At 52.9% G+C, this 57,671-nt stretch carries 54 protein-coding genes, 1 tRNA gene and 1 pseudogene (2 of these 56 cut by a window edge); 25 read left to right on the top strand and 31 right to left on the bottom strand.

Annotated elements, in window-relative coordinates; translation table 11 throughout:
- The 4 genes from AC6HVW_RS06870 to AC6HVW_RS06855 all read left to right on the top strand — a co-directional run.
- Positions 1–10, top strand: the final stretch of a protein-coding gene (locus AC6HVW_RS06870) for a GGDEF domain-containing protein (RefSeq protein WP_179252193.1). The gene continues 923 nt to the left of window position 1, outside the view; 10 of the gene's 933 nt are visible here — the last part of the coding sequence; its start codon lies beyond the left edge, outside the window; it ends in the stop codon at positions 8–10.
- A 318-nt stretch (positions 11–328) separates the two neighbouring features.
- Positions 329–664, top strand: coding sequence for an ArsR/SmtB family transcription factor (locus tag AC6HVW_RS06865; RefSeq protein ID WP_071682362.1), 336 nt, complete (start codon positions 329–331; stop codon positions 662–664).
- Positions 661–1,374 (top strand): arsenical resistance protein ArsH, encoded by a 714-nt coding sequence (gene arsH / locus AC6HVW_RS06860; RefSeq protein ID WP_071682325.1) that lies wholly within the window; start codon positions 661–663, stop codon positions 1,372–1,374. The genes AC6HVW_RS06865 and arsH overlap by 4 nt, the downstream gene beginning before the upstream one ends.
- Positions 1,375–1,843: 469 nt before the next feature.
- Positions 1,844–3,316, top strand: a complete 1,473-nt coding sequence (locus tag AC6HVW_RS06855; protein WP_497569308.1) for a SulP family inorganic anion transporter — start codon at positions 1,844–1,846, stop codon at positions 3,314–3,316.
- Positions 3,317–3,395: 79 nt separating this feature from the next.
- Here AC6HVW_RS06855 and arsC read toward each other — a convergent pair whose 3' ends face one another.
- The 6 genes from arsC to pfkB form a co-directional block, all read right to left on the bottom strand.
- Complete coding sequence (gene arsC / locus AC6HVW_RS06850; protein WP_071682326.1) at positions 3,396–3,821, bottom strand: glutaredoxin-dependent arsenate reductase; 426 nt, start codon at positions 3,819–3,821, stop codon at positions 3,396–3,398.
- A gap of 12 nt (positions 3,822–3,833) precedes the next feature.
- Positions 3,834–5,123: an arsenic transporter gene (locus AC6HVW_RS06845; protein ID WP_071682327.1), complete on the bottom strand. Its 1,290-nt coding sequence runs from the start codon at positions 5,121–5,123 to the stop codon at positions 3,834–3,836.
- A 46-nt stretch (positions 5,124–5,169) separates the two neighbouring features.
- Positions 5,170–6,921, bottom strand: a complete 1,752-nt coding sequence (arsA, locus tag AC6HVW_RS06840; protein ID WP_071682328.1) for an arsenical pump-driving ATPase — start codon at positions 6,919–6,921, stop codon at positions 5,170–5,172.
- Positions 6,922–6,938: 17 nt separating this feature from the next.
- Positions 6,939–7,301, bottom strand: a complete 363-nt coding sequence (gene arsD / locus AC6HVW_RS06835; protein WP_071682329.1) for an arsenite efflux transporter metallochaperone ArsD — start codon at positions 7,299–7,301, stop codon at positions 6,939–6,941.
- Between the two features lie 47 nt (positions 7,302–7,348).
- A complete protein-coding gene (arsR, locus tag AC6HVW_RS06830; RefSeq protein WP_071682330.1) occupies positions 7,349–7,699 on the bottom strand; it encodes an As(III)-sensing metalloregulatory transcriptional repressor ArsR in 351 nt (116 codons plus the stop codon).
- A gap of 265 nt (positions 7,700–7,964) precedes the next feature.
- The gene (gene pfkB, locus AC6HVW_RS06825) at positions 7,965–8,906 is read right to left on the bottom strand and encodes a 6-phosphofructokinase II (protein ID WP_071682331.1); all 942 of its coding nucleotides are present in this window, start codon (positions 8,904–8,906) and stop codon (positions 7,965–7,967) included.
- Positions 8,907–9,383: 477 nt separating this feature from the next.
- Here pfkB and AC6HVW_RS06820 point away from each other — a divergent pair.
- Positions 9,384–9,533 (top strand): annotated as a pseudogene (locus AC6HVW_RS06820) (IS481 family transposase); the annotation flags it as partial.
- 74 nt (positions 9,534–9,607) lie between these two features.
- Here the strand turns inward: AC6HVW_RS06820 and AC6HVW_RS06815 are convergent.
- Positions 9,608–10,624, bottom strand: a complete 1,017-nt coding sequence (locus AC6HVW_RS06815) for a patatin-like phospholipase family protein (protein WP_222436277.1) — start codon at positions 10,622–10,624, stop codon at positions 9,608–9,610.
- Between the two features lie 784 nt (positions 10,625–11,408).
- A tRNA-Arg gene (locus AC6HVW_RS06810) sits at positions 11,409–11,485 on the bottom strand.
- A gap of 442 nt (positions 11,486–11,927) precedes the next feature.
- On the opposite strand from AC6HVW_RS06810, the gene folD reads away from it, so the two are divergent.
- Complete coding sequence (gene folD / locus AC6HVW_RS06805) at positions 11,928–12,794, top strand: bifunctional methylenetetrahydrofolate dehydrogenase/methenyltetrahydrofolate cyclohydrolase FolD (protein WP_071682353.1); 867 nt, start codon at positions 11,928–11,930, stop codon at positions 12,792–12,794.
- An 11-nt stretch (positions 12,795–12,805) separates the two neighbouring features.
- The gene (ybcJ, locus tag AC6HVW_RS06800) at positions 12,806–13,018 is read left to right on the top strand and encodes a ribosome-associated protein YbcJ (protein ID WP_021180059.1); all 213 of its coding nucleotides are present in this window, start codon (positions 12,806–12,808) and stop codon (positions 13,016–13,018) included.
- Positions 13,019–13,088: 70 nt separating this feature from the next.
- Here ybcJ and AC6HVW_RS06795 read toward each other — a convergent pair whose 3' ends face one another.
- The 3 genes from AC6HVW_RS06795 to AC6HVW_RS06785 are packed head-to-tail and all read right to left on the bottom strand — an operon-like array spanning position 13,089 to position 15,879.
- Complete coding sequence (locus tag AC6HVW_RS06795) at positions 13,089–13,802, bottom strand: MgtC/SapB family protein (RefSeq protein WP_071682354.1); 714 nt, start codon at positions 13,800–13,802, stop codon at positions 13,089–13,091.
- 8 nt (positions 13,803–13,810) lie between these two features.
- Positions 13,811–15,046, bottom strand: a complete 1,236-nt coding sequence (locus tag AC6HVW_RS06790; protein WP_021180061.1) for an MFS transporter — start codon at positions 15,044–15,046, stop codon at positions 13,811–13,813.
- Positions 15,047–15,057: 11 nt separating this feature from the next.
- On the bottom strand, positions 15,058–15,879 hold the full coding sequence (locus AC6HVW_RS06785) for an MBL fold metallo-hydrolase (protein ID WP_497569307.1): 822 nt from the start codon (positions 15,877–15,879) through the stop codon (positions 15,058–15,060).
- Between the two features lie 367 nt (positions 15,880–16,246).
- On the opposite strand from AC6HVW_RS06785, the gene AC6HVW_RS06780 reads away from it, so the two are divergent.
- A complete protein-coding gene (locus tag AC6HVW_RS06780) occupies positions 16,247–18,424 on the top strand; it encodes an extracellular solute-binding protein (RefSeq protein ID WP_071682364.1) in 2,178 nt (725 codons plus the stop codon).
- 108 nt (positions 18,425–18,532) lie between these two features.
- On the opposite strand, the gene AC6HVW_RS06775 is transcribed toward AC6HVW_RS06780, so the two are convergent.
- Both AC6HVW_RS06775 and cysS read right to left on the bottom strand, forming a co-directional pair.
- Positions 18,533–19,258 (bottom strand): ankyrin repeat domain-containing protein, encoded by a 726-nt coding sequence (locus AC6HVW_RS06775; protein ID WP_071682356.1) that lies wholly within the window; start codon positions 19,256–19,258, stop codon positions 18,533–18,535.
- Between the two features lie 295 nt (positions 19,259–19,553).
- A complete protein-coding gene (cysS, locus tag AC6HVW_RS06770; protein ID WP_021805415.1) occupies positions 19,554–20,939 on the bottom strand; it encodes a cysteine--tRNA ligase in 1,386 nt (461 codons plus the stop codon).
- A 286-nt stretch (positions 20,940–21,225) separates the two neighbouring features.
- On the opposite strand from cysS, the gene ppiB reads away from it, so the two are divergent.
- From ppiB to purK, 4 genes are all read left to right on the top strand, one after another.
- Complete coding sequence (ppiB, locus tag AC6HVW_RS06765) at positions 21,226–21,720, top strand: peptidylprolyl isomerase B (RefSeq protein WP_021180066.1); 495 nt, start codon at positions 21,226–21,228, stop codon at positions 21,718–21,720.
- A 10-nt stretch (positions 21,721–21,730) separates the two neighbouring features.
- Positions 21,731–22,453, top strand: a complete 723-nt coding sequence (locus AC6HVW_RS06760; protein WP_071682358.1) for a UDP-2,3-diacylglucosamine diphosphatase — start codon at positions 21,731–21,733, stop codon at positions 22,451–22,453.
- Between the two features lie 131 nt (positions 22,454–22,584).
- The gene (gene purE, locus AC6HVW_RS06755; RefSeq protein ID WP_024486090.1) at positions 22,585–23,109 is read left to right on the top strand and encodes a 5-(carboxyamino)imidazole ribonucleotide mutase; all 525 of its coding nucleotides are present in this window, start codon (positions 22,585–22,587) and stop codon (positions 23,107–23,109) included.
- Entirely contained in the window at positions 23,106–24,173 is a 1,068-nt protein-coding gene (gene purK / locus AC6HVW_RS06750; RefSeq protein WP_059200057.1) for a 5-(carboxyamino)imidazole ribonucleotide synthase, read from the top strand. The genes purE and purK overlap by 4 nt, the downstream gene beginning before the upstream one ends.
- A gap of 238 nt (positions 24,174–24,411) precedes the next feature.
- Here purK and ybbP read toward each other — a convergent pair whose 3' ends face one another.
- Both ybbP and ybbA read right to left on the bottom strand, forming a co-directional pair.
- On the bottom strand, positions 24,412–26,844 hold the full coding sequence (gene ybbP / locus AC6HVW_RS06745) for a putative ABC transporter permease subunit YbbP (RefSeq protein WP_021180070.1): 2,433 nt from the start codon (positions 26,842–26,844) through the stop codon (positions 24,412–24,414).
- Entirely contained in the window at positions 26,841–27,527 is a 687-nt protein-coding gene (gene ybbA / locus AC6HVW_RS06740; RefSeq protein ID WP_071682972.1) for a putative ABC transporter ATP-binding protein YbbA, read from the bottom strand. Before ybbA ends, ybbP begins: the two co-directional genes overlap by 4 nt.
- Here ybbA and tesA point away from each other — a divergent pair.
- The 3 genes from tesA to AC6HVW_RS06725 all read left to right on the top strand — a co-directional run bounded on the left by tesA (position 27,498) and on the right by AC6HVW_RS06725 (position 29,878).
- On the top strand, positions 27,498–28,136 hold the full coding sequence (gene tesA, locus AC6HVW_RS06735) for a multifunctional acyl-CoA thioesterase I/protease I/lysophospholipase L1 (protein ID WP_051363221.1): 639 nt from the start codon (positions 27,498–27,500) through the stop codon (positions 28,134–28,136). The genes ybbA and tesA overlap by 30 nt on opposite strands.
- A gap of 25 nt (positions 28,137–28,161) precedes the next feature.
- Positions 28,162–28,938 carry an SDR family oxidoreductase gene (locus AC6HVW_RS06730; RefSeq protein ID WP_021180073.1) on the top strand — a complete coding sequence of 259 codons (777 nt, stop codon included), beginning with the start codon at positions 28,162–28,164 and terminating at the stop codon, positions 28,936–28,938.
- Positions 28,939–29,023: 85 nt separating this feature from the next.
- Complete coding sequence (locus AC6HVW_RS06725; protein ID WP_071682973.1) at positions 29,024–29,878, top strand: co-chaperone YbbN; 855 nt, start codon at positions 29,024–29,026, stop codon at positions 29,876–29,878.
- Between the two features lie 43 nt (positions 29,879–29,921).
- On the opposite strand, the gene AC6HVW_RS06720 is transcribed toward AC6HVW_RS06725, so the two are convergent.
- From AC6HVW_RS06720 to AC6HVW_RS06700, 5 genes are all read right to left on the bottom strand, one after another.
- A complete protein-coding gene (locus tag AC6HVW_RS06720; RefSeq protein WP_059200055.1) occupies positions 29,922–31,148 on the bottom strand; it encodes an MFS transporter in 1,227 nt (408 codons plus the stop codon).
- Positions 31,149–31,191: 43 nt separating this feature from the next.
- Entirely contained in the window at positions 31,192–32,094 is a 903-nt protein-coding gene (locus AC6HVW_RS06715) for a carbamate kinase (protein ID WP_071682974.1), read from the bottom strand.
- Between the two features lie 70 nt (positions 32,095–32,164).
- Complete coding sequence (locus AC6HVW_RS06710; protein WP_071682975.1) at positions 32,165–32,983, bottom strand: oxamate carbamoyltransferase subunit AllH family protein; 819 nt, start codon at positions 32,981–32,983, stop codon at positions 32,165–32,167.
- A 43-nt stretch (positions 32,984–33,026) separates the two neighbouring features.
- Positions 33,027–34,292, bottom strand: a complete 1,266-nt coding sequence (locus AC6HVW_RS06705) for a YlbE family protein (protein ID WP_059200053.1) — start codon at positions 34,290–34,292, stop codon at positions 33,027–33,029.
- A gap of 9 nt (positions 34,293–34,301) precedes the next feature.
- Positions 34,302–35,969 (bottom strand): acyl-CoA synthetase FdrA, encoded by a 1,668-nt coding sequence (locus tag AC6HVW_RS06700; protein ID WP_071682976.1) that lies wholly within the window; start codon positions 35,967–35,969, stop codon positions 34,302–34,304.
- 364 nt (positions 35,970–36,333) lie between these two features.
- Between AC6HVW_RS06700 and allD the strand changes: the two genes are divergently transcribed.
- The 4 genes from allD to allE all read left to right on the top strand — a co-directional run bounded on the left by allD (position 36,334) and on the right by allE (position 40,855).
- Positions 36,334–37,383, top strand: coding sequence for an ureidoglycolate dehydrogenase (gene allD / locus AC6HVW_RS06695; RefSeq protein WP_071682977.1), 1,050 nt, complete (start codon positions 36,334–36,336; stop codon positions 37,381–37,383).
- Between the two features lie 120 nt (positions 37,384–37,503).
- On the top strand, positions 37,504–38,751 hold the full coding sequence (allC, locus tag AC6HVW_RS06690) for an allantoate deiminase (protein ID WP_071682978.1): 1,248 nt from the start codon (positions 37,504–37,506) through the stop codon (positions 38,749–38,751).
- A complete protein-coding gene (locus tag AC6HVW_RS06685; RefSeq protein WP_071682979.1) occupies positions 38,748–40,025 on the top strand; it encodes an MFS transporter in 1,278 nt (425 codons plus the stop codon). Before allC ends, AC6HVW_RS06685 begins: the two co-directional genes overlap by 4 nt.
- Before the next feature lie 44 nt (positions 40,026–40,069).
- Positions 40,070–40,855: a (S)-ureidoglycine aminohydrolase gene (allE, locus tag AC6HVW_RS06680; RefSeq protein WP_071682980.1), complete on the top strand. Its 786-nt coding sequence runs from the start codon at positions 40,070–40,072 to the stop codon at positions 40,853–40,855.
- Between the two features lie 743 nt (positions 40,856–41,598).
- Here the strand turns inward: allE and AC6HVW_RS06675 are convergent.
- The 9 genes from AC6HVW_RS06675 to AC6HVW_RS06635 form a co-directional block, all read right to left on the bottom strand.
- Complete coding sequence (locus AC6HVW_RS06675; protein ID WP_071682981.1) at positions 41,599–42,945, bottom strand: MFS transporter; 1,347 nt, start codon at positions 42,943–42,945, stop codon at positions 41,599–41,601.
- Positions 42,946–43,076: 131 nt separating this feature from the next.
- Entirely contained in the window at positions 43,077–44,420 is a 1,344-nt protein-coding gene (locus AC6HVW_RS06670; protein WP_254698890.1) for a uracil/xanthine transporter, read from the bottom strand.
- Between the two features lie 35 nt (positions 44,421–44,455).
- Complete coding sequence (gene allB, locus AC6HVW_RS06665) at positions 44,456–45,817, bottom strand: allantoinase AllB (RefSeq protein WP_071682983.1); 1,362 nt, start codon at positions 45,815–45,817, stop codon at positions 44,456–44,458.
- A gap of 74 nt (positions 45,818–45,891) precedes the next feature.
- Entirely contained in the window at positions 45,892–47,346 is a 1,455-nt protein-coding gene (locus AC6HVW_RS06660; RefSeq protein WP_071682984.1) for an allantoin transporter, read from the bottom strand.
- Between the two features lie 205 nt (positions 47,347–47,551).
- Positions 47,552–48,433 (bottom strand): 2-hydroxy-3-oxopropionate reductase, encoded by an 882-nt coding sequence (gene glxR / locus AC6HVW_RS06655; protein WP_071682985.1) that lies wholly within the window; start codon positions 48,431–48,433, stop codon positions 47,552–47,554.
- A gap of 10 nt (positions 48,434–48,443) precedes the next feature.
- The gene (gene hyi, locus AC6HVW_RS06650) at positions 48,444–49,223 is read right to left on the bottom strand and encodes a hydroxypyruvate isomerase (RefSeq protein WP_071682986.1); all 780 of its coding nucleotides are present in this window, start codon (positions 49,221–49,223) and stop codon (positions 48,444–48,446) included.
- A gap of 11 nt (positions 49,224–49,234) precedes the next feature.
- Positions 49,235–51,016 (bottom strand): glyoxylate carboligase, encoded by a 1,782-nt coding sequence (gene gcl, locus AC6HVW_RS06645; protein ID WP_071682987.1) that lies wholly within the window; start codon positions 51,014–51,016, stop codon positions 49,235–49,237.
- Positions 51,017–51,150: 134 nt separating this feature from the next.
- Entirely contained in the window at positions 51,151–51,966 is an 816-nt protein-coding gene (gene allR / locus AC6HVW_RS06640) for an HTH-type transcriptional repressor AllR (protein WP_021805438.1), read from the bottom strand.
- Positions 51,967–52,035: 69 nt separating this feature from the next.
- On the bottom strand, positions 52,036–52,527 hold the full coding sequence (locus AC6HVW_RS06635; RefSeq protein ID WP_071683064.1) for an ureidoglycolate lyase: 492 nt from the start codon (positions 52,525–52,527) through the stop codon (positions 52,036–52,038).
- 352 nt (positions 52,528–52,879) lie between these two features.
- On the opposite strand from AC6HVW_RS06635, the gene allS reads away from it, so the two are divergent.
- On the top strand, positions 52,880–53,803 hold the full coding sequence (gene allS, locus AC6HVW_RS06630; RefSeq protein ID WP_071682988.1) for an HTH-type transcriptional activator AllS: 924 nt from the start codon (positions 52,880–52,882) through the stop codon (positions 53,801–53,803).
- 9 nt (positions 53,804–53,812) lie between these two features.
- On the opposite strand, the gene AC6HVW_RS06625 is transcribed toward allS, so the two are convergent.
- Positions 53,813–54,154, bottom strand: a complete 342-nt coding sequence (locus AC6HVW_RS06625; protein ID WP_141131453.1) for a hypothetical protein — start codon at positions 54,152–54,154, stop codon at positions 53,813–53,815.
- A 349-nt stretch (positions 54,155–54,503) separates the two neighbouring features.
- Here AC6HVW_RS06625 and AC6HVW_RS06620 point away from each other — a divergent pair, with 349 nt between their 5' ends.
- The 4 genes from AC6HVW_RS06620 (at position 54,504) to AC6HVW_RS06605 (ending at position 56,667) form a co-directional block, all read left to right on the top strand.
- The gene (locus AC6HVW_RS06620; RefSeq protein ID WP_071682990.1) at positions 54,504–54,929 is read left to right on the top strand and encodes a hypothetical protein; all 426 of its coding nucleotides are present in this window, start codon (positions 54,504–54,506) and stop codon (positions 54,927–54,929) included.
- 5 nt (positions 54,930–54,934) lie between these two features.
- Positions 54,935–55,150 (top strand): hypothetical protein, encoded by a 216-nt coding sequence (locus AC6HVW_RS06615; RefSeq protein ID WP_071682991.1) that lies wholly within the window; start codon positions 54,935–54,937, stop codon positions 55,148–55,150.
- A gap of 150 nt (positions 55,151–55,300) precedes the next feature.
- Entirely contained in the window at positions 55,301–56,206 is a 906-nt protein-coding gene (locus tag AC6HVW_RS06610) for an SPFH domain-containing protein (protein ID WP_024484423.1), read from the top strand.
- A gap of 2 nt (positions 56,207–56,208) precedes the next feature.
- On the top strand, positions 56,209–56,667 hold the full coding sequence (locus AC6HVW_RS06605; protein ID WP_071682992.1) for an NfeD family protein: 459 nt from the start codon (positions 56,209–56,211) through the stop codon (positions 56,665–56,667).
- Here the strand turns inward: AC6HVW_RS06605 and cueR are convergent.
- Positions 56,664–57,065 (bottom strand): Cu(I)-responsive transcriptional regulator, encoded by a 402-nt coding sequence (cueR, locus tag AC6HVW_RS06600; protein ID WP_021805441.1) that lies wholly within the window; start codon positions 57,063–57,065, stop codon positions 56,664–56,666. The two genes, AC6HVW_RS06605 and cueR, sit on opposite strands and share 4 nt — an antisense overlap.
- A gap of 397 nt (positions 57,066–57,462) precedes the next feature.
- Here cueR and AC6HVW_RS06595 point away from each other — a divergent pair, with 397 nt between their 5' ends.
- A protein-coding gene (locus AC6HVW_RS06595) for a YagU family protein (RefSeq protein WP_071682993.1) crosses the window boundary here: on the top strand, positions 57,463–57,671 show its 5' end (the start). It continues 355 nt past the right edge of the window; the window shows 209 of its 564 coding nt (coding positions 1–209); the start codon lies at positions 57,463–57,465; the stop codon falls past the right edge of the window.

Here is a 57,671-nt window from a genome sequence, read left to right as displayed (position 1 = left end):
CAGCCTTTAGCAAAACCCGCCGTAAACCCTCGCCAAAATACGGGCAGGGATATAAGGCAAAAAGCCCGAAGGGATTTAAAGATCGGTCAGGCGTTGACTGACTCTGAATATAGGCTCCGAGAGTCTCAATAGTTGCCCCCCTGCGCTACAGACAAAGTACGATCTTGACCACAACAGCCCTGACTTGCAGAATTTGTGGGCCGACGGCCGGTCACACCGTATCCGCACGACCTCCTCCCTATAACAACACGGAGCGTTTATGTTCTTGGCCTTTCGAGAGGAACAGGTTATATTTCCATTATTCTGGAAATATAAAACAAAGGTGTTTATGGAGCTTTCAAAAGCAGCGGATACCCTGAAAGAACTGGGGCATCCAACACGTCTGAGTGTGTACAGAGAGCTGGTTAAAGCCGGGCATCAGGGGCTACCTGTAGGAGAACTGCAAAAGCGGCTTGAGATCCCTGCTTCAACATTAAGCCATCATCTGTCAGCGCTGATTTCAGTTTCCCTTGTACATCAGGAACGGCAAGGACGAACACTTTTTTGCCATGCTCACTATGAAAGTCTGGACGCACTGATCGCCTTCCTTACTGAGGAATGTTGCACTGGTAGCGCTGATTGTTCCACTACTGCCATAAATCTAAAAAATGGAGAGATAAAATGACGGACGAGCTTAAGAACGTTGGCAGAGGTTTATTCGACACGTCAATTAACGAGGGGAGATTCGGTGTTCCTGCCATTCAACATCCTGCCCGCATTCTGATGCTTTATGGCTCAGTACGCGAACGTTCCTACAGTCGGCTGGCAACAGAGGAAGCTGCACGTCTGCTAACCGCTATGGGCGCTGAGGTTCGTATCTTTAACCCATCAGGTATGCCCCTTCCTGACGATGCTCCAGAGTCCCATCCAAAAGTCATGGAGCTACGGGAGCTGGTTCGCTGGTGCGAAGGGATGGTGTGGTGCTCACCTGAGCGGCATGGTGCGATGACCGGCATCATGAAGGCCCAGATTGACTGGATACCCCTATCGGAAGGCGCAGTTCGTCCTTCTCAGGGTAAGACGCTGGCCGTTATGCAGGTCTGCGGTGGCTCTCAGTCTTTCAATGCCGTAAACCAGATGCGCATTCTTGGCCGTTGGATGCGGATGATCACCATTCCAAATCAGTCCTCAGTGGCGAAAGCCTGGCAGGAGTTTGATGAGGATGGCCGTATGAAACCATCATCTTTTTACGACCGCATTGTAGACGTGATGGAAGAACTGATGAAGTTTACTCTTCTGACCAGAGGGAGTTCAGCTTATCTCGTTGATCGCTACAGCGAGCGAAAAGAGTCAGCGGAAGAACTTTCCCGACGAGTCAATCAGAGCAAGATTTGAGGCCTGACATGAGTGATATGATTGCTTTCAATTCGTGTGTGGCATTTTTTCAGGCGGTAACATGAGGCTGGGCTATCTCACGTTCTGACATCCCCCCTCCGGGAAAGGGCGAAGTAATAGACGAGAAAGCAAGGGGATCTCCTTTTCCCCTATTTTTCTAAGCGTGTCGTTTTGGGTTTAAAATTCCTTATTTTTTTATTATAGTGAGCGCCTAGCCCATGTGATTGGGCTTGATTTGATGGCTGAATGAAAGTGTTTTTACTGGCTACACACTCTTCTGAAAGTAACTAAAGCAGACCTGAGGCCTAAATTTTATCATGTGTATTACGCCACCCTGAGTTTTCCCTTCCTTCGTCGTACTGAGCCAGCCTCTGCACGCACTCAATAACGTCCCGTCTGCGGATGTGTTTTACCGTACATAAATTTTTGCCCTCAAGGGCTGACTGTATCTAAAAACCGAGAAATAACCATGTTGCTGTCCTCAACGCGTAAGGACTGGCTGGGTAACGTCCGTGGTGACGTACTGGCCGGAATTGTTGTCGCGCTCGCACTCATTCCAGAATCGATCGCCTTTTCCATCATTGCCGGTGTCGATCCCCAGGTAGGGCTCTACTCTGCTTTCTGTATCCCGGTAGTTATGGCTTTCTTTGGCGGGCGTCCGGCGATGATTTCTTCATCCACAGGTGCAATGGCGCTGCTGATGGTGACGCTGGTTAAAGACCACGGCCTTCAATATCTGTTGGCGGCTTCCATTCTGACGGGGGTCTTCCAACTGATAGCCGGTTATCTGAAATTAGGCAGACTGATGCGTTTTGTCTCACGCTCAGTGGTAACCGGATTCGTCAACGCGCTGGCAATTCTGATCTTTATGGCGCAGTTACCTGAACTGACTAATGTGACCTGGCATGTTTATGCCATGACTGCGGCGGGTCTAGGAATTATTTATCTCTTCCCGTACCTTAACAAAACCATTCCTTCACCACTTGTCTGCATCGTGGTGCTGACTGGCATTGCCATGTGGCTGCATCTGGATGTACGAACTGTAGGTGACATGGGTAAACTTCCAGACAGCCTGCCTGTCTTCCTGCTTCCCGACGTGCCGCTAACTATCCAGACACTGCTCATCATCCTGCCATATTCTGCGGGGCTTGCGGTTGTTGGCCTGCTTGAGTCAATGATGACCGCTACTATCGTGGATGACATGACCGACACCCCCAGTGACAAGAACCGGGAATGCAAAGCGCAGGGTATCGCCAATATTTGTGCGCCCTTTGTCGGAGGAATGGCTGGGTGTGCGATGATCGGGCAGTCGGTTATCAACGTAAAATCAGGCGGGCGTGGGCGACTTTCTACTCTCACGGCTGGCGTAGTGCTGCTTTGCCTGATTGTGTTCCTACGTGACTGGGTATCTCAGATCCCCATGGCAGCGCTCGTCGCGGTGATGATTATGGTATCCATCGGAACGTTCTCCTGGCGCTCGATTATCAACCTGCGTACACATCCACTTTCAACCAGCGTGGTCATGCTCGCCACTGTCGCTGTCATGGTTGCAACACATAATCTGGCCTTTGGCGTGCTGACTGGCGTACTGATAGCCTCTCTCAACTTTGCCACAAAAATATCCCGGTTCATGAGAGTCACTTCTGTTCTTGAGGATTCGAGCCGAACCTATACCGTTACCGGCCAGGTTTTTTTTGCCTCGGCAGACCGCTTTACCAGACACTTTAATTTCCGCGAAACCATTGAGCATGTGGTGATAGATGTTTCACATGCCCATTTCTGGGACATCACATCCGTCAGCGCTCTGGATAAGGTGGTCATTAAGTTCCGCAGAGAAGGCACGGAAGTTGAGATCCGTGGGATGAACGAAGCTACCAGCACCATCGTTGACCGTTTTGGTGTTCACGATAAACCCGAAGCACTCGAGAAAGCAGGCTTCTGATACTTCGTTAACACGGGTCCCCAGAAAAAAGGGCGAGAACTCTCGCCCTTTCATCATCTCGACTATTTTACCTACACAATCAACTTAAGCGATGCCCCTTTTCATCAACCACCTTCTCACCGTCTTCCTTGGTAAACGCACTTTTCTGCGCCTCCGGAAGAATATCCAACACGACTTCTGAAGGGCGGCACAGCCGGGTTCCCAACGGCGTCACGACAATGGGACGGTTAATCAGGATCGGATGCTGTAACATAAAGTCGATGAGTTGATCGTCAGTAAAACGGTCTTTGGCAAGCCCTAACGTTTCATACGGCTCAACGTTTTTACGCAGCAGAGCCCGTACTGCAATGCCCATATCGGCAATAAGTTTGCCCAACTCATTACGTGATGGTGGCGTCTCAAGATAATGAATAATAGTCGGTTCGGTGCCGCTGTTACGGATCATCTCCAACGTATTACGCGAGGTGCCGCAGGCCGGGTTATGATAAATGGTAATGTTGCTCATATCAGGATCTCATTACAGAGTAACAGAGAGACGTAGCGCCAGCGCGGCCAGCGTTACAAACAGCACAGGCAGCGTCATGATAATCCCGGTGCGGAAGTAATATCCCCAAGTGATCGTCATGTTCTTCTGTGAAAGTACGTGCAGCCACAACAGCGTTGCCAGGCTACCAATAGGAGTTATTTTAGGCCCCAGATCGCAGCCAATCACATTGGCATAAATCATTGCTTCCTTGATAACCCCTGAAGCGGTGCTGCCATCAATCGACAATGCGCCGACCAGCACGGTAGGCATGTTGTTCATGATAGATGACAGGAATGCGGTCAGGAACCCTGTGCCAAAGGTGGCGGCCCAAAGCCCTTGGTCTGCCAGTAAACTCAACACGCCAGAGAGATATTCTGTTAGTCCGGCATTACGTAAACCATAGACAACCAGATACATCCCCAGTGAGAAAATCACAATCTGCCAGGGCGCACCGCGCAGCACTTTACCGGTGTTAATGGCATGTCCTCTTTTAGCGACGGCAAACAGGATAGCGGCTCCAACAGCCGCAATAGCGCTAACCGGGATCCCTAATGGTTCCAGCACAAAAAAACCGACCAGCAGAAGAAGTAATACAATCCAGCCGGTTCTGAACGTCGCCGGGTCCTTGATTGCGAGTGCGGGTTGTTTCAGACGGTTCAGGTCATAGGTCGGCGGAATATCTTTACGAAAGAACAGATGCAGCATCACCAGCGTGGCAATAATGGCGGCAATATCCACCGGCACCATCACTGAAGCGTATTCAGTGAAACCCAGATGGAAGAAGTCTGCCGAAACAATATTGACCAGGTTCGACACAATAAGCGGTAGGCTGGCGGTATCGGCAATAAACCCAGCGGCCATAACGAAAGCCAACGTAGCGCTTTTACTGAACCCGAGAGCCAGTAGCATAGCGATAACGATCGGTGTCAGAATGAGAGCCGCACCATCATTGGCAAATAGCGCTGCCACCGCCGCACCGAGCAGAACGATATAGGTAAACAACAGGCGACCACGGCCATTTCCCCAACGGGAAACGTGTAGAGCTGCCCACTCAAAAAAGCCAGACTCATCCAGCAGCAGGCTGATAATAATGACGGCAATAAAGGTTGCGGTGGCGTTCCAGACGATATTCCACACTACCGGGATATCCGCAATGTGTACCCCCCCCGACACCAGAGCCAGTATCGCACCCAGAGTGGCACTCCAGCCGATCCCTAACCCCTTCGGCTGCCAGATTACCAACACGATGGTCAGGATGAAAATTGCTCCTGCCAGTAACATAAAACCTCCTGACAGGGCAGCGTAACTGCCCTGTATCTGTTAAAAATCAACCTGCGAGCTGTTTGAGTTTGTCGATACCCGTTGGCTCTACTGCAAGAACAGGAACCAACGCAACACGGTTAGTATGCTGGCGCTTAACGGCCTCTATTTGAGGTAGCTCCTGCTGCGCGCGCTGACGAAGCAATGGTGAATGAGTTTCCGCGATGGAAAGACTGTTATTGATAATCCAGCCCCAGGGATGGATCCCCGCCCGTTCAAGATCGGCCTGCAAATTTGCCGCCTCCAACACGGGGGTGGTTTCAGGCAGCGTGACCAGTAAGACTTTGGTGCGCCGCGAGTCCTGAAGCTGCATCATCGGCGTCGTGAAATGAGCTTTATCTCCCATTTTCTTTGCTATCTCCCGGTGATATGCCCCGGTGGCATCAAGTAACAACAATGTATGCCCGGTCGGTGCCGTATCCATGACAACGAATCGTTTACCCGCTTCCCGGATCACCCGCGAGAAAGCCTGGAAAACAGCAATCTCTTCAGTACAGGGAGAGCGTAAATCCTCTTCCAACAGATGTTTCCCCGCCTCATCCAAGTCACGTCCTTTGGTTTCAAGGATATGCTGACGATAACGTTCTGTTTCAGCATGAGGGTCTATTCTGCTGACCTGCAGGTTATTTAGGCTTCCATTGAGGGTTGTACTGAGGTGCGCAGCAGGATCTGACGTCGTGAGATGCACATCAAATCCCATCTCGGCCAGCCTGACTGCTATTGCAGCAGCCATGGTTGTTTTACCCACGCCACCTTTGCCCATCAGCATAATCAGGCCATGTTCACTGCGGGCAATCTCATCAACCAAAGTGGACAGTGACGGGAGCGATGGTTGTTGCAGCGAGTGTTCTTCAGCGAAGGAAACTGTTTCAGGCCCGGAGGCGAGAAGCCCCCTTAGTGCAGGAACGCCAACCATATTTACTGGTTGAAGGAATAAGGTGTCCGTTGGCAGACCGGCCAGACCGACAGGAAGGGTTGCCAATGCCTCCTGCTCCCGGCCCCATATTGCAGCCGCCAATGCATCGTTTACCGCTGCTGTTTCAGGTAAAACACCGTTGATGACCAGATACTGATTTTTGAGGCCAATCGCCGCAAGCTCATTATGAGTACGGGCGACCTCCTGCAGCGTGGATTTTTGCAGTCTTGCCACTAAAACCAACCGCGTACGCTCCGGGTCAGACAAAACCTTAACGGCGTGCGAATATTGCTCACGCTGTTTTTCCAGCCCTGCCATCGGGCCAAGACAGGAAGCCCCGTCTGGATTACTCTCAATAAAGCCACTCCACGCTCCAGGTAACTGGAGAAGGCGAATGGTGTGGCCCGTAGGCGCGGTATCAAAAATGATATGGTCAAAACGGGTCAATAATGATGCGTCAGTCAGCAACCCGGTAAATTCATCAAAAGCTGCAATTTCTGTGGTACATGCACCTGAGAGTTGCTCGTTAATACTGTTAACGACATCATCAGGCAGAATGCCTTTGATGGGATCAACAATTCTGGCCCGATATTCCTGGGCGGCTGCCTGTGGATCAATTTCCAGCGCTGAAAGTCCTGGTACAGAGATCACAGGCAGAATGGTGTTGCCAATAGTCTGGTCAAAGACCTGGCCGACATTTGAAGCCGGATCGGTGCTGACAAGCAGAACCCGCTTGCCCTGCTCCGCCAGACGGATAGCCGTGGCGCAGGAAATAGAGGTTTTACCGACGCCCCCTTTACCGGTAAAAAACAGGTAAGGGGGAATATTCTGTAAGAATTTCATCTGTCCTCCAGACATGTTCAGCAACAGGAAGTCTTACCGCCACAGCAACCCGTAGGAGCTAATCCTATCTTCTCCAGTGGTATACTAAACCAGCGAGACAACTCGGCACGTTTCGGGTATCGCCCTGCCATTACCGTTTCTCCGTCCAGTAACAGCAGTGGCAGTCCTTCAGCCCCCGATGCCTCAAGGAACGCTTTAGCTTTCTCGTTTTGTACAAAGTTCATGGGTTGCTGCGCCAGGTTATAACGGTCAACCTGGACGCCTCGCTGTTTCAGCCATTGCACATCCGCAGAAAAATCAACCAGAAACTGCTCGACCTCAGTACCGCAAACGCCGGTACTACAGCACATCGCTGGGTCAAACACCGTTAACGTTTTCATTTTTAACACCTCACATTCGAAAAAACATATGTGTATAGGTAAATTTTTTAAAGACAAACAGCCTTGCCGCTGCCAGAGCAGTTGGCTGATACCAGCTTGCGAGCAATGCTCTGAACGTCTTCTTGTTGGCTTAACCAGGCCTGCTCGATAACCTGAGCAGCCCAGGAAGGAATATGCGGAGATAATCTGTAGTGAACCCATTTCCCCTGCTTACGATCCAGCAACAGTTCGCTTTCCCGTAACATTGCCAGATGGCGGGAGATCTTGGGCTGCGACTGCTCCAATGCTGCGCAAAGATCGCACACACATAACTCCCCCATCTCCTTGAGCAGGAGCACGATACCCAGACGGGTTTCATCGGATAGGTTTTTGAAGAGCTGTAAGGGGGTAAGCGGCATAGTTGTCTCCTGAGGATCGCCTTTAATCATAATCGGATTGGATATGGAGTCAATTACATATGCGAATTTTCATATGTGAAATCACGAATAACCGCAAACGTTGATGCCAATTTGCCTGGTAACGTGATAGCACGGCACAATTTTATCACTGGCTGAGCAAAGTAAATGAGCCATACCCGAGAATATCCCTGATTGCGTAGGCTTAAGCTATTTATGGATGATTGATCCTATTGCAAAATAACCCGCGTCGTAGGGTTTTCCAAACTCAGCCTCGCGAACTTTTGCAAATGTAGTCATACAGGCGCTGGGTATCCGCCAGTGAACAGAGCCGCGTTCCAAGATTAAGCGTGGCTGCACTGCCTGCTGCGACGCCGAACCGAACCATATCCACCAGGTCTGCCCCGTTTGCCAATTTCAGCACCATCGCGCCTACCATGCTGTCACCTGCCCCGACGGTGCTAAGTTTCTTCACCGGTGGCGGGACTATCTGTATACAGGTGTCACTATCAACCGCGAGAGCCCCTTGAGGGCCGAGTGATACAACAACCCGCTCAGCTCCGCCCTGTTGTACCAACGCCTTAGCGGCAGCCCGGACATCATCAGGATGCTCCAATGACCGCCCGATAAGCGCAGACAGTTCATTCTGATTCGGTTTTACCAAAGCCAGCCCCCCTACATCCAGGCAGGCCTGTAAAGCATCCCCGGAACTGTCGACGATACACTGCAATCCCATGGCTTGCGCCAGCTTAATCAGATCGGTTAATTTTGCCAGCGTGGTGCCCGGTGGCAAGCTGCCACTCACCACCAGAATCGAACCATGAGGGATCTTCTGCACCTTCAACAGAATCTGGTCAAACTCGGCATCATTAACCCTTGCCCCTGGCATAACAAAACGAAACTGTTCACCGCTATTATCCACATGGACATGTAGGTTCTGCCTTGTCCAGTCCTGAGCTTTCAGGGTTTCTGTAACAATGCCTTCCCGATCAAGCAACTCTTTTAAATGCTCGCCCGTTGGCCCGCCAATGGGAAAGATCGCACTGGCTTGCCCACCAAGATAAACAACGGCACGGGCAACATTGATACCGCCCCCACCAGGTTCAAAAATGGGGGTGGTGCAGCGCAGTTTCCCTTCAGGGTAGATCTTGGGAGTGGTCGTCGCACTATCGAGAGAAGGAGAAAGTGTTAAAGTAAAAATCTGAGTCATGATGGTCAAATCCTCTTTTTCTGATTTTACTTTGTTGATTTGGTTGAGGAAGAAAAGGGAAAATGTGGGTCATGCACCGCGACTGGAAACATTTACCCAAGCCAGAATATATCCGTACACCACCAGTATATACCCTAGTTGTCTATAGGGCAGGATCGTCTACCGGAGTGGGGGCAGTCCAACTGATTGCAACATCTCACATAGCTGGTACGGATAAATTCTAATTCATGACATCATAAGAGTACTCATCGGCACATACCAAACATGCTTCAAAAATAGACTAAATCCTAGTGCCGGAAATTTCGACGATTCCGTACAGGAACCCCTGGAAGGAAAAAAGGCAGCGCTGAACCAACGTCCCCCCTCGTTTAAGGATAGCGTTGCTTCGACCCATTGAACTCACAGCACAGAGCGGACATTTGAACGTTGCCCTACCGCCTGTCTTTCAACTTAGCGTTGAAAGACAGGCGGTGCATGGAAAGCCTACAAATGGTTCTGGACAACTGGTTATGGCATTACAATAATGAGCAAACTCATCAGGGGAAAATGTGCTGCAGGTGTACGTCAATAGCCACTTTACTTGATGGAAAACGAGTCTGGGCAGAAAAGAATCTGAACCAGATTTGATCTGACAGACACCTGTATAAATAACCGGCAACTGTCAGATCAGGCCAGAGCCAGTACAAGTCAAGGGGCATTGCTTACTTCTCAAACTTAAAATCCCCACCACTACTAACTAACAAATTAGCAATTTCAGTGAGTTTTTCATCAAACACAGCCGCGTTCTGTCGCCCTGCGTTACGCAGGAGTTCTAAATTCTCTCGTGATGCGTTATCTAAAGCAGGGTCTGCACCATATAACTCGGGTTGAATTCTGTAGTATTTAGAGTTTTTTACCGTTGAGGCAATTTGTTGCAAATAATATGCTGTCATCTGTGGCCCACCCTCGAGTGCAATATCGATTGCAGGTTTTGCCCAGCTAAAAGGGCCCCAGTCCTTAATTTCGGAATAGGAATAACCCTGTAATTTTTTACCAGTACCAAGAGAGACAATAATCATATCTTTGATGCCAGCAACATTACTGAATTTAATGGCTTCGGAGTAGGCACAGAGCGCGGGGTCGTTTGCCACCACACCACCATCTACGAGGACAAATTTTTCTGATAAAGGAGGTAATGAGTAAATTCGTGCCGCCTCAAAATACGTGGGTGCCGCAGAAGTGCCACGTAAAACATCCCTGACAAGAAAGTCTCGATTCTTGGATACTGCTGAGTGCTGCTTGAAGATAACGGGAAGGCGGCTGCTTACATCATAAGCAACAAAGCAGGTCGGTCTTAATAATTCACTTAGTTTTATTTCACCAAACGCCGTGTTTAATACTCTCTCCAGCTCTTTTGCTGAATATTTCTCATCAGTTGCCCCTCCTAATGAACTGATTTTTTTCCAGACGCCTACATCAAAAATATCATCACCATCCTCAAGATAAAAATTAACAGCTTCTTGAGCGGTAAATTTTGGTTTTCTTTTAGCATCTGGACAAACATAGGCGGAACAAAGAATGGCACCGGTACTAGTGCCAGCGACCAAATCGAAATAATCAGCAATTCTTGCTTCTGAATTCTTTGATATTACTTGTAGTTTTTTCTCCAGCTCGACTAATATCATACCTGGAAGGATGCCTCTGATCCCACCGCCATCTATAGAAAGTATTCTCATCATAATTTTCATTCCTCTAAAGAAATGCAGAATAATATAGATTTAGTTTGAAACCACCACTCTATCCTACTGATTTACAACAACATTGTTCCACTTAGCTAATCATTGAACTAAAACACCAGCTAGATTAAATAATGTTGATTATAGCACCCGTTTCTGCAAGTAAACGTCATCCGATGAAGAAAGTAATTAATCACATTTGCGACAAAAACTCTGTTACAGGTTGCACGCCATCTGATAACGCCACCGAAGCTGTGGTATCAGCAATTTCGTAATAATTGGCTGGACTAAAGGTAAGCAACGCCCGCTCCTGGCACTAAGCTGACTATCAGATCTGATTAGCTACTCATGGGCTCAAGATGACACTGTGCAGAGCTGTGGTTACTTTGAAAGCGGAACGATGCTAGCCAAGCCAATTAGTAACGGTTATAGCAAGGGACAGCCTAATCAGGCGGCCGGTTCACAAAAGTGCTGAGGTAATAGGTTTATCCTTGGTTTAATCGCTCTTTCGGCGTTTTCCACTTCAACAACCGGTCAACTGCAGTATCTTCCGACAGGAGCAGGTGGGCCAGTTGTAGGCGTTCCATAACCTGTAACGCCATTTGAAACCCTCCGTTACTGGCTGTTAGTACAGGATTTCATTGAACGGGGATGTACCATCACATATACCAATAGATACTACTTGATGCAGGTAGACCCTGAGAGAATTTCGATGCGCTAAAATCAGCCAACTCACTGAATTTCAGGCATAAAAAAAGACGTCAGTTGACGTCTATTTACTTCGAAATGGTACGCCCTACAGGGCTCGAACCTGTGACCTACGGCTTAGAAGGCCGTTGCTCTATCCAACTGAGCTAAGGGCGCATTGAAATGCGGATGCGGCAACCGAGGTTGCGGAGTTGGATTATACGGTCAGAGGTTATCGAGTCAATGCCTTTTGTTGGTGTGCTGGCCGCAAGCGTGCTTTATGGTGATTTTTCGCACAAATCAACAACTAAAAACCAACCTAACGCGATGATCTGACTACGTAAATACCTGGCCATAACGGCCAATATCCTTACCTTCTTGCCCAGACCTACGGCTTAGAAGGCCGTTGCTCAGACCACCAGTAACCATGAAGTGAAGAGTCAGACAATGGAGATAAAAAGCGTAGAGGATCATTCCTTTGGTGTAAAAAATGTCTAAACCGCTACGCAATCGTGTGCTTATTCTCTGCATTAACCCGATCGAAAGCCTGACAGCGCGCCTCTCTTCTGCCAAAATAGCGCCATCCCCCGCTTTTCTTAAATGATGGATTTCCTCACTGATGGCAGCAAAGATTATTGATGGCAAAACGATTGCGCAGCAGGTTAGAAACGAAGTGGCTGAGCAAGTGAAACAACGTCTGGCAGCTGGCAAGCGTGCGCCGGGCCTGGCGGTGGTACTGGTTGGTGAGAATCCGGCTTCGCAGATTTATGTCGCCAGCAAGCGCAAGGCCTGTGAGGAAGTGGGCTTTATCTCCCGCTCTTACGATCTACCCACTTCCACCACCGAGCCTGAACTGCTGGCGCTGATCGACAAATTAAACGCCGATAAAGAAATTGACGGCATTCTGGTACAGCTCCCTTTGCCTGCGGGCATTGATAACGTGAAGGTGCTGGAGCGCATCAGCCCGGATAAAGACGTGGACGGTTTCCATCCTTACAACGTCGGCCGCCTGTGCCAGCGCGCGCCTAAACTGCGACCTTGTACCCCACGCGGCATTGTCACCCTGCTGGAGCGCTACAACATTGATACCTATGGCCTGAACGCCGTAGTGGTGGGTGCCTCCAACATCGTTGGCCGCCCGATGAGTATGGAACTGCTGCTGGCTGGCTGTACCACCACCGTCACGCACCGCTTTACCAAAAACCTGCGCCACCACGTCGAGAATGCCGATCTGCTGATCGTTGCCGTGGGCAAACCTGGGTTTATCCCAGGAGATTGGATCAAACCGGGTGCGATCGTGATCGATGTCGGCATCAACCGCTTGGAAAGTGGTAAAGTAGTCGGCGACGTAGACTTCGAAGCCGCAAGCGAACGTGCGGCCTTCATTACTCCGGTTCCAGGTGGCGTCGGCCCCATGACCGTTGCTACACTGATCCAAAATACCTTGCAAGCCTGCGAGGAATTTCACGACGTTCAACCTAACTAAGTTAAGGCAGTATGGAAATTTTCAATCTGGAAGGTCACCCTCATGTCGAACTGTGCGATCTGCTAAAGTTCCAGGGCTGGTGTGACAGCGGCGGTGCCGCGAAAGAAGTGATCGCCGAAGGGCAGGTCAAAGTAAACGGTCAGGTCGAAACGCGTAAGCGCTGCAAGATCGTTGATGGCCAGAAGGTCAGCTACAAAGGCATGAACGTCACGGTTAAAGCCTGATTGTTCAAGCGCCAGGAAAAAAATGCCGGGTTGGCTAAGCTACCCGGCATTTTTGATCTACTCAAACCTGTTAATGCTCCAATGCAACGAAGCACACGTGTTGCATAGCACGCAACGTGCCATACAGTTCGTCCAGGGTCGTCCTTTTCCTTACCGTTAGCTTAAAGTTAACTTCAATCTTGTGCTTTTTGACGTCACGTATCGTCATTGCATCAATCAGGTTTCTTTGCTGATTGAGCTGGGCCATCAAGCTGGCTAGCCCTGCCTGCTCATCGAGTATCAGCCGTACTTTGACCTTCCCCAGATAGTGATTCCTCGATTGCAGCAGGAAAATATAGGGGCTGATCTTTATCGCCAGTAAAAACAGTGCGGTAGCCAAGATTGCGTGCAAATAAAAACTGGCTCCACAGGCAATCCCCACTCCCGCCGATGCCCAAACGATCGCGGCGGTCGTCAGACCGGAAATGGCGTCATCACGGCGGTGCAAGATCACCCCGGCACCCAGGAAGCCCACCCCACTGATAATCTGTGCGGCCAACCGCATGGGATCGCTACGGATATTGACGGATATCTCGGCGTAATACTCTGCAGACTGAATCGACACCACCGTTAATACGCAGCTGGCGACGGCAATAATCACGCAGGTTTTAAACCCAACGGGCTTGCCCTTGGATTCACGTTCCAGGCCAATCCCCCCCCCCAGAACAAACGCCGCGACTATTTTGCCTACCGTCGCCAGATGGAGCGGCCCCAACCCGCCCAGCACCGATAACCAGCTGTCCATGTTGCTTCCTATTGCTGCGCTGGCTTCATTGCCGCCGGCGTTTTCTGTTTAGAAAGATCGTCCTTAAAGAAAATAAAGAAGAACACCGAGACAACGGCGGCGATAATCGCCGAGAACAGCCAGAAGCTTTCCCACTGCGGTAACGCCTGCGGCCCCTGCTCAGTCACGGTGCTGTTGAAGATCTGGCCGCAAATGGTGGAAGCGAACAGCAAGCCAAAACCATTGGAGACGATAAAGCGCAGACTCTGGGCCTGGGCTTTGATTTCGGGCCGTGCTTTACGGTCGACATAGATGTCCCCTACCGTAAAGAAGAAGTCCCAGCAGAAGCCTTGCAGCATCAGGCCAATCAGGACAAACGTCATGTTGGCGTCAAGCGCCGCCTGGGAGAACAGCACCGAACGGATGATCCAGCACACCGCGCCCATCATCAACGTCACCTTGAAGCCCGCTTTCAGTAGGAAGAACGAAAGCAGGAACATAAACACCACTTCACAGGCGATCCCTACCTGCATCATGGAGGCGGCATTATCAAACCCGAGCGCTTTGAGGAATACCGGAATATAGGCGGAATAGGCCGTTTTGGGGATCATCAACACAAAGATGCTCAGCATCAGAATGGAGAAGTTACGATCTTTAAACAGCGACAGCGCATCCAGGCACAGCAGATCGCGCAGGGTGAAGGTGCTGCCCTTGGCCTTCGGCGGTGTATCCGGCAAGGTAAAGCAGTACAGCCCCAATCCCACCCCAGCGGCCGATGCAATGTACCAGGTCATGGTATCGCCGGAATATCCCATCTGCCCGATGATGAAACCTATCGCCATAAAGCCGAAGGTGCCAAACACGCGGATCACCGGGAAGTACTTCACGCCGTTGATATGGCTAAAGCTGATGCTGTTGGCCAGCGCGGTAGTCGGATAGAACAGCAACCCGACCAGGAAGATCATCACCAACGTCATGGTAGTGTCCTGCGCCTCGATAAACTGCGGTACACACAGGATCACCCCGGCGTTGATCAGGTGCAGGATCGCCATGACTTTCTGCGAAGCAAAGAAGCGGTCTGCAACCATGCCGATAAACAGCGGCGAGAGTATCGTTGCCAACCCCAGCAGCGCATATGATGAACCGATAATGGCGGCCATACCGTAGGTACTCAGCACCAGGCCCATCGTCATATTCCAGGCACCCTGCATGAAATACTGCACAAACATCATGATCAGCAGGCGAGGAGTCTTGTTAAAGTCCATGAGATCTCCCCCTATGCCACGTTAACGGTCAGGCCGTCATACGCAACGGTGATGTTTTTATCACGGCAGGCCGCCACCAGCTCCTCATGCAGCAACTTGCCGCTGTGAGAAATATGTGACACCACGATCTGGCTGCCGGCATGCAGGCTCTCCATCGCACGCAGCTTCTCTTGGGCGGCAAACACGGTTTCCAGGCTCATATGGTTGTCAGTGCGATCGTCGCCGTTGAAACCGTAGGTACATTCCAGCACCACCAAATCCAGCGCTTTGCCCTGTAGCCACTGCCAGGTGAGTTCCGGGAACCAGCCGGAATCATGGCCATAGAAAATCGTCTGGCCGTCTTTTTCGATCACATACACGTAGCACAGCTCCCACTTGGCATGGTTAGCCAGCAGCGGTGTGATCTTGTAGCCATGGCTTTCTACGGTGACAAAAGGCACTAGGCAGTGGAAACCAAAACGCTGTTTGCTGTAACCCGGTAATACCGCAGCACAACCGTTGATCGCCCGGTCGTTACCAAAAATCTCCAATGGATGGTCGATATCGAAACCGTAGCCCTCCATTCGGCTAAACAGCTCACCGACGTTGAAATGGTCTGGATGGGTGTGGGTAAACAGCAGGTCGGTGAAGCAACTTGCGTCCAACCCATCACGCAACAGCTGTTGGCTGAACTCCGGGGCGACGTCGATCAACATCACATCATCAATAATCGCCGAAGAGTGGGTACGCAGATCTTTCCCCTTGAGAAAACGGGCCTGTTGGCAATGTTCACAGCGGCAAAACGGATTGGGGATCCCTTCAGAGGCAGCCGATCCCAGGAAATATATTTTCATTTTTTATCCTTTTTATTCAGTATATTACTGACCTGTTGCTCCTATCTCCTTCGTTAAGGTAATCGACGAAAGTGATTTTGGAACGTGTCAATAATAATCCTGAGACCAAAAAACGGTTAACACTGTAATGCACATTGGTGACCGGCTTCAAAAATTAAATTTAATACTTAGTAAAATCAATTCACTAAAAATAATCATTGGTAATTATTATGTTTTTCATCAAATTGGTGACACTGGATTAATAAAGTATAAATAACAACCATTTAATTATGGAACGATCCAAATTTTACGCTTGGAGATAAATCGAGATAGCGAAGCGCCCATGCCGGTGTTAGCATCAAAACAGGCGGTTCAAAGCGGTGGGAAAATGGCAACTATCAAGGATATAGCGAAGCTGGCGGGGGTATCTCATGGCACCGCTTCCAACGTGCTCAACGGGCGCGGCAATGTCAGCGTTGAAAAGATCGAGGCGGTCAAACAGGCCGCCCAGCAAATGGGTTATCAAATTAATGCCCAGGCGCAGTCGCTACGCGCCAGCAAAAGCAGTGGCGTTGCGCTGATCCTGCCCGATATCAACAGTGAGCAGTATCACCAGCTCTACCGCGGGCTTCAGCAATCGTTACGATCTTCTTTCCCAGGCGATCTGGATCTTTACGTCACTAACGATCTACCCTCTGCCGAAAGAGATATCTTGCAGACGCTGGCCGCAAAATCCTACCAAACCATCGTTACGGTCTCCTGCCTTGCCGACAGCGAAAGCTATTATCAGACGCTACGGCTGCCAGCGGAGCAGATCCTGTTTGTCTATCGCCATCCAGCGCAGGCCAAGGCCACATTCAACCTGAACTTTTGCCTGGCTGGCCAAGCCATTGCCAGCGAGATCGCCCGCGAACAGCCCGCACACGTTGGCGTGCTTTGTGAGCCACTCGCTTATACCAACGGCCAGTGTTTTGTCGAGGCATTGAAAGCTACGCTGGCACAGTTAAGCCCATCGACCCAGTTAACGGTCGTTCCGTCACCGGCCAGTGAATGTCACACCGCCGCTTTCGCTTTTTTTGCTGGCCAGCCGCCACAGGTCCTGATTGCTCAAGACAGTGAAAAAGCCCGTTGCCTGACGCAGGCGGCCTATCTGGGTAGCGCGGTCCCCTGCCCGCCGATCTGGCAACTCAGCGATAACGAACCCGCCGTAGTAGCCAATCAGTACCACTATCAGATGGATTACGCCCGGCTGGGTCTGGAAATCGCCCGTTATATCTGCGGATTAGTGACACTGGCCGATGAGCAGATACTGGATAGCCGCGGCTTTGCTCTCGACGTTCAATCCATGCCCGCCGTTTCTGAGCAGGGTGAAACGCTGAACATGCTGATCCTGCCTAGCCCATCCACCGATGCGCTGAAGAAGCTGTTGCCGCATTTCTATCGCCGGACCGGTATCAAGGTGAATCTCGCGGTTTATCCTTATGATGAAGTGTTTGAGATCCTCTCGAATCTGCATCTGCATCCTTATTACGATTTGCTGCGTATCGATATGGCCTGCCTCCCCTGGTTTGCAGAAAAGGCTCTCACGCCGTTGGCAGAAATTGCCCCAGCGCTACCGGAACTACTGGATAACTTCTCGGAAGAAATTGGCCATCATTTCAGCCAGATTGACGGCAAAGCCTATGCGTTGCCGTTTGATGCCAGCACCCAGTTGCTGTTCTATCGCCGCGATCTGTTCGAAGACCCCACGGTCAAACGCATGTTCTATGAGAAATCCGGCAAGGAACTGAAGATCCCGACCAGTTTCGACGAATTTGATGACATTACGGCCTTTTTCACGGCGACTCATCAACCCGGTAACCCGCAGCGTCCGATAGGTTCATCAACGACTCTCGGTAGTTCCGGGTTAATTGCTACCGAGTTTCTGCTGCGCTATTACGCATTAGGTGGGCGGCTAGTGCACCAAGACAAACCGGTGCAACTGGAGGCAGAATTCGCCATCGAAGCGTTGCGGCAATATCAGCAACAGCTTACCGTCACCACCAATCTCAACAGTGAATGGTGGAATGCTGCGGTGGCCCAGTTTGAGCAAGGCCAAGTGGCGATGCTGATCATGTATATGAACCTGTTCAACGACGTCGCCCACAGCCCTCTATCACCGGCAATAGGTTACGCGCCGGTTCCGGGCAACATCCCGCAGATGGGCGGTGGCTCGTTAGGCATGTCTCGTTTCAGTGATAAGAAGGCGCAGGTAGAACAGTTCATCCGTTGGCTGTATTCGGCTGAAATTACCGAGCATCTGGTGCTTTTGGGCGGTAACAGCGCCCACCGCAGCATCTATCAGAATCAGCGCATCCTGCATCTCTATCCGTGGTTCAACCTGCTACGGGATAATCCTAGTACCGGCATCCGTGAATCTCGGGGTTTACAGGGCCAGTTGTTCAACCTGCGCCATGCGGAAATCATTATCGGCCAGGGCGTGACCAACGTGGTGAACAAGATAATGGATCCGCAGCAAGCCATTGATTACATCAATCAGCGACTGGTCAATGAAACTCAAGCCTGAAGGAAGCCATGTTTGCCACCTTACCTGTAAGAATGGGCCGTGCCAAGGAGAGGTATTTTCCAACTGCGGCGAGATTGGCCGCAGTTGGAAATCTATTACCTATAATCCTTACTCACAGCTGGATTTACCGGTTTTATGATTGATGGCACCTTTGGATATCAACAGATTAGCAACATCAGTAAACCCATTTTCACAGGCACCACTGAGAGGACTGGCGTCAATTTTTGGATTTTCGTTCTTCGCCACCACATTTATATCCGGGTTAAACTGCAGAATGTATTTTACCACCTCAAGTCTTCCATCCACTGCGGCGACCATAAATAAGGTTTCACCATCTTGCTCGACAGCATTCCAGTCGACATCATCCTTTAAGCGCTCATGAAGATATTTTACAACCTCCGCGTTTTTCCCCATGACGGCTGATTTGACCGAATGATAAACATCGGCCCTATCCGTTGCTCGAATATCAGCACCCTGTTCGGTAAGATACTTAACCATATCCAAATAACCAATAAAGGCAGCCCATCCTAAAGCGGTCTGTCCCAGAGAGGCTTCATCCTTCGTTTCCAGATTCTGCCCGGCCTCCACCATTCTTTTTACCTCTGACAAATTTCCCTGTTTAACTGCATCGAACCAGGCTGCATCAGGGCCTTCTGACGGTTTCTCATAAAAGATACGATGTGACAGCAATTTATCATTGGCGATTTCATGCATCTCTTCATAGCTAAATCTAAATTTTGATAAATCAACTGCAGATTTATTTTCCTGAGCATATAGGCCAAGGGGTAAAAATGTAAAAAAGGCGGCTGTAAACATAATATTTTTTAAGTTCATAATTAACTCCATGTAATATATTTAATTTGAGCGCATTCCTAAACAATAGCTCATCCAACATATCCGTTATGTGCCGTTCTTATAAAGATTAAAGATACTAGTATTCCCACAAAATAATCACAACGCATAATTTTGCACAATAAGTTCAAAAAAACTGATTAGCTATAACGATTTATGCAGGGGTATTTTTAAGCCACCCGCTTGGCGAAAATGAGATTTGATGGGTAAACCAAAGGAGAGATCCTAGTAGCAAGGACCCACTTGTAAAAAAGTGGGTCCTTAGTCTGATTACTATTTACTTACGACGCCAGCTAGTCCCCTGCGGGCCATCTTCCAGCACGATATTCATCTCGTTCAACCGATCGCGAGCGGCATCTGCCAGCGCCCAGTCTTTGGCGGCACGCGCGTCGTTACGCTGTTTGATCAACGCTTCAATCTCTGCCACTTCCGAGTCGTCCGCCTGCGCGCCACCTTGCAAGAACTGTTCTGGCTCCTGTTGCAGCAGGCCCAATACCTTGGCCAGCTTACGCAGCTCTGCCGCCAACCCATTCGCCGCCGCCATGTCTTCGCTCTTCAGACGGTTTACTTCACGCGCCAGGTCGAACAACGCGGAATAGGCTTCCGGGGTGTTGAAGTCGTCGTCCATGGCTTCACGGAAGCGCGCTTCAAAGGCTTCACCGCCAGCAGGTTTGGCATTAGCGTCGGTGCCACGCAGCGCGGTATATAAACGCTCCAGCGAAGCGCGAGCCTGCTTGAGATTCTCTTCGCTGTAGTTCAGTTGGCTGCGGTAGTGGCCAGACATCAGGAAGTAACGCACGGTTTCGGCGTCGTAGTAGCCCAGCACGTCACGGATGGTAAAGAAGTTGTCCAACGACTTCGACATCTTCTCTTTATCAATCATCACCATCCCGGAGTGCATCCAGTAATTGACGTACGGGCCATCATGCGCGCAGCTGGATTGGGCAATCTCGTTCTCGTGGTGCGGGAACATCAGATCGGAGCCACCACCGTGAATGTCGAAATGGGTGCCAAGCTGTTTGCAGTTCATGGCCGAGCATTCGATATGCCAGCCTGGACGGCCTGGACCCCAAGGTGATTCCCAGCTTGGTTCGCCCGGCTTGGACATCTTCCACAGCACGAAGTCCATCGGGTTGCGTTTTACATCGTCGATTTCCACGCGCGCACCGGCTTGCAGTTGCTCCAGATCCTGACGGGAAAGCAGGCCATATTGTGGATCGCTATCGATGGAGAACATCACGTCGCCGTTGCTGGCCACATAGGCATGATCGCGTGCCAACAGGCGTTGGGTGATCTCGATGATTTCTTCGATATGATGGGTGGCTCGCGGCTCCTGATCCGGGCGTTCGATCAGCAGCGAATCAAAATCGGCGTGCATCTCTGCCAGCATACGCGTGGTCAGTTGGTCGCAGGTTTCACCGTTCTCTGCCGCGCGGCGGATGATTTTATCGTCCACGTCGGTCACGTTACGCACGTAGTTCAGCGAATAGCCGAGGTAACGCAGGTAGCGCGCTACCACGTCGAAAGCAACAAAGGTACGCCCGTGGCCGATATGACACAGGTCATAAATGGTTACCCCGCACACGTACATACCGACTTTACCGGCATGAATGGGCTTAAATTCCTCTTTTTGACGACTCAGGGTATTAAATATCTTTAGCATCAGGGCTGTCCGTGGTGTGCGTGATAACAAACATATCCGCATATTGAAACCCGAAGGCTGCTCTATTGCAAGGTCAAGCCCAAGGATTGCTGAATTGATCGGCAGAAAATTGCGTGAGATCGGAATTAACCTGATCCAGACTAAGATAACAACACGTGTATTTCTGCCGCGAAACTGCCACCCTAGCCACTGCTGACTGATTAATTGAGATATGTTATAAAGTCGGTCTGATTGCTCACACGCCTTCCTATGTGACAGCTCATTTCATCTTGCTAGGACTAAAACTATGGTTACTTTCCACACCAATCACGGCGATATCGTTATCAAGACCTTTGCTGACAAGGCACCGGTTACCGTTGAAAACTTCCTGAACTACTGCCGTGAAGGCTTCTACAACAACACCATCTTCCACCGTGTCATCAACGGCTTTATGGTTCAGGGTGGTGGTTTTGAACCTGGTATGCGTCAGAAAGACACCAAAGCAACCATCAAGAACGAAGCTAACAACGGCCTGAAAAACACCCGTGGCACCCTGGCAATGGCTCGTACCAACGATCCACACTCTGCCACCGCCCAGTTCTTCATCAACGTGGTAGATAACGACTTCCTGAACTTCCGTGCTGAAAACTCCCAGGGTTGGGGTTACTGCGTATTTGCCGAAGTGGCAGAAGGCATGGACGTGGTCGAGAAGATCAAAGCGGTAAAAACTGGCCGCAGCGGCATGCACCAGGATGTACCGGTTGAAGATGTCGTGATCACCAGCGTTACCGTCAGCGAGTAATCGCGGCTGCATGAGCACGCTGTTCATCGCAGACCTGCATCTATGCGTACAGGAACCGGCAATTACTGCCGGTTTTCTGCGTTTTTTGCAGCGTGAAGCCGTTCACGCCGATGCGTTATATATCCTGGGCGATCTGTTTGAAGCCTGGATTGGCGATGACGACCCCGAGCCGTTGCATCGCGAAATTGCCGCCGCACTGAAGGCGTTGCACCAGGCCGGAGTGCCCTGCTACTTCATTCACGGCAACCGCGATTTCTTGTTGGGTAAGCGCTTTGCCAAGCAGAGCGGTATGATCCTGCTACCGGAAGAGCAAGTCGTCGAGCTGTATGGCCGCAAGATCCTGATCCTGCACGGTGATACCCTGTGTACCGACGATCAGGCCTATCAAGAATTCCGCAAGAAAGTTCATAACACCTGGATCCAACGTGCTTTTCTGGCGCTCCCCCTGCGCTGGCGCTTGAAGATCGCCGCTAAAATGCGTGCTCGCAGCCAACAAAGCAACCAATACAAATCCACCGCGATTATGGACGTCAACCCGCAGGCCGTTGAACAGGCCATGTTGCGCCACAACGTCCACTGGATGATCCACGGCCACACCCATCGCCCAGCAGTCCATCCGCTGGCATTACCAAACGGTAAAGCCCATCGCGCGGTGTTGGGAGCCTGGCATACACAAGGCTCAATGATTAAAGTCACGGCAGATGCCGTGGAACTGATCGAGTTCCCCTTCTAGGCCGTTTTCCAGCTTTTGATGGTAAAAACCGTCGACGCAACCGTTTTCCTCTCCCTGTACCCATGATATGCTCTACGCCCTCATACGGCCTGCCAGCCGACGTTTGTCCACATCACAGGAGCCATGCACTCATGGGAGCCACCGCTACTTCAGCCGCCAACGCTGGGGTTAAAATCGCAATCGTAATGGGTTCAAAAAGTGACTGGGCCACTATGCAGTCCGCGGCCGAAGTTCTGACCACGCTGGATGTCCCGTTCCATGTCGAAGTTGTCTCCGCCCACCGCACGCCGGACAAGCTGTTCAGCTTTGCCGAACATGCCAAGGCCATGGGTTTTGACGTGATCATCGCCGGTGCCGGTGGTGCTGCGCATCTGCCAGGCATGTTGGCGGCCAAAACGCTGGTTCCGGTGTTGGGTGTGCCGGTGCAAAGCGCTGCGTTAAGCGGTGTCGATAGCCTGTATTCCATCGTGCAGATGCCACGCGGCATTCCGGTGGGTACGCTCGCCATCGGCAAAGCCGGTGCGGCCAACGCCGGGTTGCTGGCAGCACAAATCCTGGCGCTGCACGATGCCGGGCTGGCACAGCGGTTGGCACAGTGGCGTCAGGCACAGACCGACGAGGTGCTGAACCATCCAGACCCACGGGAGGATGCATGAAGCCGGTTTGCGTACTGGGTAACGGCCAGTTAGGGCGTATGCTGCGCCAGGCCGGTGAGCCGTTGGGCATTGCGGTTTATCCTGTCGGTCTGGATGCCGAGCCGGAAGCGGTGCCCTATCAAAACGCGGTGATCACCGCAGAGATCGAACGCTGGCCAGAAACCGCCCTGACCCGCGAGCTGGCGACGCACAATAACTTCGTCAACCGCGATATCTTCCCGCGTCTGGCCGATCGCCTGACACAGAAGCAGCTGCTCGATCAACTTCATCTCGCTACCGCACCTTGGCAATTGCTGGCAAATGCTGACGAATGGCCTCAGGTGTTTGCTACCTTGGGTGAGTTGGCGATCGTTAAACGCCGCGTGGGTGGTTACGACGGCCGCGGCCAGTGGCGTTTGCGCCCGGGCCAAGAGGCTGAGCTACCGGCGGATAACTATGGTGAATGCATCGTCGAGCAGGGGATTAATTTCTCTGGCGAAGTGTCATTGGTGGGTGCCCGTGGTCACGATGGCCAGTCGGTATTCTATCCGCTGACCCACAACCTGCACGAAGAAGGCATTCTGCGTACCAGCGTGGCGCTGCCACAGCCCAACCCGGCATTGCAACAGCAGGCCGAGCAGATGTTGGCTGCGATCCTCGATGAGTTGAACTACGTGGGTGTAATGGCGATGGAGTGCTTTATCGTCGGCGACAGCCTGTTGATCAACGAACTGGCTCCGCGTGTCCACAACAGCGGCCACTGGACGCAGAACGGCGCTTCCATCAGCCAGTTTGAGCTGCATTTGCGGGCTATCCTGGGGCTGCCGCTGCCTAAGCCGGTGGTGAATACGCCTTCGGTGATGGTCAACCTGATCGGCACGGCGGTGAACCAGCAATGGCTGGCCCTGCCGCTGGTGCATTTGCACTGGTATGAGAAAGAGGTGCGTGAGGGGCGTAAGGTGGGTCATCTGAATCTCAACGATCCCGATGCGGCCTCTTTGCAACAGGCGTTACAGGCATTAGCGCCGCTGCTGCCAGCCGAGTATCAAAGTGGCTTGGCCTGGGCACAGCAAAAGCTGGGGTGATCTTGTGGGATGATAGGCCTTTAATCTCGGTGTATACCCCTCACCCTAACCCTCTCCCACAGGGAGAGGGGACCGATCGAGTTAGGCCGAAAGGATAGTGATTCTTCATCAGCACTGGCTGATTGATCCTGCTCATCCTGGTTAAAGTGACGATCGAGTTACTTGATCAGCTCTTTACTTCCAAAAGTGCAGGGACTATCAGCTCCCTCTCCCTGTGGGAGAGGGTTGGGGTGAGGGGTCAACCTTCGTAGCTGCGGAACAACGCCCGGCCGCGCAGCAGGCGCACACCAAGCCAGCCGCCACACAGTGAGAGCAGCAAGGCACTCAGCAGCGGTAACGCCCACCACAGCACCGGCGTAGGTGCCCACGGGAAGTCGAACACCTTGGTCTGCAACAGCCAAAGCGCCGCTTCTGCCCCCACCGCCGCCGCGATCCCGGCTACCAGCCCAAGCAACGCAAACTCGCACCACAGCGTACCGCGCAACAGGCGTTTACCTGCGCCTAGCGTGCGGTAAACCACCAGCTCCTGCCTACGTTGCCGCATCCCTACCTGTACCTGTGCCAGTAACAGCAGACCGCCGCAGATCACCACCAGCACCACCATCACCTCCAGCGCCCTGCTCACCTGCTGCAACACTCCACCGACCTGCTTGAGGATCGAACCGATATCCAGCAGGCTCAGGGTTGGGAACTGGCGGTTGAGCTGCGTCAGCACCTTGCCGTCGCCGTCATAGCGGAAGCTGGTCAGCCAGGTTTGTGGCTGGCCGTCCAATGCACCCGGCGGGAAGATAAAGTAAAAGTTCGGCTTCAGGCTTTCCCAATCCACCTGCCGCAGGCTGGTGACTTTGGCACTGAACGATTGAGTATCGCCGCTGAACGTCAAGGTATCGCCCAGCTGGATCTTGAGCCTGCCGGCGATCCCTTCATCCATCGAGACCTCGCCGGTTTTCGGCGGCCAGGTGCCTGCCGTCAACGGGTTATGATCCGGCAGATCGCTTTGCCAGGTCAGATTCAGCTCACGGTTCACCGCCTCGCCACCGGGATCGTCTTCATGCACCCGCTCCGTCGCCACCTGCTGGTTAATTTCCGACAGGCGCACACGCACGATGGGATAGAAGGTTTCCTCATGCAGCTGATGCTGTTGCAAGAAGGCTTTCACCTGTGGAACCTGTGCCGTGGTCATATTCAGCAGGAAATAGTTCGGGCTGTCCGGCGGTAACTGTTGTTGCCAGCGATCGAGCAGATCGCCACGCAAGACCAGCAGCAGGGCCAGTAACATAAACGACAGCGAGAACGCCGCTAACTGGCTGATCGTCACCCAAGGCTGATGCAACAGGCGATTCACCGCCAACCGCAGCGCCAGATTTTTCAGCGTGATGCGCCGCAGCAGCAACAGGCTCCCCCAGCCTATTCCCCCTAGCAGCAAGGCCAGCACCACCATACCGGCCAGAATGGCCCACAGTAGCGTACTTGCCCCCATTAATACCGTCAGTAGCCCGACCACAATCACCGCAGTAGCTGGCAGGAAGTAACGCAAAGGCCAGACGTTGGCCACCACATCCCGGCGCAGTACACGCAGCGGCTGAGTCGCCAGCAGTTGCCGGTACGGGCGCAACCCAACCAGCAGCGAAATCATCACCAGAGCCCCCATCGCCCACAGCCACGGCCAGCCCCCGGCTGCGGGGAGTTCCCCCGGCAACACCGGTGCCAACAAGCGGATCAGCACCGCTTCAAACCCGAGACCAATCACGCTGCCGCAGGTTCCCGCCAGCAGTAACACCGCCAACCACTGGCCAATAATCAGCTTGCTGAGCGCCTTTCTGCCAGCGCCCAGGGTTTTCAGCACCGCAATCAGGTCATAGCGGCTGCGGCAATAGTGACTCATGGCTACCGCTACGGCGGCAATCGACAGCAGCAAGGTCAGCAATGCCGAAAGCAGCAGGAACTGTTGGGAACGCTGTAGCGATTTGCCTAACGCACTGCCGGACTCCTCTAACCCATACCAGCGCTGATCGGGTTTGAGCTGCGGTTTGAGACGTTCTTCATAGCGTTGAATATCGGTTGGCGCACCGGCAAACATATAACGGTAGGTCAGGCGGCTGCCCGGCTGTACCGCTCCGGTTTTATCCACATCGGCCAGATTGATGATAATGCCAGGCGCAGTCTGGAACGGATTGAAGCCGGAATCCGGCTCCTGCACGATTTCACCGGCGATGCGTAACGTGGTATCCCCCACCTCCAGATTGTCGCCGACCTTGATATCCAATAATGCCAACAGACGCGGAGCCACCAGCACGCTGCCCGGCACAGGTTTGAGATTGGCTGGCAGGGTTTCCAACTGCCCATACAGCGGATAGGCCGCATCGGTAGCCTTGACGTTGGCCAGTAGCGGACGATCCCCTGCGTAGGTCATGGTAGTGAAAGAGAGCTGGCGGCTGACTTTCAGCCCCTGTTGTTGGGCATCGAGCAGCCAGCCTTCCGGCACCGGGCGCGCGGTACGCAATACCCGATCCCCGGCGATAAAGTCGCGGCTTTGCTGGCTCAAGCCTTTGTCCATGCGATCGCTGATGCTGCCCAGTGCCAACACGCAGGCCACCGACAGCGTCAGCGCCAGCCAGACGATCAGCAGCGAAGGCGAACGCCATTCACGCCAGAACCAACGCCAAATCATGCTTCCTCCCACAGCTTGCCTTCACGCAAGCGCAGCCGCCGCTGACAGCGAGCCGCCAGGGTCTCGTCATGGGTGACCAGGATCAGTGTGGTGGCGAAATCGCGGTTGAGGGAGAACAACAGATCGGCAATGCGCTCACCGGTCTGGCGATCCAGGTTGCCGGTGGGTTCATCGGCGAACAGCACTCGTGGGCGACCACTAAACGCCCGTGCCAGCGCCACACGCTGTTGCTCCCCACCGGAAAGCTGCGCTGGCAGGTGGCTAAGACGCTTGCCTAATCCCAGCTGTTCCAGCAGTTGCACCGCTTGCTCCCGGCTTTGACGATCGCTTTCACCACGCAGCAGCGCAGGGAGTTGTACGTTTTCCAACGCGTTCAAGGTGGGGACCAGCATGAAAGACTGGAACACAAAACCGACGTTTTTTGCCCGCAGCGCAGCGCGCCCTTCTTCATCCAGCGCTGTCAGCGACTCCCCCAGCAGGCTAACTTCGCCTTCGCTGCCGTCGTCCAGCCCGGCAAGGATGCCCAACAAGGTCGATTTCCCCGAACCGGACTCGCCGATCAGCGCAATTGTCTGTGCGGGTTTGACAACCAGCTCGACTCCGGTAAGGATGGTAAGCTGATGCTCACCCTGACCAACGTGTTTACTAAGATGATGAACTTCAAGAACGTTTTCCGCTGGCATCTTCCCTTCCTTTTGCTGTTGGGATTATTCAGTTTACGTGCTGTCGCGGCCGATACCTTATTGATTTTGGGCGACAGTTTAAGTGCTGGCTATCGGTTGCCGGTAGCGCAGGCCTGGGCCACTCGGCTGGCCGATGAGTGGCAGAAACAACCTGGCCACCCGACCGTGGTCAATGCCAGTATCAGCGGTGACACCGCCGCTCAGGGGCTGGCACGCTTGCCCGAGCTGTTGAAACAACATCAACCCCGCTGGGTGCTGATCGAGCTGGGGGCCAACGATGGTCTGCGCGGCTTCCCGGCTGCGGATATCGAGCGCGACCTCAACCAGATTATCACGCTGGTTTTGCAGGCGGGGGCCAAACCGCTGCTGATGCAAATTCATATTCCGCCAAACTATGGCCGCCGCTACACCGAGGCCTTCGGTGCGCTGTATCCTGCGTTGGCCAAGCAGTTCAACATTCCGCTGCTGCCGTTTTATATGGAACAGGTGGTGATCAAACCGGAATGGATGCAGGATGACGGTTTGCACCCCAATCAGGATGCCCAGCCGTTTATCGCCACCTGGATGGCGCAACAGCTGGAACCACTAGTTAAACATGAGTCTAACTGAATAGGGTTAGCTACTAGGTAAAGTTATGCAAAAAGCGGTATTGATAACCGGCTGTTCCAGCGGGATAGGATTGATTGCAGCACAAGATCTGCGTAACCGTGGCTATCGCGTGCTGGCCGCCTGCCGTAAGCCGGAAGATGTGGAAAATATGCGCCAGCTTGGGCTGGAAGGCATTGAGCTGGATCTGGACGATAGCGCCAGCGTAGAACGCGCCGCCGCACAGGTGATCGAACTGACCAACGGGCGGCTGTACGGACTGTTCAACAATGCCGGTTTCGGCGTTTACGGGCCACTCAGCTCGGTTTCACGCCAACAGCTGGAACGGCAATTCTCCGCCAACCTGTTTGGCACCCACCAGCTCACCCAGTTGCTGCTGCCAGCCATGCTGCCGCACGGCGAAGGGCGCATTATTCAAACCAGTTCGGTGATGGGGTTAATCTCCAGCGCCGGGCGTGGGGCCTATGCCGCCAGCAAATTTGCGCTGGAAGCCTGGTCGGACGCGTTGCGCATGGAGCTGCACGGCAGCGGCATTCAGGTCAGCCTGATCGAGCCAGGCCCGCTGACGACCCATTTCACCCAGAACGTCAATCAGGCGCAGAGCGATAAACCGGTGCACAACCCGAGCATCGCCAAGCGTTTGACGCTGCCTGCCGAAGCGGTGTTACCGAAGCTGCGCCACGCGCTGGAAAGCCCCAAAGCCAAGCTGCGCTACCCGGTTACCCTGCTGGCGCATACCATGAGCATCCTGCGCCGCCTGTTGCCGGGCCGTGCGCTGGATTGGCTATTGCGCAGTAATGGTTAAGCAAACGGGGGCTAAGGGTTGAAGCGCGACGCTTTGCCCCCATCTAGAGTAGATTGGCTCCGCAAGATCAGATTAGAGAGAAACCATGCTAGCTCAAGCCGTTGTTGATATTAACGAAACTAACCTGCACCAGACTCTGGAACAGTCCATGTCCCAGCCGGTGCTGTTTTACTTCTGGTCGGATCGCAGCCAGCACTGTCTGCAGCTCACCCCGATACTGGATAAACTGGCGGCGGAATACGCAGGTCAGTTCGTTCTGGCAAAGGTGGATTGCGATGCCGAGCAGGCAATCGCCGCCCAGTTTGGCCTGCGTTCCCTGCCAACCGTCTATCTGTTCAAGGATGGCCAGCCGGTTGATGGCTTCCAAGGGCCGCAGCCGGAAGAGATGATCCGTGAATTCCTGCAGCGTTTCCTGCCAAAAGCCGAAGACCTCAAGCTGGCAGAAGCCACTGAGCTGTTGCAGGAAGAGCGGGCAGCAGAAGCTCTGCCTTTGCTGAAAGATGCCTGGAGTCTCAGCAATCAACGCAGCGATATCGGCCTGACGCTGGCGGAAACCCAGATCGCCCTGAACAAGACGGATGATGCCGAAGCGGTGCTGGCGACCATTCCATTGCAGGATCGCGATACCCGTTACCTCGGCCTGGTCGCGCAGATTGAGCTGATGAAACAGGCTGCCGATACGCCAGAAATTCAGCAGTTACAGCAGCAGGTTCAGCAACAACCGGAAAACGTCGAGCTGGCCGTGCAGCTAGCCTTGCAACTGCATCAGGTTGGCCGCAACGAAGAAGCGCTGGAATTGCTGATGGGTCATCTGAAAAAGGATTTGGCGGCGGCTAACGGTAGCGCCCGCAAGACCTTGATGGATATTCTGGCCGCACTGGGGACTGGCGATGCGCTGGCCGCCAAATACCGCCGCCAGCTGTATTCACTGCTGTATTAATCGAACATGGGCGCAGCCGCACGGTTGCGCCCCGCATGAAACATCAAGCCTCCTGCGCCGGTTTCCCCTCTTTGACAAACAGCATGGCGATAAAACCCACCACCGTGATCATCGCGGCAAAGTAGAACCCCGCATTCAGCGTCCCCGTGCTGTCGGCAATAAAGCCGGTCACGTAAGGTGCAAAGATCGATGCCGCCATGCCAAAGAAGTTATACAGCCCGAAAGCGGTGCTGAGCGCGGCACGCGGTGCGTTGTCTGCCACCAGTGCGATCAGTACCGGGTTGAGGCTGATTTTGCCGATAAACCCATACAGCACCAATACGCCAATCAACGCCGCTTCACTGGTGGAATAGACGATGCCGAAGATCGCCAGCAGTGAGAAAGGCAGCATAAACAGTACCACCGGTTTTCTGCGGCCCAGCTTGTCGGAGATATAGCTGCAAATCAGCGTCCCCAGTACCGAGATCCACGGCACGATGGAGGCGATGCTGGCGGCGTGCACAATATCCATGCCGCGTTCTTTTTGCAGATAATACGGCAGCCAGGTAATGATCACGAAGAAGCCGTAGATCGAGCAAAAGATGGTGATGTAGGCCATCAGCAGGTTACGGTTTTTAAACAGGTCCAGGAAACTGAATTCGCTCTTTGTTGCTGTAGCGGCTGGGGTATCGCCAGCACTTTGCGGCGCTTTTTCCCGAATGAAAAACAGCATCAGCAGCGCCACAATCAATACCGGAACCGCCATCGCCAGGAACGGCATCTTCCACGAAGTATGAAAATGCTCGATCATAAAGCTGGAAAGGTAATACCCCAGCGCGATACCAAACGACATCCCACTGCCGATCACCGCACTGCCCAAGGTGATCCATTTCTTGGGGATGGCCTCGGAAGAAAGCGCATACTGCGGGCCATAATAGACGCCTTGCGAAGCGCCGGTCAGCATCCACAGCACGATGAAAATCAGAAAGTTGGATGAGATGCTGACGGCAGCGATAAACAGCGCAAACAGCATAAAGCCGCTAACCAGAATGCGTTTTCTGCCCAAGCGGTCGCCCAATAGTCCGGCAGGCACCTGTAAAAGGGTGTAGGTCAGAAAGAACAGGCTGCTGATTAAGCCCAGATGGCTTTTTGACAGCCCGAACTCGGTTTGGATCTGCGGCATGATGGGGCTAAGTACCGAACGCCCGGCATAGATAACCACCCAGCCGAGGAAGAAGATCACGACGGTTTTAATCCAATAGGGCACTCGCTCTGTTTTTATAGTTTGCATATTCATTTTCCCTTGGTTGATGGGCCGCTAGGCCCACCCAGTATTACGGCGTAATTAATGTCCCCGCTGTGCCTGCCAGTACCGACTCGATATCTTGCAGAGCACCGATATGTGCCACCTTGCCGCTACGCTGTACAAAGCGGCTGACCGCCATGATTTTTGGCCCCATCGAACCATCGGCTACCGCCATCGGGGCCAGCTCTTGGGTGGTGGCCGAGCGAATGGCTTTTTGCTGCGGCGTGCCCCAGTGCTGATACACCGCATCAGCATCGGTGAGGATCACCAGATGATCGGCATCCAGGGCTTCGGCCAGTAATGCAGAGGCCAGATCCTTGTCGATCACCGCTTCGCTGCCGATCATTCCCTGTGCGCTGGCCACCATCGGAACGCCGCCACCGCCGTTGCAAATCACGATGTGGTTTTTCGCCAACAGCAGATTGATCGCTTCAATATCGACGATCTTTTTCGGTTCAGGTGACGGCACCACCCGGCGTAGGTATTTCCCATCCAGCTTCATGCTCCAGCCATACTTTTGTTCCAGCTCGGCTTGCTGTTGCGGCTCATAAACCGGCCCGATAAATTTGCTGGGTTCCCGATACGCCGGATCTTCTCCGTCTACCAAGACGCGAGTCAGCAATGTGGACACCGGCTGAGCAGGATGGAACGCCCCTAGCTGCTGGGCCAGCATATAGCCGATCATGCCCTGGCTTTCTGCCACCAGAATATCGAGCGGATAAGGAGGAACATCGCGATAGGCCAGGTTTTGCAGCGCCAGCAACCCTACCTGCGGGCCGTTACCGTGCACGATGGCGATGCGGTATTTCTTGGCCAGCTTGCCAATGGCATCGGCAATTAGCGCAATGCTCTGGTATTGATTTTCTGCAGATAACACCGCGCCACGCTTTAACAGGGCGTTGCCCCCCAAGGCAATAACTAACGTTTCCATTCGGATATCCATTTTTTAAGTAATAACAGCCCATACCGAACGACACTTGGTATGGTTTTGCGCTGATGAATTAATAAAGACGATTGATAACCATGACGCCCAGTAAAACGCCCAATAGCGTGTCCGCACCGGAAAAATGGCCGGTTGCCAACATGTCGTTGATAGCCGCGGGCAACTCTTGGGGCCTGAGTAAGGCATGTGCCAGAAGTTGTACCGGGGTGGAGAAGATCCCCTGCTCGGCAAACTGCAAATAGTGGACGCTGACCAAGGTGGTCAACTGGTTTAAAGGTTGGCTGGCGGCAAAAAAGGACGGCAACCTTACGACATCCACGCGGCTATCGAGATGAGCCGCCAGCAACATGCCCAGCACCGTGTCATCATTGCTTGGCGTCAAGCCAGGGCCTTTGCCAAGCACGAGGCTCCAGTCTACTTTCTGCCCCAACAACCAGGCGGTAAAGTGCTGCTGTAGCTCGCGAATTTCCAGGCAATGCGGTTGATCAACGAGGCTATCCAGGCGGCCAAACAGGCCGGTCTGGGCGTCAACATCGGCGAGCGCGGCAGCCAATGGCGGCAACGCAATTTCTCCACTCACCTTCAGGCAGAGATCCAAACACCTTCCCTGGCGGTTGATGGCAATGTCCTCCAGTTCAATCCCCGTCGCTGAAAGCTGGCAATGCTGGGCTGCAGGCAGGCTATCAAAGATTTCGTCGAAGTCGTCGTCGCCAATTTCCCAGCCCATCGGGCTAAGCCCACGCCCTTCACGGTGCAGCGTCAACAGCCGATCGTTGGGCGAGAGAAAGTTGATGGCATTGTTGAAACGCCCCACGCAGCGTAACGGGCCGTAATCTTGCGTGGCATAGCGGCTAATGGCTAATGCGGTAATGTCCATAACTTGCTCCCTAGCCCGGAGTCTCCTCCGGGCGAACCGGTTGTTACGCGCTGATGCCCAGCTTTTCTGCCAGCGCTTCGATGGCTTTTTCAAAACAGCCTAATGGAGCACGCACGGTACCGGCACCAATCTGCCCAACCCCGGCTTCACGGTGGGCAATCCCGGTGTTGATCAACGGCGTAATACCGGTTTCCACCACCCGGCGGGCGTCCAGCCCCAGGCATGCGCCCTGGAAGTCCCAGGTTGGGATTTGCAGCATCATGTTGCGTTCCAGGTAAATCTCGGCCATCTCTTCGGAGATATCGGTCGCGGCACTCATGCCACCGGCGGCACCGACAAAGCGGGTCACGCCAGGCGCAGCGACCATGGCCGCACCGCCAATGCCGAAGGTTTCAGTAATGGCGCTGTCGCCAATATCCGGGTTGGCGTCGGCCTGGCTATAGCCGGAGAAGAACAGGCCTTCCGGCGTATTGACCGGCGCGGTAAACCACTGGTCGCCCATGCCGCTGATCTTGACGCCAAAGTTTTTGCCGTTACGGGTCATCACCGTCACGATGGTGCCTTGCTTAATCTCGGCCCCGGCATCCATGGCCGCCTTGCAATAGGCCATCGCCAGGTTGAGGAAGAACTGATCGGTGATGCTGAGGAATTGCATGACCTTGGCCAGTTCAACGTTGTCCCGCTCAAGCAGGCTGATTTTCGGGGCCAGCAGACGCATCAGCAGCGCCGACGCTGCGATATTACGCTGGTGGAACTCGTCCCCCATGGTGATGGCCTGAGCCATGACGGCGGTGAGGTCAATCCCCTCATCGAAGGTGGCCAGCACTTCTTTCAGTACCGGTGCCAGTGAGTCACGCATCCAGCGCAGGCGCGCCTGCACGTCTGGCCCATAGGCACCAAAGCGCATCACCTTACCGATCCCTTCGTTCAGGTTGCAGTAGGCATGGTTACCATGAACGGTGTTTTTCACCACCACCAGCGGCATATGCGCCGAGGTGATGCCACCCATCGGGCCAACGGCACTGACGTTATGGCAAGGGATAAACTCAATCTCGCCGTTCTCCAGCAGCGCCAGCGCCTGTTGCTCGCTGTCAGCCCACTGCTCAAACAGGCAGGCCCCAATGCAGGCACCGCGTACCGGGCCGCTCATTTCCGCCCAGGTGACCGGCGGCCCGGCATGCAGCAGTTTTCTCCCCTGTGCCAACTGCGGGATCAGGTTTTTCGCTAAATCAACATCCTGCCAATGTGGGCGGGCTTCACGGATCCTGGCGATAACGGCAGCGTTTGCTTGTTCAATAGTTGCGGTCATATCAATCCCTTACTTTAAATTTTTCAGTATGTTAGCCAATCGTTGATTACCACCGGCCACCGGGGCCCATTGGTAATGCACCACTGAAATTTCGTTGGTTTGCAGATCGTCGGCAAAGCTACGCAAGCCTGCATTGATCACGGAAACACCGGCCAGCATGGCGGGTGCGGGTTCGTTAGTACCCAGCGCAGGAGGGGCAATTAACTGGCAGGCCAACGCTACCGCTTCAGGCAACGAATTCATCACGGCAATGCCCGCCTCGTTGAGCGTGGCAATCTGTTTGGAGCGCTGCTGGGGATCTTGTTCGGTGCCTGTCACCGTGGCGATAACTGCCAGCGGATGGGCCGCACCACGCTTTTCGCGTACGCGTTTGACTTCGGTAGCCAAAGAATCTGCGGGGTCTTCCTGGGCGCCATAGCCAATCACCACATCCAGCAGCAACACGCCAATCTGCGGCTGCTGAGTAAGGCGAGCGATTTCCTGATTACGGGTAGACGGGTCGATCATCGGGTGCGGTTTACCCTGGGTGTAGAAATCGTCCCCCATATCGATAATGCGGTGCCCGTCGGCGTTGAGCATTGAGCCATGCTGATGCTTGCTGTCGGCCTCCACGCCCAGCCGATCGGCCAGCAACATGGCGCATTCCGCCGCCAGCGTGCCACCGGCATACAGACCGGAGATTTTGCCACCGCATACCGCAGGTTGCTGTGCGGCCATTTGCTGCACGTTTGCCAACATCGCTGCCAGGCGGGCGGCTTCATCCAACGTCGCGGCAAAGGTGATGTTATCTTCCTGCTTCAGTGCGTTCTTGGCACCAAGGAACAACGCGATAACCGGCTTGCCAAGGGTCTTCATCTCATTGATAACCCGTTGACGTACCGCTTCGGCCGGGGGCTTGGAGACAAACGCCAACACCTGGCTTTGCGGATCGGCCGCCAACATACGCAGTGCGCTGATAGCGCTGATGCCACCGATTTCGGCGGTTAAATCACGCCCACCCAAGCCAATGGCATGAGAGACACCCTGCCCGGCCAGGGTAATTTGTGAGGTCAGCTCCTGGATACCCGTTCCCGAAGCGCCAATGATGCCGATCATGCCTTTAGGAGCGACGTTGGCAAAGGCCAGCGGTGCCCCGGCAATATTGGCCGTGCCGCAGTCTGGCCCCATCACGATCAGGCCCTTGTCACGCGCCTTGGTTTTTAGCGCCACTTCCTGTTCAACGCTGACGTTGTCGGAAAACATCATCACGTTGCAGCCATCGTCCAGTGCCTGATCGGCCAGTTGCGCGGCATATTCCCCGGCAATGGAGATCAGCACCATATTGGCATCCGGCAGCTTCTGCCGCGCCATGCGCCAACTGCGTGCCTTGAGCAGGCGTTTACCCCCCTGCTGCCCCTGGGCGATGGCTTTCAACGCCAGGTCTAACGCTTCACCGATTTGTGCGGTGATGCTGTCATCGGCAGATTCCGCCTTGATCGCCACGCAAATATCATTGGGAGTCGCTTCACTAAATTGCGGATGCCAGAAGCCGGTCGCTTCAAGTAAGGATTTATTGGCCGGCGTCCCCATCATGACCGATATTTCTTCGACGTTGGGTGATTCACTGAGCTTACGGGAAATTAGCATCAGGCTGACGGAATCCTGAAAGCTCCCTTTTTTTATAAAAGCATGGATCATAGTGATATCCTTAAAACAGCATGTGAACTTCGCAATGGGCGTTCTCAGATATTTTTAGTCACCTAGTTATTTCAAACCCCATATTCTTATTGGCCAAGCTACAAATAAAACCCGTTGACGAAGGTGAGTCTCATCACACTTTGCCCATTGTTAGAAAAAATCATCAAGTCCAGCGGGGATTAATTGAATTCAATCGTCAGAAAGACGGCGCTTTGTTAAAAATAATCTAACAATGGTAATGCCATTCAACGAAAATTTAAGCCAATAAAATAATAGCCGTCTGGATCACATTATTACAGCCCCAGGTTTATACAGTAGGCGTTAGAGATAGTTTAAATAAACCGTAGTAATGAAAGGACTGTCTATGAAAGTCTCTAAGCAGCAACTGCATCAACTGATTCAAAATAAAATTCATTCTGCAGGCCTAAGCCAGGAACACGCCGGGATTGTCGCGGACGTTTTGGTCCATGCGGATGCGCGCGGGATCCATTCCCACGGCGCGGTGAGGGTAGAATATTATTCTGAACGCATCAGCAAAGGCGGCACCAATAACAACCCGCATTTCACCTTTGAAAAAACCGGCCCTTGCAGCGCAGTTTTTGATGGCGACAACGGTGCCGGGCACGTCGCGGCCAAACTGAGTATGGATCGCGCCATCGAAATGGCGAAAGAGAACGGCGTAGCGGTGGTAGGCGTTCGCCGCATCGGCCACAGTGGTGCGCTGTCTTACTTTGTGCAACAGGCCGCCCATGCGGGCATGATTGGCATCTCAGTGTGTCAGTCGGATCCGATGGTCGTCCCTTATGGCGGCGCAGAGGTCTATTACGGCACCAATCCCATCGCTTTCTCGGCACCGGCCGAAGGCGACGACATCATGACCTTTGATATGGCCACCACGGTTCAGGCCTGGGGCAAGGTGCTGGACGCCCGCTCACGCAACGTGCCAATCCCGGATACCTGGGCGGTAGATAGCGAAGGCAAAAACACCACCGATCCTTTCGCCGTCAGCGGGCTGTTGCCTATCGCCGGGCCAAAAGGTTACGGCCTGATGATGATGGTCGATATTCTATCCGGCGTGTTGCTTGGCCTGCCGTTCGGTAAACACGTCAGCTCGATGTATCACGATTTAAGCGCAGGCCGGGAATTAGGCCAGTTGCATATCGTGCTCAACCCAAGCTATTTCACCAACGAAGTGATCTTCCGCAAACATATCAGCCAGGTAATGAGAGAACTGAACGAAATCAAACCGGCACCTGGCGTGAAACAAGTGCTCTATCCTGGCCAGGGTAGCCATATGCGTGAAATAGAAAATGAAAAGAATGGCATCGATATTGTTGACGACATTTATCAATACCTGATTTCTGACGATATTTACCAGCGTTCCTACGACCATAAAGATCCGTTTGCCAGTTAATCGTCAGATTAATTAAATCAGGCGGAGAAAAGCTATTTTCACCGCCATTTTCCTTATCAACCCTCCCGACAAAGCTGAATTGGCGCATGTCTCAGGGACGTTACAAGCAGGCAGATAAATATGAAGAATTTCCAACAAGAAATTAGTGAAACTTCTGGCTGGTTATCCAAGATCGGGGCAGATCCCAGCGGTGGCATGACGCGCTTGCTGTATACCCCTGAGTGGGTGGAAGCCCAACAGGCGTTGAAGCAGGCTTTTGAAACCGCCGGTCTGACAACCTCTTTTGATGCCGTCGGCAATTTATCCGGCCGCCTGCAGGGCAGCAAATATCCCGATCAGGTGATCCTTTCTGGCTCGCATATCGATACGGTCGTCAACGGCGGCAACCTTGATGGTCAATTTGGCATCGAAGCCGCCTATCTGGCGATCAAACATCTGAAAGAGACCTACGGCGCGCCGTTGCGCACGCTGGAAGTCATCTCGCTGGCCGAGGAGGAAGGCAGCCGTTTCCCTTACGTTTTCTGGGGCAGTAAAAACATTATCGGCTCCGCTCGCCCGGAAGAAGTCAAAAGCATCTGTGATGCCAAAGGCGTGAATTTCGTTGACGCCATGCATAGCGCAGGCTTTGACTTCCGCCCGCAAGACCAGCCGCTGCGCAAAGATATCGCCGCCTTCGTTGAACTGCATATCGAGCAGGGCAAAGTGTTGGAGACCGAAGGAAAAACCATTGGTGTGGTCACCAGTATCGTCGGCCAGCGCCGCTACGATATCAAACTCAAGGGCGAGGCCAACCACGCAGGCACTACGCCGATGGGCTACCGTAAGGACACCGTTTATGCCTTCAGCCGGATCTGCTGCGAATCCATCGCCAAGGCCAAAGCGGAAGGCGACCCGCTGGTACTGACCTTTGGCAAGGTCGAGCCCAAGCCTAACACCGTCAACGTTGTGCCTGGTTTCACTCATTTCACCCTGGATTGCCGCCATACAGACAAGGCAACGCTGCTGCGTTTTACTCAAGAAATCGAAACCGATATTCAGCGCATCTGTGCCGAAATGGGCATTGAGGTCGAGATCGACCTGTGGATGGATGAAACGCCGATCCCAATGGACAAACAGCTGCTGGCCTGCGTCAGCCATCTGTGTGAAAGCCATAAGATGAACTACCGCATGATCCACAGCGGTGCTGGCCACGACTCACAGATTTTTGCCCCACACGTGCCGACGGTGATGATGTTTGTGCCAAGCATTGCCGGTATCAGCCATAACCCGGCGGAAAAAACCGAACTGTCCGATCTGGCCGAAGGGGTGAAAATTCTGGCGCATACCTTATATCAACTGGCCTATACCGAGCAGGGAGCCCGCCTATGAGCAACAGCAAAACCGCCTCCAACACCGGGTTTGATCCGCTGTACTGGAAAAAAATCGTGGTGGTCCTGTGCCTGGGCTGGGCGGTGATCTGGATTTACCGCACGGTGCTGACACCGATCTTCCCTGAGATCCAGGCGACCATCGGCTCGCATTCCAACGCCGAGATGGGTCTGATCGCCAGCTTCTACTTCTTTGCCTATACCGGGATGCAGATCCCGGCCGGGATCCTGGTGGATAAGTTCGGCAAAAAGGTGGTGCTGATCCCAGGCTTTTGCCTGTTCATCATCGCCACCTTGCTGATCGGCAACGCCACCAGCCTGACTATGATCTACGCCGGTAGTCTGCTGGCCGGCATGGGCTGTGGCTCTTACTATGGCTCGGCTTACTCGCTGTCATCAGAAAACATTCCGTTGGAACGCCGTGGTTTAGCCACCGCCATTATCAACAGCGGTTCTGCGCTGGGGATGGCCATTGGCCTGATCGCTTCCAGCCTGCTGGTGAAAAGCATGGGGATGGACTGGCAAATCATGCTGTTTATCATCACCGGCCTGCTGGTGGTAATGACGGTGGTGTTCTTCCTGGTGATCAAGGGGGGCTCCTACACCGCTTCTCTGGCCGCCAGCCCGGCGGCCTCTGCGGCCACGACTGTGGAAGAGACCGAGGAAGCCAGTGGGTTGTTCAGTCTGCGGATGATTTCCGCCTACGTGATGTATTTCGCCACCTGCTATGGCTACTACATGATCGTGACCTGGCTACCTTCCTTCCTGCAACAGGAACGTGGGTTCGAAGGCGTGGCCATCGGCTTCTCTGCCGCACTGGTGGCCTTTGCCTCCGTGCCCGGGGCGCTGTTCTTCAGCCGTATGTCTGACCGTTTCCGCGCCAAGAAAGTGCAGTTGATCATCTTCTTGCAAATCTGTGCCGCCGTGACGCTGGTCTGCACCGTGATCTCACCGGACTCCACTACCCTGCTGGTCAGCCTGATCCTTTACGGCCTGCTCGGCAAGCTGGCGGTGGATCCGATCATGATCTCCTTCGTGGCAGATAACGCTCCGAAGAAAGGCTATGGCACCAGCTTTGGCGTGTTTAACTTTTTCGGCATGTCCTCTTCGGTGATTGCTCCATTCCTCACCGGGGTGATCTCCGACAGCACCGGCTCCAAGGTGATGGGCTTCTATATCTCGGCCGCCATCCTGCTGATCGGCACCGTGATCTTCTTTACCGTCAACGTATTGATGAAACAGAAAAACAATCGCCAAACGGCGGCACAAGCATAATTTTTGTTGTAGGGCTGAGGCCCTGACTAATCAGGAGAATTAACGTGGGTTATATCAATAATCAGATTGGCTATCCAAAAGATATCCTGGCTTCGCGCTCCATTATCAAACGCGACAACTATGCCGTGATCCCACCCGATGGCCTGGTGCGTAACATCATTCCTGGCTTCGAGAATTGCGACGTCACCATTCTTGCCACCCCGAAACTGGGCGCCACTTTTGTCGATTATCTGGTGACGCTGCATGATGGCGGCCGTAACCAGCAAGGCTTTGGTGGTGAGAATATTGAAACCTTGGTCTACGTTATCGAAGGTAACATCACCGCGTCAGCCGACAGCACCGATTATCCACTCACCACCGGCGGCTATCTGTATTGTCCTGCCGGTGTGATGCTGCGCCTGGAGAATACCAACGGCGGCAAGCCAAGCCAGCTGTTCCTCTACAAGCGAGTCTACAACCGCATCAAGGGCTATGAAGCCCATGTGGTGAGCAACAACGTCAACAAGCTGGAAAAAATTCACTATGAAGGGATGAGCGATGTGATCCTGCAAGATCTGCTGCCTAAGGATCTGGGGTTCGATATGAACATCCACATTCTTTCCTTCAAACCAGGTGCCAGCCATGGCTACGTCGAGACCCACGTGCAGGAACATGGGGCATATATTCTCAGCGGTGCTGGGGTGTATAACCTGGATAACGAGTGGATCCCGGTCAAGAAAGGGGATTACATCTTTATGGCCGCCTACGTTCCACAAGCCGGTTATGCGGTGGGCCAGGAAGAGTTCAGCTATATCTACTCGAAAGACTGCAACCGCGACGTCGATTTCTAACCCCGCTTCAAGGCCACGTTGAGTTTCGCGTGGCCTATTTGATTGAAACAGAGTCTTATTACTCATTCAGCAATCAATATTTCCCCTCACCCCAACCCTCTCCCACAGGGAGAGGGAGCTGTTAGCCCCTACTCTTTTGGAAATAAAGAAGTCACCTCAGCAAACTCGATCGCCCCTTCAATCAAGCTGAATCTGCCGGTGCTCATGAAGAATCACGATACTTTCAGCCCAACTCGATCGGTCCCCTCTCCCTGCGGGTAAATAATTCATCTTAGCAAATTCGACCGCCTCCTCATTCGAAGTGAATGACTACAACTTCATACATACTCGATCGGTCCCCTCTCCCTGTGGGTAAATAATTCATCTCAGCAAATTCGACCGCCTCCTCATTCGAAGTGAATGACTACAACTTCATACATACTCGATCGGTCTCCTCTCCCTGTGGGTAAATAATTCATCTTAGCAAATTCGACCGCCTCCTCATTCGAAGTGAATGACTACAACTTCATACATACTCGATCGGTCCCCTCTCCCTGTGGGAGAGGGTTAGGGTGAGGGGTCAATACCGGGTCACCTGTTATTCACCCCACTTTTAATATCGCCACCATAACGTATCTTTCTTCACCATTAGGCAATAAAAAAACCATACCCATCTGCCAATGAAATAGATCACCACATAGGCAGAGAGAGCATGGTTTTTTATCAATCGGAGCGACTATCAGTAACCGATATGCTATCGGCTATTATTTATTAACCAGTTTTGCCGGAACGCTATAAGTCAGTATTGCCCCCAGTATCATCATACTGGATAGCACACACATCGCGACCAGATTACTTTCCGTAGTATTTTTAAAGTAACCAATAATATAAGGAGAAATAAAGCCCCCTATATTGGCAATCGAGTTAATTAACGCTATCCCAGCGGCAGCGCAGGTACCGGTAAAGATAGCATTTGGCAAACTCCAGAACAGGGGCGAAGGCACCAGGCTGGAGGCGACGGCAATACATAATGCCACCATTACGATGACTTTATTATCTGGGAACAGGCCGATAAAGATCAGCGAAACCGCAGCAATACAGAAAGGAACAATAATATGCCAACGCCTTTCTCGATGTTTGTCAGAGCTGCGCGCAGCCATTAGCATAGCGATAACGGCCAGCATATACGGCAGCATGGTCAGCAAACCAATATCCAACACCGAGCTTACCCCCGTATCACGGATCATGGTCGGTACCCAGAAGGCCAATCCCCCTTGCCCCATCACCGTACAGAAACAGATCAACCACATTTTAGTGAAGGCAGAAGACTTCAACATGGTCTTCATTGTCCACTCCTGCGCTGCACCATCGGCACCTATCTTTTTCGATGTTCCCTGCACCATATCTTGGGTGATCATCTCTTTTTCTTGTGGACTGAGCCACTTAGCACTCTGATAGGTATTATCCAGGAAGAAGAAAATGACGACCGCAATCAGTAATGCACGCGGCCCACTGATAAAGAATAACCATTGCCAACCGGACAGCTCAAACATGCCATTCATGTTTTCAATAATCCAACCGCAAAGTGGCCCCCCAATGATGTTACTTACCGGTATTCCGCAAACAAACAACGCCGTCATTTTTGCCCGCTGGCTTGAAGGGAACCACAGTGTCAGATAGAGGATCACCCCCGGATAAAAGCCGGCTTCGGCTAACCCCAGCAGGAATCGCGCCAGATAAAACTGTGTGGGATTGGTAATGAAAATACTCAGCATTGAAATCGTGCCCCATACCAACATCAACAGGGCAATGACTTTCCGCGCACCATACTTACTCAGTAAGATATTACTGGGCACACCGGCGATAATATAACCAATAAAAAATACGCCAGCACCGAGGCCATAAACCGCCTCCGCCATCGACACATTACCTTGCAGAATATCCGGCATCATTTGGAACTTTGAAAATGATATCCCCACGCGATCAAGATAACCGACGATATAGCTAATCAGTAATATCGGCATAATTCGCCAGGCTATTTTACGGTAGAGTTTAGCCTTGTCGGGACTGGCCAGAATAGCTTGATCAATCTCAGCATTATTGGTCGCCATATCGGATCTCCTTGGTTGGCATCCTGCTATTTCAGATTTTATTTCAGTGTAATTGGATTAATTCGCCCTGATTATTAAAGACAGGGCGGTGGGAATTTAAACAACATTGATTAATTGCTGTATTATAAAGGCTAGCGTGGTTTCACCTTATCCCACGGAATACTATTCTCAACCAACACCGCCAGCAGCACGCCAATCAACAAGCCATTGCTGAATAGCGGCCTGATGGTGATCGGTACCCCCTGCCAGAAGGAGGAAGGCATACTCATCAGGAATACGCCCAAAAACAGCGGTAGCGCCAGCCGATAAATGTTGCGGCTATTCAGTTCGATCTTGTTGATAAACAGCACCGAGGAGAACAGCAGAGGCAGATAAGAGGCCAGCATAACGGCACTGCTGACCGTGAGCGGAATACTGCAGAAAAATTGCGCTAGCGGCGTCAACATCCCCACCAGCAGGAATACCACGCTGCCAATAATAAACGAGCGCTGGCTGCTGTCTTGTGTCTGGGTCAGCAAGCCAATGGAAGAGACAAAAGGCGAGAATGGCACCACGCCCAGTGGTGCAGCCAGGCAGGTCAGCCCACCTGAGACCATAAAGCTACGCCGGAACAAGCTTCTGCCCGCCGGGCCGTCCGCATAAAAAATATCGGTGCCGCGGATGGCGGCAAAGTTATTCGACACGTTGACCAAACCGGTCAGTATGGCGCTAATCACAATCCCCCAATGCAATTCCTGCGGCCACCCAAGTGGGAACAGCACCCAATCGCTGCCCGTGATCGGCGCACCGGTGGGTGCAAACCACCAGCTGTAAACGCCCCATCCAACCAGGGTGCCGATTAACAGCGCATATTTGCCGATCGCCCGCGGTAAAAAGGCAATAATGGCGATAATCAGCAGCAACACCGTCAACGCCCAGTAAAAGGCCGGGTAGTTAATGGTCACGACGCCGGTATAGACGCCAAAAGGTAACCCCAGCATCCCTTTCATGAAGATGGTGATTAACTGCGCCCCCAGCAAAAACATAAACGTGGCCATCACCGCAGGACGGAACAGGCGTGCCAGGTGGAATCCCAAGCCGCTAACCCCAATCAGGATGGTCAAAATGCCAGAGATCAGGATCCCCACCGCAAGGCTGCCACCAATTTCTGGCAGCGGCGTGCCGTTGGCCGCTTCCGCCAGGGTCAGAGTTAAAATGGTCACCCACCATAAACCCGTTGGCCCTTCCATAATGGCTCGACGATGGCCCAAAAACACCTGCGCCAGGCAGGCCAGCGCCGTTGAGATAAAGGTATATTGGGTAATACAAAAGGTCACACCAGCGGAGAGGTTGAATGCCGATTGCAGGGTCGGCGGGATCACCACCGTATTGCAGAAAATGAAAAAGAACCACTGCAAGCCCGATAACCAACTGCTACGACTGGCACATAACCCGTTCATGGGGGCTTCCTTCATATCCAATATCTCATCATTCATGCGCCCGCCCGGTGACGGGCGCTGATTAACATCTGTTATTGCTGATGTTTAAGCACAAATTTACCGATCGGACGAACGCCAAAGCCCGCCTTGATATCGTAAATCACTTCGCCACGCAGGAGGGTTTTAGCCACCCGAGCGTTGATTTTACGCCCCACATACGGGCTGACCTTATGGCGATACTCGAGATCGCCGGTTGCCAGTACGTAGCTGCTGTTGGGTTGAATGAACACCAGGTCGGCATCTTTCCCCACAGCAATGCGCCCTTTATGCTTCAAACCAAAAATATCGGCGGCGTTAGTCGCCATCAATTTGGCAAACACCGGCAGTGACATGCCCCTTTTCTGCACCGCTTCATCGAACATGATATCGACGCAGTTTTGTATCCCGGCGATCCCACCCCAGGCCTGCATGATATTGCCCGCTTTCATATCCGGTGGGCATGGCGAGTGGTCAGACACAAGGCAGTCGATCTCACCGTTAAACAGCTTATCCCACAGCCCTTTTTGGTTCTGCGCATCGCGGATCGGCGGTGAACACTTGGCCAGGGTGCCAATTTCCTCAAACTGGTCGGTATCCAGCACGAAGTAGTGCGGGCAGGACTCACAGGTGACCTGTTGCCCTTCCAGACGAGCGCGAGTCACTTCTGCCACCCCTTCCGGGCTACTGACGTGGCAAATATGCAAGCGGCAACCCGCGACCTTGGCCAGATACAGCACCCGGCGGATCGCTTCAACTTCGGTAAATACCGGGCGAGAGGCAACATAATCGTGTGCCGTTACGCGTCCTTCCGCCTTGGCCTCTTCCCCCAACGCATCGCAAATCAGGGCGTTTTCTGCATGCACCGCCACCAACTGATCCAGCTTGGCCAAGGTCTGCAACCCTTTGAAGTATTCAAAGTCGTTCACGTCGCGGAAGTCATTGCTGACGCTGCGATCGCCACAGGTCGCTACGAAGCATTTATAGGCCACCACGCCAATCTCATCGAGTTCATGCAGCCGATCCAGGTTGTAGGAAACCAGGCCACCAAACTGGGCCGCATCGATGGTGAGCTTGCCTTCTGCCGCTGAGAACTTCATTTCTATCGAGGCTCTGTCCACCGTGGCTGGCAGTTGGTTGAGCGGCATTTCGACCATGGTGGTGATACCGCCCTTGGCCGCAGCACGCGTACCGGTTTCATACCCTTCCCAATGGGTACGGCCCGGTTCGGACATATGCGCATGGGCGTCGATCATGCCCGGTGCCACCACCATTCCGCTGGCATCAATCTCCGTTTTAGCGCCGGTAAGACCATTGCCGATGGCAGCAATCTTGCCCTCTTTAACCGCAATATCGGTAATGATGGCATCATGTTCTAAAACAACCTTACCGTTCTTGATAATTAAATCATATGACATAATCATGCTCCTTCGTGAAATTAAAGTATCATATTATTACGCTTAGGGTTATTGACTTCTTTATCATATTCACTTCAGGTATATTCTTGCCGATTAACTACTGTTCTACTTTTGAGTAGCGCATATAAACAGAATGCGCTGATAACGCCAACAAACCAGGAAACCCGCGATAACGGTTCGAGTATCTCAATGAACTTACCGCCCAACGACAGCAATACGGCAAACAGCGTTACAACAAATGCTACGCTGTTAAAGCCGTTGTCGTAGTATTTATAATTACCGGGTTCGATATATAAGGTGTCTAGGTCGATCTCGCTGCGCATCACGATGAAATAATGCGCCATCATCACGCCAATCACCGGCCCTAAAATTCCGCCGATCACATCCAGGAACAGGTAAATACTTTCCTGATTCTCCATCAGTTTCCACGGGCAGATAATCAGGCTGATGATGCTGGCAATCACCACGCCATTTTTGTAGGTGAGTTTTTTCGGTGCTATGGCAGCAATCTGGTAGCCCGCAGGGATGATGTTACCGGTCGCATTGGTGGAGATGGTAGTCATCAGGATCACCAGCACCGCAAACACCGAGGCGAAAATACTGTCCCATTTCTGCACGATATCCAGCACGTTCCAGGTATCTACCCCGTAATGAATACTGGCCCCGGCCAGAATACTGACGCTGGCGACGGCAAACAGCAGATAGCCAACCACCAATCCTAGCGTTTGCCCCCAGGCCTGCTGGCGGAAGCTGCTGGCATTCTGGGTAAAGTCCGAGGCGCTGACCGCCGGAGCAGCCCATACCGCTACCACCGCATTGATTACCACCAGGAACATGAAGCCGCCATTATTGGTCGTTATAGCATTGGCCGGTACATAGGCGATGATGTTGTCCAGGCCAGCAATGGAGATGGCCCAAATGGCCATGCCGCCAAACACTACGTAGATGCAGGGGTTGAGGATCGCGGTAAACTTGTTAAGAATGCTGCCGCCACCCAGGCCGATAGCCACGTTAACCGCCCAGAAAATCAGGAAGGCAATCAACCCAGGCAGGCCGATCCCCAACAGGTTGAAATCCCCACCCAAGGTCAGAAACTGTGGCCACAGTTTGCCGATCAGGATCAGGAAGGCCAGCGAGCCTGCGTAACACTGCAAGCCAAACCACATGATGGCGGCCACGCAGCCTCTGAGGATCCCTGGAAACAACGCGCCACGCACGCCATAAGAGGCACGTAGGATCATGGCAAAAGGAATACCGTATTTCGAACCGGCAGCGCCGTTCATCACCATCACAAAGGCAATAATAAAGGCGCTGAGAATAATGGCGGCCATAATGCTTAAGGTGGAAAGCCCAAGAATAAAGAAGCCCCCGACGGCCACATAGTTGGGAACGTTATGTACCGAACCCATCCACAAGGTAAAATAGTTAATTCCCTTCCAGGTTTTTTTATCCGCTTCTTTGGGTAATAGATCCTCATGATAGCCGCGCCGTTGGTAAATCTCTCTCTGCTTATTGCTAATAGATTCCATGACAGGTCCTTCTTATATTATATAAGAAAATAGCGTAGGTAATTTTTTGCTTATTTTCATTACAACAAACTGATGTTCTAATCTTTATATTAGTCAAATACCAATACGGCCAAGACAGACAGGAATATAACCATTAAACAAATATACGATAGCCAGAATTCAAGTTGCAGGCGGAAGGCACCTGCAACTTGTTAAGCCTTACTCTTTAGCCAGCCACTTTATGGTTAGCCATAATTTCCAACGCCTGTACCAACGCGGAATGGTCGAGATCTTTGGCCCCATTGGCCGCACAGAGATTGAACAGTTCCTGGCAAGTGGCGGTATTTGGCAAACTGAGCGCCAACGACTTCGCCCCCTGTAGCGCCAGATTGAGATCCTTTTGATGCAGGGAGATACGGAAGCCCGGCTCAAAGGTCCGTTTGATCATCCGCTCACCGTGCACTTCCAGAATGCGCGATGAGGCAAAGCCGCCCATCAGCGCTTCACGGACCCGTGCCGGATCGGCACCCGCTTTGGCAGCAAATATCAGCGCTTCGGATACCGCTTCGATCGTCAGGGCCACAATAATCTGGTTGGCGACCTTGCAGGTCTGGCCGTCGCCATTGCCGCCGACCAGCGTAATGTTTTTCCCCATCAGGGCCAGCAACGGTTTTACCCGCCCAAATACGTCTTCGTCACCGCCGACCATAATGGTCAAGCTGCCCTGCTTGGCCCCGACTTCGCCACCGGAGACCGGCGCATCCAGGTAATCGGCGCCCAGTTGATTGATCCGTTTGGCAAACTCCTTGGTCTCCAGCGGCGAGATAGAACTCATATCCACCAGGATCTTGTTTTTGAGCGGCGCTTCGGCACAGCCATTGGCCGCAAATAACACCTCTTCCACCTGTGGTGTATCGGGCACCATAATGAAAATGACGTCAGCCTGCTCGGCCACCTGCTTAGGTGTAGCACAAGCTATGGCCCCTTTTTCCACCAGCTCCGGCGGAACCTTATTCAAGGTGTTGGCATACAGCTGATGGCAGCCTGCGATCAGCTTTTCAGCCATTGGCGTGCCCATGATCCCTAAACCAATAAAGCCTACTTTCATGATGTGTCCCTCAATGTTGATATTGCTTAATCCATGACAGGCCGGCAGCCGTCGTTGTCGCAGGTTTGTATTCACAGCCAATCCAACCGCGATAGCCCATCTTGTCCAGCGCGCGGAACAGATAGTCGTAATTGATTTCCCCGGTGCCTGGCTCATGGCGCCCCGGATTATCGGCAACCTGGATATGCGCGATTTTCTGTAACAGCGTTTCCATGGTTTGGGCCAGTTCGCCCTCCATGCGCTGCATGTGATAGATATCGTATTGAATAAACAGGTTAGGGCTCGCGACCCAATCCATCAGCTCCAACGCCTGACGAGTGGTTTGCAGATAGAAGGCGGGCATATCGTATTTATTGATCGGTTCAATCAACAGACGAATATTGGCCTTGGCCAACTCCCTTGCCGCATAGCTCAGGTTAGCGACCACAATCTCATCGGTCTTATGTTTGGCGACGGACTTATCCGGGTTACCGATCAGGCAGTTGATCTGCGCACAGCCCAGCGCACGGGCATATTCCACCGCCAGACCTACGCCATCACGAAACTCGGACTCGCGCCCTGGCAGGCAAGCAATACCCCGTTCACCCGCAGCCCAATCCCCGGCAGGCAGGTTTTGTAATACCTGCGTGAGTTGATTCTCTTCCAGTGCGCCCCTCAACGCCTGCACGGAATAATCGTAGGGAAACATATATTCAATCGCCGTGAATCCCTGCTCTTTGGCACAGCGAAAACGCTGCATAAAATCGACTTCATTAAACAACATCGATAAGTTGGCTGAAAACTTCGGCATGAGCCTGCTCCTTACTGATAGTTGAAGTAGCTGACCGAGGTCGGCGCATCTTCTGGCGACTCGGCAACGGGTTCGAATTCATTAACGTTGTCCAGCTCGGTCCCCATAGAGATGTTGGTGACCCGCTCGAGGATGATCTCCACCACCACCGGTACCTGATGCAGACGCATCAACTCTTGCGCCTGTTGGAAGGCCGGAGCGATATCCTCAGGCTTAACGACACGGATCGCTTTACATCCCAGCCCTTCGACTACCTTGACGTGATCCACACCGTATTCGCCCACTTCCGGGTTGTTGATGTTTTCATAGGACAACTGGACGCAGTAATCCATATCGAAACCGCGCTGCGACTGGCGGATCAGCCCCAGATAGGCGTTGTTGACCACCACGTGGATGTACGGCAGCTTGAACTGCGCGCCAACGGCCAACTCTTCGATCATGAACTGGAAGTCGTAGTCACCCGACAGCGCGATCACTTTGCGCTGCGGATCGGCGGCACAGACCCCCAAGGCCGAAGGAAGAGTCCAACCTAATGGGCCCGCCTGCCCGGCATTAATCCAATGGCGCGGTTTAAACACGTGCAACATCTGCGCCGCCGCGATCTGCGAAAGCCCGATAGTGGTGACGTAGCAGGCATCACGCCCGAACGCCCGGTTCATCTCTTCGTAAACGCGCTGAGGTTTGATCGGCACGTTATCGAAATGCGTTTTACGCAGCAGAGTTTGTTTGCGCTGGAGGCAAGTTTCCACCCACTGTGAGCGATCTGGCAGTGTCCCTTGATCCGCACGTTCACGAGCTCTTGCCACTAACATTTGCAGGGCGATTTTGGCATCGGAAACAATGCCCAGATCCGGGCAGATCACGCGGCCAAGCTGGGTTGGTTCGATATCGATGTGGATCACCTTACGCCCGGCGGTGTACTTATCTACCGAACCGGTATGGCGGTTAGCCCAGCGGTTGCCGATGCCAAACACCAGATCGGAATCCAGCAAGTTGGCGTTACCGTAACGGTGTGAGGTTTGTAACCCGACCATCCCTGCCATCAACGGGTGATCGTCCGGGATACAGCCCCAACCCATCAGCGTTGGGATCACCGGTACGTTGCAGGTCTCCGCCAGCTCTTGCAGCAGATCGGCCGCGTCCGCGTTGAAGATCCCGCCACCGGCAATGAACAAGGGTTTGCTTGCGGCACACAGCATGTCCAGGGCTTTGTCGATCTGCGCTTCAGTGGCCGCCGGTTTGTAAGCCCCCAGCGAGGAATAGGTTTCCGGATCAAACTCAATCTCGGCCATCTGTACGTCATAAGGCAAATCGATCAGCACCGGGCCAGGGCGGCCAGAGCGCATTAAATGGAATGCCTGTTGCAGCACGCGGGGCACCAGCGCCGGTTCCATGACCGTCACCGCCATTTTGGTGACCGGCTTAGCGATGGACTCAATATCTACTGCCTGAAAATCTTCCTTATGTAAACGCGCCCGGGGAGCCTGGCCGGTGATGCACAAAATGGGAATGGAATCGGCAGAGGCGGAGTAAAGCGCGGTGATCATGTCGGTGCCCGCAGGCCCCGAAGTCCCGAGACACACCCCGATATTGCCGGCTTTGGCTCTGGTGTAACCTTCTGCCATGTGGGAGGCGCCTTCAACATGACGCGCCAGATAGTGTTTGATGCCGCCGTGTTGACGCATCGCGTTATAGAAAGGATTGATCGCCGCGCCAGGCACGCCGAATGCGGTATTCACGCCTTCCTTTGCCAACACGTACATTGCCGCATCTACTGCTCGCATAATTGCCATCTCAACGTTCTCCTAAATTTTGGAAAAATTTTCCAAACTTAAAATGAGTTCAAAAAAACCCGTTCAGGTAATAAACGGGGAGGTAACCTCATCCTGCAGCCGCGATCGCGGCTACAGGTTTTACATTAAACGTGCTATTTCTTGCTGCGCGACTCACCTAGCGCGGTACTGATGTCGTTGGCTACGTCACGCACCAACTCCCCCAGTTCCTTGAAACGATCGCTGCTAACGCGCGAGCTAGGCCCTGAAATAGAGATGGCCGCAATGACGTTGTTGTTACGGTCAAAGATCGCCGAAGCCAGGCAATTCAGGCCAAGAGCGTGCTCTTCAGCATCAACGGTATAGCCCTGCGCCTGCGATTGCGCTAAATCCTTACGTAATAGATTTACGCTGGTCAGGGTCTTCGGGGTAAACGAGTGCAGCCCCGAACGTACAAACAAATCCAGCATCTCCTCTTCCGCCAGCGGATACAGCAGTGCTTTCCCTGCCCCAGATGCGTGCAGCGGTAAGCGGCTGCCAAGTGGCGCGCACATCCGCACCATCGCCTGGCACTCACATTGACGGATCAGCACGGCGTCAAAGTTATTCCTGATGGCCAGATTGGCGGTTTCCCCTGATAGCAACATCAGCCGCCGCATGTAAGGGCCCGCCACCGAAACCACATCCCGGTCATTCATATAAGCCGCACCGACGGTAAACGACTGGATGCCGATATGCCACCAGCCAAGCTGGGGATCCTGAAAAACGAATTCCGATTTCTCTAATACTTTCAATAATCTGAAAGTCGTTGATAGCGGTAACTCCAACTTCTCGGATAGCACGGAAACGGACGAGCTTCCTCCGGCATTGGCCAGAAACTGCAGGATCTCCAACCCACGATCCAACGCCTGCGCGCCTTTCGTCGCCCCTGCTTCTGTCGTTGGTCTTCCCTTTCTGCGTACTTCGTTCATTCAGGCTTTCCTTTATTTAGCTCAAGGTTTCCCCGCTATAATAAACAGCCTATGCGCTTGGGGACAGCGCTATCCAAGCACAACCCGGTAAGTCTCTGGCAATGCTTTGACGATACAGTTGTCGGCACCGCCACGATCGACCGTGAAAAAGTCGGTGATCGCGCCATAGGCAAACAGCGGGTGGTGCCAAACATTGCGGTGATAATTCACCCCTTGCTTACCGTTAGTGATAAAGGCGCGCAAAGTATGTAACGGAATTTCGTCCCCTTCCCCGGGTTCAGCAACAATCACTACGAAGCGTTCCCCCTTCATCGGCATAAATGCCTGCGAGGACAACGGATGTTTCTCCAACACGGAGAACTCCAACGGCAGATCGCAAGGCTCAGATCGGTTGATGCTGACCAGCACCCGATGATCATCGGCCACTTCTACATTGGCAAGATCATGGTATCTTTCTGTTTTACCACCATTAATATGGAAAAAGGGCGCCCCCTCGATCTGCAATACATTCCCATAAGGTGCAAAGGCTTCAGGCGTTAACTCAACGGCAATCAGGTCCATCAGTTTCTCCAGGATCGTTTCAAAAAGGAACATGACTGAATGGGTTCACTCTAGACAGGTCGCCTGAAATTTAAAAGTTAATATTGGAAAAATTTTCCACAACACGATCTACTGCACATTTTTTGTGCCGAGTAGAAAATATTTAATTAATAATCAAGGCATTAAAAAACACACCTCCGCGATACAGTTCGTTAACAGAGTTGTCACTTTCAGCGGTATTCAGCAGAGGAAGGGCAATAAAATGTGAGCGAGATCACGGTAAGCGGCTTTATGACTAACCCAAGGCAACTAAGGTAAGTAAATTCTTTTGCAACACTAGGAGAACGATGGCCGCACCGGTTAAGGAATCGCTATGCTGGATCACGAAACAATTCGATCGTTTATCAAAGTCGCGGAATGCCAGAGCTTTTCCCGCGCCGCCGAATTACTGCACAAGACCACTGCCACCATCAGTTACCGCATCAAAACGTTGGAAGAAAGCATCGGCACCCAGCTGTTTATCCGCACCACCCGCAGCGTAAACCTGACCCCCGCGGGTGAATACCTGCTGGAACGTTGCCGCCAATGGCACAACTGGCTCGACTCCATGCCCGATGAACTACGCCAGATCAACGACGGCGTGGAGCATCAGGTCAATATCGTGATCAACAACCTGCTGTACAACCCGCTAAGCGTCGCCCGGCTGTTGGCCTACCTGCAACAGCGTTATCCCTTCACGCAGTTTCATATCTCGCGTCAGGTGTATATGGGAGTATGGGATTCGTTGTTACACGGGGATTTTCAGCTGGCCATTGGCACCACCGGCTCTGAATCACTGGCCAATGACGTCAGCGTTTTGAAATTGGGGGGGATCAGTTGGGCTTTTGTGGTCACGCCAGATCATCCGCTCGCGGCCTGCCAGGACACGGCACTGCATGAAGATCGGCTGCGCAGTTACCCGGCGATCAACGTGGAAGATACTTCGCGCAACCTGACCAAACGCGTTGCTTGGCTGCTGACCGGCCAAAAAGAGATCAAGGTGCCAGACCTGCGCAGTAAACTCGAATGCCACCTGCAGGGGCTGGGCGTCGGATTCTTGCCGAAAAATCTGTGCCAGCCCTATCTGGATAGCGGCCAGTTGATCACCCGTGACGTCGTCAATCAGCGGCAACCGTCACCGCTCTCTCTGGCCTGGCGTAACGACTGTGGTAAAGCCGTGGAAGAAATTGTCACGCTGTTCCAACGACGCGATGAACGCATCACCGGCTTTCTGCAAAGTATTGATTTACCCGTTTAACACGCGATTTTATCGCTTCTGGGCCGCCACCTGGGCCCGGAGTTTCTTAATCGGCGGTGATGGCTCACGCTTCAGGACGTGCAGGAATTCATACGCCTTGTCATTGGTCGCGTACTCTGCTGGCACGCCAAAGTCCTGGATCATCATCCAGCGCTGGAACAGCTGCGGATCGGACTCTTTGATAAACCACAGCATTTTGACAGCGGTCGTGGCGATGGCCGGAATTGCGGTTACCGTGCCATTCACCCATTTATTCAGGGTGCTGCGCTGCACCCCCAAGAGTATGCACAGTGCAGGCTGCTCAATGCCTAATCGTTCCAGATAGCTTTTAAACTCTGCTTGATTATCCACCTGCGATTTCCTCTTACTCTCTACAGACATGCCGCAGTTTAGCACATAAATTCCGTCCCCCACAGCTACGTAAATTCCGACACAAAGTTAATTTAACTCAAATTAAGGAGCTATTAGCTACATGTAAATGATTTTTGAGATCCATTCTCAGTAGCTGACAAAAATTGACATTGGTCAACAGAATGGTTAAAACGTGATGCTTGTCTAAGAATATTCTGTATTGTCAGTTCGGTAAATCAACAAACCAGGCTAAAAATCGCTTTATTTAGTAGCTAATAGCTTCTAAAAAAATGCATAAATAAACACAGGAACACTCCGGTGCCATCCTGACTAACTCGAAGAACTAAAAATGATAATTAGGACACTGTCTACCGTGGTGATTGCCATCTTGCTGGCTGGCTGCACTTCTACGGCGTCGCGCATGGCTGAATGTGAAGCACAGGGCGTTTCCAAAGATACCTGCTATCTGGCCGAACAAAACCGTCAGACCGCCATTTACGCTGCGGCAGAAAAGCAGGCGTTGGAAAATGCGGCAAAACAGTACGCGCAATCGGCGAAGAGCAAGACACTGCAGGCACGCATTGCCGGGATAGACATCAAGATCTCGCCGGATATCAAGCAGGGCTACATTGAGCAAACGGCAGCCGCGTTGACCGAAGAAAATCAGTATGCGCAGGTTTATCAGAAAGGTGTTTACACCGCCATCTGGTACCGGCAGAAACACAAGATTGTGTTGCTGCGTGATGGCCAAATCGTCGGCAGCGCCAAAGGGTAGCCCTCTTGAAAAAATCCCAAACCGACAGATTCAAACATTTGCCCGAGATGCAGCAATTCGTTTGTCTAAAAGCGCTTCAACATATCGAGCAGACCGATCTGCAGTCCGGCGTGATCGGCATGGCGGTCAGCGTGTTGCTGACCGACGGCCACACGGTGACGCTGAGCAAATTCGATGCGGCTCCTGAAGAAGTCTCCATTATCACTTCATGGCAGCGTTAAGACGGCGTCAGGTAAACCTGATAAAAATGGCGTATTCGCCGTGAGATCCTGAGGTTTTCTGCAAAAAACAGTCTTATCCTGGTGATACATTAGGCATTCCCCCTGTCGCTGGCGTAATATCTAGCAATATGTCTGACAGGAGGTTGTGCCATGTTTACCATTATTCCGATCGTGATCGTTGTCGCGCTGATTATTGTCTTCTCAAGCATCAAAATTGTCCCGCAAGGCTTCCAATGGACGGTAGAGCGCTTCGGCCGTTATACCAAAACGCTGATGCCGGGTTTAAACCTGGTAGTGCCTTTTATGGATCGTATTGGCCGCAAAATCAATATGATGGAGCAGGTGCTGGATATCCCTTCCCAGGAGATTATCTCGCGCGATAATGCCAACGTGGCAATCGATGCCGTCTGCTTTATCCAGGTGGTCGATCCGGCTCGCGCCGCCTATGAGGTCAGTAACCTCGAGCAGGCGATCGTTAACCTGACCATGACCAACTTCCGTACCGTGCTCGGTTCCATGGAGCTCGACGAAATGCTGTCACAGCGCGATAGTATCAACACCCGCCTGCTGCATATCGTCGATGAGGCCACCAACCCTTGGGGCGTCAAAATTACTCGTATCGAAATCCGTGACGTTCGTCCACCGGCCGAACTGATTGTGGCGATGAACGCCCAGATGAAGGCCGAACGAACCAAACGTGCAGACATCCTGGAAGCGGAAGGGGTACGTCAAGCCGCGATCCTTCGCGCCGAAGGGGATAAGCAATCGCAGATCCTGAAAGCCGAAGGCGAGCGCCAGTCAGCGTTCTTGCAGGCAGAAGCGCGTGAACGTGCCGCCGAAGCAGAAGCACGGGCTACCCAACTGGTGTCTGACGCCATCGCCACCGGTAATATCCAGGCGATTAACTACTTCGTTGCCCAGAAATACACCGACGCATTGCAGAAGATTGGCTCGGCCAATAACAGCAAAGTGATCATGATGCCGCTGGATGCCAGCAGCCTGCTGGGCTCTATCGGCGGTATTACCGAATTGCTGAAAGACAGCAAAGGTAAGTAATTATGCTGGAACAGATCGCAGCAAACCCTCAATGGTTCTGGATCTCGCTAGGCGGGCTGCTGTTGGCCGCGGAAATGCTCGGTGCCAGCGGCTATCTGCTGTGGAGCGGCGTTTCTGCGGTGATTGTCGGGGTGATTATCTGGCTGCTGCCGGAGTTGAGTTGGGAGTGGCAAGGCTCGCTGTTTGCCGTGATGACCATCGCCGTGGCCTATCTATGGTGGTACTGGCTGCGCAAGCGGCCAACGGCAACCAGCGGTTCCCCGGTACTCAACCAGCGCAACCGTCAACTGATCGGCACCCGCGCCACGCTGACCGAGGCGATGCATAACGGCCATGGCCGCATCAATATCGCCGACAGCAGTTGGCGCGCGCAAGCCAACGAGGATCTGCCAATCGGCACCGAAGTTGAAGTGGTGGCGGTCGAAGGCACCACCTTGGTGATCCGCGCCATTACGCGCTAGCCTTGGTGGCAGCAGCCTGCCAGATTATTAATGATCGGGCAGTCTGCGCCTTCATCGCCAGGGCATTGATCCGCCAGCGCCAGCAGGCGTTGGCGCATTTCCCCCAGTTCGCTGATGTGCTTTTCGATATCGGCGACTTTCTGCAGCGTGCGGGCTTTGACATCGGCACTATGCCGCGCCGGATCGTTGAACAACGCGACCAGTTCACGGCACTCGTCAAGGTTGAACCCCACCTGGCGAGCCTGGCGCAATAACGTCAGTTCTTCAATATGCCTGGCGCTGTAGCTGCGGTAGCCGTTGTCCGTACGGATCGGGGCGGTCACCAATCCTTTCTCTTCATAAAAACGGATGGCTTTGCTGGTCAAACCGGTTTTTTTGGCAACGTCGCTGATATTCACTTTATCCCCCTTGACCTTATCTTTGCTGGAAGGTCCATGTACCCCACTGCACCCAAGCGACAGTAGTAACTCAATAAATTATAACCCCATTACTCCCCAATTACCCCCTTTTGACCTTCTGTCTGTGGACGCATAGGGGCATGCTAGCAAGAGGATTTAAACTTACCGCATCCGCCCGGACCCTCGCGTTTTGATAATATCGTCAACCTCCTGGGAAATAGGGTTGCGGCAACGGGGGGCGAAGACACTGGGCAACAGCTCACCAAATACAGCCCGTATATCGCCTGACGAGGCTGTACCTGAAAAATTGTCATATCTCGATGCTTTCAGTAATACGCAGCAACATGCTCGTAACATATAATTAGGGCTCATTTTTCCTTTTCACGGACGTGGAGTTATGAACATTTGCAGTAAAGTTAATTTACGTATTTTTTTGTGGGCAACTTTCATCGGTGGTGCGATCAGCTCGCTGGTAAAGTCAGGCTCTGAGGCCAATATGCCGCCGCGCATCGTCGGTGAGGCATCGCCGCCCGCCCTAAACATTGATGCCTGGCTTGGCTGGCTGGGAATTAACTCCCATTCTATGGATTATGTTTACCAGAGCGT

This window comes from Serratia sp. NCCP-200 (genome assembly GCF_059697885.1).
Note: the sequence above shows the minus strand (reverse complement) of the source record. Positions and strands in the feature narration are given on the sequence as shown.

Excerpts from the sequence above, each read along its gene's own strand:
- AC6HVW_RS06660 (WP_071682984.1), bottom strand. The coding sequence starts at position 47,346 with ATGGAATCTATTAGCAATAAGCAGAGAGAGATTTACCAACGGCGCGGC.
- AC6HVW_RS06685 (WP_071682979.1), top strand. The coding sequence starts at position 38,748 with ATGAGCAACAGCAAAACCGCCTCCAACACCGGGTTTGATCCGCTGTAC.
- purE (WP_024486090.1), top strand. The coding sequence starts at position 22,585 with ATGGGAGCCACCGCTACTTCAGCCGCCAACGCTGGGGTTAAAATCGCA.
- AC6HVW_RS06790 (WP_021180061.1), bottom strand. The coding sequence starts at position 15,046 with ATGGACTTTAACAAGACTCCTCGCCTGCTGATCATGATGTTTGTGCAG.
- AC6HVW_RS06715 (WP_071682974.1), bottom strand. The coding sequence starts at position 32,094 with ATGGAAACGTTAGTTATTGCCTTGGGGGGCAACGCCCTGTTAAAGCGT.
- glxR (WP_071682985.1), bottom strand. The coding sequence starts at position 48,433 with ATGAAAGTAGGCTTTATTGGTTTAGGGATCATGGGCACGCCAATGGCT.
- allS (WP_071682988.1), top strand. The coding sequence starts at position 52,880 with ATGCTGGATCACGAAACAATTCGATCGTTTATCAAAGTCGCGGAATGC.
- ppiB (WP_021180066.1), top strand. The coding sequence starts at position 21,226 with ATGGTTACTTTCCACACCAATCACGGCGATATCGTTATCAAGACCTTT.
- allB (WP_071682983.1), bottom strand. The coding sequence starts at position 45,817 with ATGTCATATGATTTAATTATCAAGAACGGTAAGGTTGTTTTAGAACAT.
- AC6HVW_RS06675 (WP_071682981.1), bottom strand. The coding sequence starts at position 42,945 with ATGGCGACCAATAATGCTGAGATTGATCAAGCTATTCTGGCCAGTCCC.
- hyi (WP_071682986.1), bottom strand. The coding sequence starts at position 49,223 with ATGCCGAAGTTTTCAGCCAACTTATCGATGTTGTTTAATGAAGTCGAT.
- arsR (WP_071682330.1), bottom strand. The coding sequence starts at position 7,699 with ATGCCGCTTACCCCCTTACAGCTCTTCAAAAACCTATCCGATGAAACC.
- AC6HVW_RS06795 (WP_071682354.1), bottom strand. The coding sequence starts at position 13,802 with ATGGACAGCTGGTTATCGGTGCTGGGCGGGTTGGGGCCGCTCCATCTG.
- AC6HVW_RS06720 (WP_059200055.1), bottom strand. The coding sequence starts at position 31,148 with ATGCAAACTATAAAAACAGAGCGAGTGCCCTATTGGATTAAAACCGTC.
- AC6HVW_RS06610 (WP_024484423.1), top strand. The coding sequence starts at position 55,301 with ATGTTTACCATTATTCCGATCGTGATCGTTGTCGCGCTGATTATTGTC.
- AC6HVW_RS06710 (WP_071682975.1), bottom strand. The coding sequence starts at position 32,983 with ATGGACATTACCGCATTAGCCATTAGCCGCTATGCCACGCAAGATTAC.
- tesA (WP_051363221.1), top strand. The coding sequence starts at position 27,498 with ATGAACTTCAAGAACGTTTTCCGCTGGCATCTTCCCTTCCTTTTGCTG.
- arsD (WP_071682329.1), bottom strand. The coding sequence starts at position 7,301 with ATGAAAACGTTAACGGTGTTTGACCCAGCGATGTGCTGTAGTACCGGC.
- AC6HVW_RS06775 (WP_071682356.1), bottom strand. The coding sequence starts at position 19,258 with ATGAACTTAAAAAATATTATGTTTACAGCCGCCTTTTTTACATTTTTA.
- AC6HVW_RS06605 (WP_071682992.1), top strand. The coding sequence starts at position 56,209 with ATGCTGGAACAGATCGCAGCAAACCCTCAATGGTTCTGGATCTCGCTA.
- AC6HVW_RS06730 (WP_021180073.1), top strand. The coding sequence starts at position 28,162 with ATGCAAAAAGCGGTATTGATAACCGGCTGTTCCAGCGGGATAGGATTG.
- AC6HVW_RS06700 (WP_071682976.1), bottom strand. The coding sequence starts at position 35,969 with ATGATCCATGCTTTTATAAAAAAAGGGAGCTTTCAGGATTCCGTCAGC.
- allC (WP_071682978.1), top strand. The coding sequence starts at position 37,504 with ATGAAGAATTTCCAACAAGAAATTAGTGAAACTTCTGGCTGGTTATCC.
- ybbP (WP_021180070.1), bottom strand. The coding sequence starts at position 26,844 with ATGATTTGGCGTTGGTTCTGGCGTGAATGGCGTTCGCCTTCGCTGCTG.
- cysS (WP_021805415.1), bottom strand. The coding sequence starts at position 20,939 with ATGCTAAAGATATTTAATACCCTGAGTCGTCAAAAAGAGGAATTTAAG.
- arsA (WP_071682328.1), bottom strand. The coding sequence starts at position 6,921 with ATGAAATTCTTACAGAATATTCCCCCTTACCTGTTTTTTACCGGTAAA.
- AC6HVW_RS06725 (WP_071682973.1), top strand. The coding sequence starts at position 29,024 with ATGCTAGCTCAAGCCGTTGTTGATATTAACGAAACTAACCTGCACCAG.
- AC6HVW_RS06705 (WP_059200053.1), bottom strand. The coding sequence starts at position 34,292 with ATGACCGCAACTATTGAACAAGCAAACGCTGCCGTTATCGCCAGGATC.
- AC6HVW_RS06635 (WP_071683064.1), bottom strand. The coding sequence starts at position 52,527 with ATGGACCTGATTGCCGTTGAGTTAACGCCTGAAGCCTTTGCACCTTAT.
- AC6HVW_RS06845 (WP_071682327.1), bottom strand. The coding sequence starts at position 5,123 with ATGTTACTGGCAGGAGCAATTTTCATCCTGACCATCGTGTTGGTAATC.
- gcl (WP_071682987.1), bottom strand. The coding sequence starts at position 51,016 with ATGGCAATTATGCGAGCAGTAGATGCGGCAATGTACGTGTTGGCAAAG.
- purK (WP_059200057.1), top strand. The coding sequence starts at position 23,106 with ATGAAGCCGGTTTGCGTACTGGGTAACGGCCAGTTAGGGCGTATGCTG.
- ybcJ (WP_021180059.1), top strand. The coding sequence starts at position 12,806 with ATGGAAATTTTCAATCTGGAAGGTCACCCTCATGTCGAACTGTGCGAT.
- arsH (WP_071682325.1), top strand. The coding sequence starts at position 661 with ATGACGGACGAGCTTAAGAACGTTGGCAGAGGTTTATTCGACACGTCA.
- folD (WP_071682353.1), top strand. The coding sequence starts at position 11,928 with ATGGCAGCAAAGATTATTGATGGCAAAACGATTGCGCAGCAGGTTAGA.
- AC6HVW_RS06865 (WP_071682362.1), top strand. The coding sequence starts at position 329 with ATGGAGCTTTCAAAAGCAGCGGATACCCTGAAAGAACTGGGGCATCCA.
- AC6HVW_RS06620 (WP_071682990.1), top strand. The coding sequence starts at position 54,504 with ATGATAATTAGGACACTGTCTACCGTGGTGATTGCCATCTTGCTGGCT.
- AC6HVW_RS06760 (WP_071682358.1), top strand. The coding sequence starts at position 21,731 with ATGAGCACGCTGTTCATCGCAGACCTGCATCTATGCGTACAGGAACCG.
- AC6HVW_RS06785 (WP_497569307.1), bottom strand. The coding sequence starts at position 15,879 with ATGAAAATATATTTCCTGGGATCGGCTGCCTCTGAAGGGATCCCCAAT.
- arsC (WP_071682326.1), bottom strand. The coding sequence starts at position 3,821 with ATGAGCAACATTACCATTTATCATAACCCGGCCTGCGGCACCTCGCGT.
- pfkB (WP_071682331.1), bottom strand. The coding sequence starts at position 8,906 with ATGACTCAGATTTTTACTTTAACACTTTCTCCTTCTCTCGATAGTGCG.
- allD (WP_071682977.1), top strand. The coding sequence starts at position 36,334 with ATGAAAGTCTCTAAGCAGCAACTGCATCAACTGATTCAAAATAAAATT.
- AC6HVW_RS06815 (WP_222436277.1), bottom strand. The coding sequence starts at position 10,624 with ATGATGAGAATACTTTCTATAGATGGCGGTGGGATCAGAGGCATCCTT.
- allR (WP_021805438.1), bottom strand. The coding sequence starts at position 51,966 with ATGAACGAAGTACGCAGAAAGGGAAGACCAACGACAGAAGCAGGGGCG.
- AC6HVW_RS06670 (WP_254698890.1), bottom strand. The coding sequence starts at position 44,420 with ATGAATGATGAGATATTGGATATGAAGGAAGCCCCCATGAACGGGTTA.
- AC6HVW_RS06780 (WP_071682364.1), top strand. The coding sequence starts at position 16,247 with ATGGCAACTATCAAGGATATAGCGAAGCTGGCGGGGGTATCTCATGGC.
- ybbA (WP_071682972.1), bottom strand. The coding sequence starts at position 27,527 with ATGCCAGCGGAAAACGTTCTTGAAGTTCATCATCTTAGTAAACACGTT.
- AC6HVW_RS06855 (WP_497569308.1), top strand. The coding sequence starts at position 1,844 with ATGTTGCTGTCCTCAACGCGTAAGGACTGGCTGGGTAACGTCCGTGGT.